This is a genomic window from Pedobacter sp. KBW01 (assembly GCF_003852395.1).
GTDB lineage: Bacteria > Bacteroidota > Bacteroidia > Sphingobacteriales > Sphingobacteriaceae > Pedobacter.
Genome location: NZ_QAJQ01000011.1, coordinates 1 through 57,671, shown reverse-complemented (window position 1 = coordinate 57,671; position 57,671 = coordinate 1). Strand labels below are relative to the sequence as shown.

41 protein-coding genes (1 of these 41 running past the window's edge) are annotated in these 57,671 nt (G+C 41.2%); 25 read left to right on the top strand and 16 right to left on the bottom strand.

Going from position 1 to position 57,671, the window contains the following annotated elements; all coding sequences use genetic code 11:
- The 14 genes from DBR40_RS12665 to DBR40_RS12600 all read left to right on the top strand — a co-directional run.
- A protein-coding gene (locus DBR40_RS12665) for a glycosyl hydrolase 115 family protein (RefSeq protein WP_124560122.1) crosses the window boundary here: on the top strand, positions 1–1,311 show its 3' portion. 1,188 nt of this gene lie to the left of the window's left edge; the window shows 1,311 of its 2,499 coding nt (coding positions 1,189–2,499); the start codon falls outside the window, past its left edge; the stop codon is at positions 1,309–1,311.
- Between the two features lie 4 nt (positions 1,312–1,315).
- Positions 1,316–3,766 (top strand): glycoside hydrolase family 31 protein, encoded by a 2,451-nt coding sequence (locus tag DBR40_RS12660; RefSeq protein ID WP_124560121.1) that lies wholly within the window; start codon positions 1,316–1,318, stop codon positions 3,764–3,766.
- A gap of 275 nt (positions 3,767–4,041) precedes the next feature.
- Positions 4,042–4,350 (top strand): L-rhamnose mutarotase, encoded by a 309-nt coding sequence (gene rhaM / locus DBR40_RS12655; RefSeq protein ID WP_124560120.1) that lies wholly within the window; start codon positions 4,042–4,044, stop codon positions 4,348–4,350.
- Positions 4,351–4,353: 3 nt separating this feature from the next.
- The gene (locus DBR40_RS12650; RefSeq protein WP_124560119.1) at positions 4,354–7,125 is read left to right on the top strand and encodes a glycosyl hydrolase; all 2,772 of its coding nucleotides are present in this window, start codon (positions 4,354–4,356) and stop codon (positions 7,123–7,125) included.
- A 664-nt stretch (positions 7,126–7,789) separates the two neighbouring features.
- Positions 7,790–9,976, top strand: a complete 2,187-nt coding sequence (locus DBR40_RS12645; RefSeq protein WP_158674044.1) for a fasciclin domain-containing protein — start codon at positions 7,790–7,792, stop codon at positions 9,974–9,976.
- 5 nt (positions 9,977–9,981) lie between these two features.
- Positions 9,982–13,257 carry a SusC/RagA family TonB-linked outer membrane protein gene (locus tag DBR40_RS12640; RefSeq protein WP_124560117.1) on the top strand — a complete coding sequence of 1,092 codons (3,276 nt, stop codon included), beginning with the start codon at positions 9,982–9,984 and terminating at the stop codon, positions 13,255–13,257.
- A 12-nt stretch (positions 13,258–13,269) separates the two neighbouring features.
- Positions 13,270–14,745 carry a RagB/SusD family nutrient uptake outer membrane protein gene (locus DBR40_RS12635; RefSeq protein WP_124560116.1) on the top strand — a complete coding sequence of 492 codons (1,476 nt, stop codon included), beginning with the start codon at positions 13,270–13,272 and terminating at the stop codon, positions 14,743–14,745.
- Between the two features lie 4 nt (positions 14,746–14,749).
- On the top strand, positions 14,750–16,558 hold the full coding sequence (locus tag DBR40_RS12630) for a fasciclin domain-containing protein (protein ID WP_124560115.1): 1,809 nt from the start codon (positions 14,750–14,752) through the stop codon (positions 16,556–16,558).
- Between the two features lie 64 nt (positions 16,559–16,622).
- Complete coding sequence (locus DBR40_RS12625; protein WP_158674043.1) at positions 16,623–18,065, top strand: fasciclin domain-containing protein; 1,443 nt, start codon at positions 16,623–16,625, stop codon at positions 18,063–18,065.
- A gap of 28 nt (positions 18,066–18,093) precedes the next feature.
- Entirely contained in the window at positions 18,094–21,342 is a 3,249-nt protein-coding gene (locus DBR40_RS12620; RefSeq protein WP_124560113.1) for a SusC/RagA family TonB-linked outer membrane protein, read from the top strand.
- A 24-nt stretch (positions 21,343–21,366) separates the two neighbouring features.
- Positions 21,367–23,112 carry a RagB/SusD family nutrient uptake outer membrane protein gene (locus DBR40_RS12615; protein WP_158674042.1) on the top strand — a complete coding sequence of 582 codons (1,746 nt, stop codon included), beginning with the start codon at positions 21,367–21,369 and terminating at the stop codon, positions 23,110–23,112.
- Between the two features lie 89 nt (positions 23,113–23,201).
- A complete protein-coding gene (locus DBR40_RS12610; RefSeq protein ID WP_124560111.1) occupies positions 23,202–24,215 on the top strand; it encodes a tetratricopeptide repeat protein in 1,014 nt (337 codons plus the stop codon).
- A 221-nt stretch (positions 24,216–24,436) separates the two neighbouring features.
- A complete protein-coding gene (locus tag DBR40_RS12605; protein ID WP_124560110.1) occupies positions 24,437–24,856 on the top strand; it encodes a DUF805 domain-containing protein in 420 nt (139 codons plus the stop codon).
- A 175-nt stretch (positions 24,857–25,031) separates the two neighbouring features.
- Positions 25,032–26,333: a TlpA disulfide reductase family protein gene (locus DBR40_RS12600; protein ID WP_124560109.1), complete on the top strand. Its 1,302-nt coding sequence runs from the start codon at positions 25,032–25,034 to the stop codon at positions 26,331–26,333.
- Between the two features lie 150 nt (positions 26,334–26,483).
- On the opposite strand, the gene DBR40_RS12595 is transcribed toward DBR40_RS12600, so the two are convergent.
- Together DBR40_RS12595 and DBR40_RS12590 are read right to left on the bottom strand one after the other, a co-directional pair.
- Positions 26,484–28,145, bottom strand: a complete 1,662-nt coding sequence (locus DBR40_RS12595; RefSeq protein WP_124560108.1) for a GH39 family glycosyl hydrolase — start codon at positions 28,143–28,145, stop codon at positions 26,484–26,486.
- Between the two features lie 18 nt (positions 28,146–28,163).
- Complete coding sequence (locus DBR40_RS12590) at positions 28,164–31,133, bottom strand: glycoside hydrolase family 2 protein (RefSeq protein WP_124560107.1); 2,970 nt, start codon at positions 31,131–31,133, stop codon at positions 28,164–28,166.
- A 380-nt stretch (positions 31,134–31,513) separates the two neighbouring features.
- Here DBR40_RS12590 and DBR40_RS12585 point away from each other — a divergent pair, with 380 nt between their 5' ends.
- The gene (locus DBR40_RS12585; RefSeq protein WP_124560106.1) at positions 31,514–33,067 is read left to right on the top strand and encodes a glycosyl hydrolase family 28 protein; all 1,554 of its coding nucleotides are present in this window, start codon (positions 31,514–31,516) and stop codon (positions 33,065–33,067) included.
- A gap of 255 nt (positions 33,068–33,322) precedes the next feature.
- Here the strand turns inward: DBR40_RS12585 and DBR40_RS12580 are convergent, their stop codons facing one another.
- From DBR40_RS12580 to DBR40_RS12560, 5 genes are all read right to left on the bottom strand, one after another.
- The gene (locus tag DBR40_RS12580; protein WP_124560105.1) at positions 33,323–35,320 is read right to left on the bottom strand and encodes a RagB/SusD family nutrient uptake outer membrane protein; all 1,998 of its coding nucleotides are present in this window, start codon (positions 35,318–35,320) and stop codon (positions 33,323–33,325) included.
- 19 nt (positions 35,321–35,339) lie between these two features.
- Entirely contained in the window at positions 35,340–38,537 is a 3,198-nt protein-coding gene (locus DBR40_RS12575) for a SusC/RagA family TonB-linked outer membrane protein (protein WP_199748332.1), read from the bottom strand.
- 554 nt (positions 38,538–39,091) lie between these two features.
- On the bottom strand, positions 39,092–40,735 hold the full coding sequence (locus DBR40_RS12570; protein WP_124560104.1) for a protein-disulfide reductase DsbD family protein: 1,644 nt from the start codon (positions 40,733–40,735) through the stop codon (positions 39,092–39,094).
- Positions 40,736–40,745: 10 nt separating this feature from the next.
- Positions 40,746–41,195 (bottom strand): protein-disulfide reductase DsbD domain-containing protein, encoded by a 450-nt coding sequence (locus tag DBR40_RS12565; protein ID WP_124560103.1) that lies wholly within the window; start codon positions 41,193–41,195, stop codon positions 40,746–40,748.
- A 67-nt stretch (positions 41,196–41,262) separates the two neighbouring features.
- Positions 41,263–42,321, bottom strand: a complete 1,059-nt coding sequence (locus DBR40_RS12560) for a PLP-dependent cysteine synthase family protein (protein ID WP_124560102.1) — start codon at positions 42,319–42,321, stop codon at positions 41,263–41,265.
- 192 nt (positions 42,322–42,513) lie between these two features.
- On the opposite strand from DBR40_RS12560, the gene DBR40_RS12555 reads away from it, so the two are divergent.
- The 5 genes from DBR40_RS12555 to DBR40_RS12535 all read left to right on the top strand — a co-directional run bounded on the left by DBR40_RS12555 (position 42,514) and on the right by DBR40_RS12535 (position 45,954).
- Positions 42,514–42,981 carry an Lrp/AsnC family transcriptional regulator gene (locus DBR40_RS12555; protein WP_124560101.1) on the top strand — a complete coding sequence of 156 codons (468 nt, stop codon included), beginning with the start codon at positions 42,514–42,516 and terminating at the stop codon, positions 42,979–42,981.
- Positions 42,982–43,122: 141 nt separating this feature from the next.
- Positions 43,123–43,941, top strand: coding sequence for an endonuclease/exonuclease/phosphatase family protein (locus DBR40_RS12550; protein ID WP_166206612.1), 819 nt, complete (start codon positions 43,123–43,125; stop codon positions 43,939–43,941).
- A gap of 114 nt (positions 43,942–44,055) precedes the next feature.
- Complete coding sequence (locus DBR40_RS12545; protein WP_158674041.1) at positions 44,056–45,285, top strand: helix-turn-helix domain-containing protein; 1,230 nt, start codon at positions 44,056–44,058, stop codon at positions 45,283–45,285.
- 110 nt (positions 45,286–45,395) lie between these two features.
- A complete protein-coding gene (locus DBR40_RS12540) occupies positions 45,396–45,581 on the top strand; it encodes a hypothetical protein (RefSeq protein ID WP_124560099.1) in 186 nt (61 codons plus the stop codon).
- Between the two features lie 88 nt (positions 45,582–45,669).
- Complete coding sequence (locus DBR40_RS12535) at positions 45,670–45,954, top strand: hypothetical protein (protein ID WP_124560098.1); 285 nt, start codon at positions 45,670–45,672, stop codon at positions 45,952–45,954.
- Positions 45,955–45,973: 19 nt separating this feature from the next.
- Here DBR40_RS12535 and DBR40_RS12530 read toward each other — a convergent pair whose 3' ends face one another.
- From DBR40_RS12530 to DBR40_RS12505, 6 genes are all read right to left on the bottom strand, one after another.
- A complete protein-coding gene (locus tag DBR40_RS12530; protein WP_124560097.1) occupies positions 45,974–46,789 on the bottom strand; it encodes an alpha/beta hydrolase family esterase in 816 nt (271 codons plus the stop codon).
- A 71-nt stretch (positions 46,790–46,860) separates the two neighbouring features.
- Complete coding sequence (locus DBR40_RS12525) at positions 46,861–47,451, bottom strand: DUF4833 domain-containing protein (protein ID WP_124560096.1); 591 nt, start codon at positions 47,449–47,451, stop codon at positions 46,861–46,863.
- A 274-nt stretch (positions 47,452–47,725) separates the two neighbouring features.
- On the bottom strand, positions 47,726–47,992 hold the full coding sequence (locus tag DBR40_RS12520) for a hypothetical protein (protein WP_124560095.1): 267 nt from the start codon (positions 47,990–47,992) through the stop codon (positions 47,726–47,728).
- A gap of 56 nt (positions 47,993–48,048) precedes the next feature.
- Positions 48,049–48,585: a GNAT family N-acetyltransferase gene (locus DBR40_RS12515; protein ID WP_124560094.1), complete on the bottom strand. Its 537-nt coding sequence runs from the start codon at positions 48,583–48,585 to the stop codon at positions 48,049–48,051.
- Position 48,586: 1 nt separating this feature from the next.
- Entirely contained in the window at positions 48,587–49,213 is a 627-nt protein-coding gene (locus DBR40_RS12510; RefSeq protein WP_124560093.1) for an FMN-binding negative transcriptional regulator, read from the bottom strand.
- Between the two features lie 27 nt (positions 49,214–49,240).
- The gene (locus DBR40_RS12505) at positions 49,241–50,131 is read right to left on the bottom strand and encodes a DMT family transporter (protein ID WP_124560092.1); all 891 of its coding nucleotides are present in this window, start codon (positions 50,129–50,131) and stop codon (positions 49,241–49,243) included.
- Positions 50,132–50,222: 91 nt separating this feature from the next.
- On the opposite strand from DBR40_RS12505, the gene DBR40_RS12500 reads away from it, so the two are divergent.
- Both DBR40_RS12500 and DBR40_RS12495 read left to right on the top strand, forming a co-directional pair.
- Entirely contained in the window at positions 50,223–51,638 is a 1,416-nt protein-coding gene (locus DBR40_RS12500) for a PLP-dependent aminotransferase family protein (RefSeq protein ID WP_124560091.1), read from the top strand.
- Between the two features lie 108 nt (positions 51,639–51,746).
- Positions 51,747–53,330 (top strand): Na+/H+ antiporter, encoded by a 1,584-nt coding sequence (locus tag DBR40_RS12495; RefSeq protein ID WP_124560090.1) that lies wholly within the window; start codon positions 51,747–51,749, stop codon positions 53,328–53,330.
- A 288-nt stretch (positions 53,331–53,618) separates the two neighbouring features.
- On the opposite strand, the gene DBR40_RS12490 is transcribed toward DBR40_RS12495, so the two are convergent.
- Together DBR40_RS12490 and DBR40_RS12485 are read right to left on the bottom strand one after the other, a co-directional pair.
- Positions 53,619–54,416 (bottom strand): alpha/beta hydrolase, encoded by a 798-nt coding sequence (locus tag DBR40_RS12490; protein WP_124560089.1) that lies wholly within the window; start codon positions 54,414–54,416, stop codon positions 53,619–53,621.
- 46 nt (positions 54,417–54,462) lie between these two features.
- Positions 54,463–54,882: an OsmC family protein gene (locus tag DBR40_RS12485; RefSeq protein WP_124560088.1), complete on the bottom strand. Its 420-nt coding sequence runs from the start codon at positions 54,880–54,882 to the stop codon at positions 54,463–54,465.
- 123 nt (positions 54,883–55,005) lie between these two features.
- On the opposite strand from DBR40_RS12485, the gene DBR40_RS12480 reads away from it, so the two are divergent.
- The 3 genes from DBR40_RS12480 to DBR40_RS12470 all read left to right on the top strand — a co-directional run bounded on the left by DBR40_RS12480 (position 55,006) and on the right by DBR40_RS12470 (position 57,164).
- Positions 55,006–55,974, top strand: a complete 969-nt coding sequence (locus tag DBR40_RS12480; protein ID WP_124560087.1) for a hydrogen peroxide-inducible genes activator — start codon at positions 55,006–55,008, stop codon at positions 55,972–55,974.
- Between the two features lie 367 nt (positions 55,975–56,341).
- Positions 56,342–56,731 carry a GreA/GreB family elongation factor gene (locus tag DBR40_RS12475; RefSeq protein WP_124560086.1) on the top strand — a complete coding sequence of 130 codons (390 nt, stop codon included), beginning with the start codon at positions 56,342–56,344 and terminating at the stop codon, positions 56,729–56,731.
- A gap of 145 nt (positions 56,732–56,876) precedes the next feature.
- Entirely contained in the window at positions 56,877–57,164 is a 288-nt protein-coding gene (locus DBR40_RS12470) for a hypothetical protein (RefSeq protein ID WP_124560085.1), read from the top strand.
- A gap of 35 nt (positions 57,165–57,199) precedes the next feature.
- On the opposite strand, the gene DBR40_RS12465 is transcribed toward DBR40_RS12470, so the two are convergent.
- Entirely contained in the window at positions 57,200–57,442 is a 243-nt protein-coding gene (locus tag DBR40_RS12465) for a hypothetical protein (protein ID WP_039480153.1), read from the bottom strand.
- Positions 57,443–57,671 lie beyond the last annotated feature (229 nt).

Sequence of the window (57,671 nt, the reverse complement as noted above, 5' to 3'; positions counted from 1 at the left end):
AAATTGCCTGATGATGTAACGATTGTTTGGGCGGATGATAATCACGGTTATATCCGTCAGCTTTCTAGTCCCGAAGAACAAAAACGATCGGGTGGGAGCGGTGTGTATTACCATATCTCGTACTGGGGGGCTCCGCAAGATTACTTATGGCTTTCGTCCATTTCTCCATCGCTGATGGCTTACGAGTTAACCAAAGCCTATCAGTATAAAGCCGATCGCCTTTGGGTAATTAATGTGGGCGATATTAAACCTGCAGAAATGGAAATCCAGTTTGCAATGGATCTGGCCTGGAATGTAAACCGATGGAAGCCCGAAAACGCCGATCGATATGCCGAAAGCTGGGCTGCCGAAACTTTTGGTGCCGAATTTGCAAAACCGATTGCGGAAATAAAGGCTGTTTATTATCGCCTGGCACAGGCTGCTAAACCAGAGCATATGGCCAGTGTTAATTTTACCGACGAAGAGGCAGACGAAAGACTAGCCGATTACGAAAAGATTTATCATCAGGCCAAAAGTTTAGCTGATCAAATCCCCGCCAGGTTAAAAGATGCTTATTTTGAGCTGATCCTTTACCCGGTTGAAGGGGCGATGCTGATGAACAAGAAGATTTTATACGCAAAAAAAAGTCTAATCTTGGCAGCAAACGGAGATCAATCGGCTTTAAGCTATTCAAAGAAATCGAAAGCAGCTTTTGATCAGATTCAGGTAATTACCAAAAAATACAATGAAGAAATTGCCGGCGGTAAATGGAACGGAATGATGAGCTGGAAACCACGTGATTTAGCGGTTTTTAAAATGCCCAAAGTGGCAGATACGGTAGCAACGCAATCGTCGGCCCCTAAAGCGAACGAAGATAAAATAACAGTTCGTGCAGCCGAATATGTAGCAAAATCATCGCCGAAAGGACTTTCATTACAAACTATTAAAGGACTCGGCTTGGGTGGCAATGGCATTTCTGTGCTTCCTTTTACATTTAAACCTTTTAGCGAAAAAGACTTGCAAAACGCACCTTACGCCAGTTACACCATTGATTTTAAAACGCAGGGCGGGCACCAGATTGAGGTGAAATGTTTACCTACCCAGGGCGTTAATAACGGCATAAAAGTGCGTTATGCCATTTCGGTTAATGATGATCAGCCTCAGGTAATTAATATTTCTCCGGCTTCAGAAAATAACATCTGGAAACAGAATGTATTGCAAGGTTACGCTTCGGGTATAACCAAGCATCAGGTAAATAAAACAGGAAAATCAACAGTTAAAATCTATATGCTCGATCCGGGATTAGTGCTTAACCAGTTGGAAATAAAATAGTACAATGAAGAAACTTTTAGTCTTTGCCCTTTCCTTAACTTTTGCCCTGTCTTTTGCCCAAGCGCAAAGTATAGGCGATTATAAATCCGGTTTTAAAAAAGCGGGGAATATCATTTCATTTTCTACCACCAAAGGGGAGGTGAAGTTTGAATTCTGCACGCCAGAAATATTCCGTATCAGAACCAGCTGGAACGGTAAATTCGAAACCAACGAAAACCTGATGGTAATTCAATACAACTGGGCCAATGTTGCCGTTAAAGTTTCGGATAAGCAAGATCATTTTTTGCTTACTACCACTAAGCTAATGGTTAAACTCTACAAAGCACCGTTTAGGCTCGATGTTTATGATGCCAAAGGTAAATTGTTAAGCAGCGATGCAAATGGCGCAATTGTTAAAGAAGATCCCCAGGTAGGTGTAACCAAAAAACTGCAGGCTGATGAGCATTTCTTTGGCTTTGGCGAGCGTATGGATTTTATGGATCGCCGTTTTAAAAAGGTAACTTTAAACGTTGGTCGTGGTAAAGGCTTGCCACACGCTATCGGCGCTTACAACATATTGGAAGCCAATTATTGTCCGGTTCCGTTTTTTATGAGTACAAAAGGATATGGCATTTTTCTGCATAATTCTTTCGCTACCGAATGGGATATGGGGGCTTCGAAAAAAGACCAGTACAGTTTTAAGGCAGCTGATGGAGAATTGGATTATTATTTCATGTATGGACCAACTTTCCCTGCTATTTTAGATCACTATACCAGTATTACAGGTAAATCGCCTATGTTACCGCAGTTTGCTTTAGGTTTACACGCGGGCACTTACAGTGGCGGTACCTGGGGTTACGAAGCACAAACGTCCGATCATTATGTGGTTGAGCTGGCAAAAAAATACAGATCGCTGGGGATTCCGGTTGATCTGCTTTGGCTCGATTCGACCTGGCGCCTATTTGGCGAAAACGGAGGGAAAGGCGCCACTTCTTTTGAGTGGAGGGAAACTTTTAAAAATCCGAAATCGATGTTCGACAGCATTTATGCCATGAACTATAAAATGGTAGGCTTGCACCTTCGTCCGAGGTTTGATAATGCCAAAAAACTAAACCTGTTAGATCAGGCCAGGGAAAAAGGCTATACCTATCCTGAAAATGGTAAACCGGGCGAATTTGTAAACTTTTTTGATGAGAAGGCCACACAATGGTGGTGGGATAATGGTGTAATGCGCGTTGCAAAATTAGGCGCTAAATTCCTGAAAACAGATGAGGGAAGCGCTTTTGGTGCACTCGCCAACGAAAGTGAAAAAGTAGGGCCAACAGGAAAAGATGCTGAGCGCTTGCACAACCTTTTTCCGGTGGCCTATGCCAAAGCACCATTTTTAGAATTTGAAAAATTTAATGGCTTTAGAGGATTGAACCAAACCCGCGAAGGCTACTCGGGCATACAGCGTTACCCTTACATTTTTGCTGGCGACTGGCCAAGCGAGTGGCAATATTTTGCACCGGTAATTAAGGCAGGTTTAAATGTGGGTTTATCAGGCGTAGGCTCATGGGCGCATTGTATGGGCGGTTTTGAACATCAGGCCGATCCCGAATTATATATCCGTTGGGTTCAGTTTGGTATGTTTAGCCCTATTGCATTGGTTTTTGGGATGGATCATCCCGGTTATAAAGAACCCTGGAAATATGGCGAAGATGCCCTGCGTAATTTCAAAAAGTACGATTTGTTGCGTTACCGTTTGTTCCCTTACCTGTACATCAGTATGCACCAGCAGTACCAAACAGGTTTACCGATGATGAGAGCCTTAGTACTAAACTACCAGGATGACGAAAATGTTTACGAAATCGGCGATCAATATTTATTTGGCGATAATTTAATGGTTGCGCCTGTTACAACCAAAGGAGCCATTACCCGCTCGGTTTACCTGCCCGAAGGTACCTGGTTTAACTATTGGACGGGGGAGAAATACAATGGTAAAAGTTATCATCATGTTGTAGCACCTTTAGATACCATTCCATTGTTTGTAAAAGCTGGCAGTATTATTCCCATGCAGCCAGAAATGGCATATAGTGGCGAAAAACCGGTTGATGTAATCACACTTGATGTTTTTCCTTATGGTGAATCTAAATATGATCTTTATGAAGATGATAATTTAAGCGCCGCCTATAAAAAAGGAGATTTTGCTTTAACCACCATTAACGCTTCGTTAAAATCAACAGGTTTTACACTCAAAGTGAATAAACCTGCCGGAAGTTTTAAACCAGGCAAACACAAATACCTGGCTAAGCTGCACTGGCAGGGGCAGACCGCACCAAAAACGGTTACAGAGAATGGTACGGTAGCAAAGCAGTTGCAAAATGCTGGCCAATTAGATCAATCAGCAGGCTGGTATTACGATATAAATGCGAAATTGCTTTGGATTAAATCAGCAGGAGACAATGGGGCAGATTTGAAGTTTGAAGTTAATTAGGTTTTTGTGGTTCGTGGTGACACGAACCAGGGCGGTTTGTCATGCTGAACGCAGTGAAGAAGCTCTCACTGTGTAAGGATTAGTGATAGGTCTTCGACAGGCTCAGACTGACAACGTAGGTTGTTTACTTAAGTAAGAAGAAAACAGTTCTGTGCTTTGCGTGCCTCCGCGGCAAAAAATAGGAGGTAGCGTTAAGATTCCCGCCTGCGCGAGAATGATGACCGCTTAAAATAAACGGGTTTTAACAAAACCATTAAAAAAATAAAATCGAAAACATGAAAATTGCATTTAAGATGAAACTTAAACCCGGTTTTGAAACAGAATACAAAAAGCGCCACGATGAAATCTGGCCTGAACTGGCAACTTTGTTAAAAGAAAATGGTATTAGCGATTATTCTATCTTTTTAGATGAAGAAACCAATACCCTTTTTGCCGTGCAGCAGCAAAACGGAAGCTCATCGCAAGATTTGGGCAGCACGCAGATTGTGCAGAAATGGTGGGCTTACATGTCCGATATTATGGAAACCAATGCAGATCATTCTCCAAAAACATTCCCTTTAGAAATGGTATTCCACTTAGATTAAATTATGCAATTATATAGATTCTTTCCTGTCCTGCTGTTTGGTACATTAACTTTTGGCATCGCTACAGCACAAAAGCCAGTAAAAAATACAGGAGGCTGGCCTGTTATCGAAAAGCAAATGAAACCCTGGACCCGTTGGTGGTGGATGGGTAATGCTGTTGATGAACAGAATCTGAGTGCCGTATTGCAGAAATACAAGGATGCAGGTTTGGGTGGGGTAGAAATTACACCTATTTATGGTGCCAAAGGTTATGAAAAGCAATACCTTGATTTTTTATCGCCTGCCTGGATGAATAGTTTACATTTTACCGTTAACAAAGCCAATGCCCTGGGTTTAGGTGTAGATATGAATACAGGCACAGGCTGGCCATTTGGTGGGCCGCAGATTAAGCCCGAAAATGCAGCAACCAAACTAATTGTTCAGCAATATGCCCTTAAAGCCGGTGAAAAATTAACCGAAGCCATTAAAGTTAAAGAAGCCAAACAAGATTTTGCACAGTTACAGGCCGTAACCGCTTACAGCGAAAATGGCGAAGTAGTTAACCTGCTTTCAAAAGTTGATGGAGAGGGGAAGTTAAACTGGTCGCCCGGTAGTGGAAACTGGGATATTTATGCTGCTTTTGCAGGTAAAACCAGGCAAATGGTTAAACGTGCAGCACCAGGCGGCGAGGGTTTTACTTTAGATCACTTGGATAAAAATGCCGTAAATGTTTACTTAAAAAGGTTTTCGGATGCTTTTGCTGGAAAACCACAAGGCATCAGGTCGTTTTTTAACGATAGTTACGAAGTGTATGGTGCAACGTGGACATCAACTTTTTTTCAGGAATTTAAGAAAAACAGGGGATACGATTTAGCCGGCTATCTTAAAGATTTAAGCAGCAAAGACTCTACCGCTGAAAACATAGCCCGTTTAAAATCCGATTACAGGGAGACTATGGACGAACTTTTGCTCCATAACTTTACCCAAAACTGGACCGATTGGGCACATGGCCTTCAATCGAAAACCAAAAACCAGTCGCATGGTTCGCCGGGTAACCTGCTCGATTTATATGGAGCAGTTGATATTCCCGAAACAGAAATTTTTGGCTCCAGCTATTTTCCAATTGCCGGACTTAGACGCGATGCCGGCGATATCAGAAATGTAGATCCCAACCCAATCATGTCTAAATTTGCCTCGTCAGCAGGGCATACGGGCGGCAAAAAACTCATTTCGTCAGAAACTTTTACCTGGCTTACCGAACATTTTAAAACTTCTTTTTCGCAGTGCAAACCAGAGGTAGAGCAGTTGTTTTTATCAGGTGTTAATCATGTTTTTTACCACGGTACCACCAATTCACCAGCCAATGTGCCCTGGCCGGGCTGGTTGTTTTATGCCTCGGTAGAAATGAACCCAAACAACAGTTTGTGGCCACAGGCACAGGGATTAAATAATTATATTGCCCGCTGTCAGTCTATTCTCCAGTCGGGGCAAGCCGATAACGAAATTTTAATTTACTGGCCGGTTTACGATGTATGGAACAAGGCCAAAGGCCTGGATATGGCCCTGAAAGTACATGATATAGACGAATGGTTGTATCCGACACCATTTTATAAACTTGCAAAACAGCTTTCAAAATCGGGTTATGCTTACGATTTCGCATCCGACAGGTTGCTGAAGAAATCGACGATAAATGGCGAACAGATCAGCACCAGCAATGCAGCAGCTCCATATAAAGTATTGCTTATTCCACAATGTGAAATGATGAGTGTTGAAACTTTAAACACCATTATACAGCTGGCCAATAACGGGGCTAAAGTAATTTTTGAGGCTTTACCACAGGATGTTCCCGGTTTAAACAACTTGAACACAAGACGTGGGCAGTTAAAATCTATTTTGGCCAAACTCACTTTTACTGAAGGGGACGATGGTGTTAAAACATTTAAAACCGGTAAAGGTGAAATTATACTAAGCAGTGATGTTCAAAAAGGGCTACAATTGGTTGCAGTTAACCACGAGGCCTTAACCGATTCGGGATTGCAGTTTATCAGGAGAAAAACCACCACAGGCAAATATTACTATTTGGTTAACCATACCGCTAAAGATATCGATACCTTTCTGACATTGAATGAAGCTGGTTCGGTGTTGATTATGGACGCTCAAAGTACTGCGATAGGTTTGGCTGAGGTAAATAACGGAAAAGTGCGCGTACAGATCAAATCGGGTGAAACGCTTTTTCTGCAAGTGGGAGCGAATGTTGCCGGAAATAAACCCTGGCTTTACCTCAATAAAGCTGCTGACGCGGTTACCATAACTAAGCCCTGGGATTTACATTTTACAGCCGGCGGTCCCGAAATCCCAGCTGACCAGAAGTTAAATAAACTGGTATCGTGGACGGAATTAAACGATCCTAAACTGCAGGCCTTTTCGGGGACGGGCGTGTATAGCTCGAGCTTTGATTTAAAAGAGAAATCGGCCAAAGAATATCTGCTGAACCTGAACCAGGTTGATGAAAGCGCAAGGGTATGGATTAACGGACAAGAAGTCGGTATTTTGTGGAGTATCCCTTTCGAAACCCGTATTGGCAAATACCTGAAAGCTGGCAACAATACCATTAAAGTAGAAGTAGTTAATTTAATGGCCAACCGGATCAGGGATATGGACATTAAAAAAATACCCTGGCGCAATTACCATGAAATCAATTTTGTAAATATTAACTATAAAGATTTTGATGCCTCAAACTGGACGGTAATGCCATCGGGACTAATCGGACCGGTAACCATTACACCTTATTATTAGGAAACCTGAACTTAAACTTTCATCGTCATTGCTGTAAAGGTTTAGTAATTCGGTAACAGAATCGCTAAACCTTTACAATTGCGAACCTTTCTTCAAGATCGTCATTTCGAGCGGAGTGCAACGGAGTCGAGAAATCTAATTAAGATCTCTCCGTTTCGCATCGCTCCAGTCGAGATGACGAGGATTAAATAGGAGAACCACCCAGTGCTCAGCTAAATCTAATTAAACATGTCTCCGTCTGGAGCGCGTCCTTCCTTATTTACATTTTTTGTTAAAAACATGTATGAATAATCAGTCGAAAAATATTTAACAAATTAATTTTTGGATTCATTAATCGATTTAGTTGGCTATAATGGAGTATTTTACATTCATGCTAATATTTTACAATAAAAAGGCAGGATAGTACAGGATGGGATTTTTATTGCACATTTTTATATTTAAGAAATAATTTTTCTAACCAGATAACCTTTTAACCAAAAATTAATTAACGAACGTTAATACCATTCTATGTAATAAAACTCTACGCATCCTTTCCGATCAATTTTTCCCACACCAACTTCTAATTGATTTAGATACTTAGCTTTTTATTGCCCAGTATTTTTAATGGCCGTTATCCAATAAAATTGCTATGAGTATAACTTTACCCAGATTTTTAATCGTCTTTTTGACAGTTATCTTTTTTCTGAGCAGTTGCCGAAAAAAGGAATTTGATGAATTTTATGGCCGCCCCGAAAATTTAGGCGATCCGATTTATCAACAGCTTCAGGCCAAAGGTAATTTCACTAAGTTTTTAGATTGTGTAGATAAGGCAGGTTACAAAGAAACCTTAAGCGCAGCTGGCTCGTGGACCGTTTTTGCGCCAACTGACGAAGCTTTTGCTACCTATTTAAAAGATAATAACCTAACAGAGGTTTCGGTTGATCTCGCTTCGAAAATTGTACGCTACTCAATGATTTACGATGGTGAAAAAGTAGAGCGCTTAAGCGATTTTTTCTCTGTTAAGGGTTTTGTTAAAAATACAGCTTTTAGAAGGAGAACCGTTTACTACGATTTTGTTTATGATGGGAAAGATAATAACGGAAATGCAATTAAGGTGATTGCCAACAATCGCAATGGCGCATATGCTTCTGGGGATTTTAACAATAAAAGCATCACTTATTTCTTATCGCCCTTTATGGTGTTTTCTGGCTTATCGGCAAGTGATTACAACTTCTTTTATCCTAACGTAAACTATAATGGCGCTAATGTTGGTCCGGCACACATACTTAGTAATCAGCAGAATATTATTGCCGAAAACGGGGTTATTCACGTTGTAGATAGGGTATTAACCCCACCACAGAATATTGATCAGTATGTGAATGAGAAAGCTGAGTATAGTACATTTAAAGATTTACTGGACAAATTTGTAACCTATAACCTGAATGCAGACATTTCGCACCGTTACGAAGTATTAAACGGAAAAGCGGCCAATGTATATGTTAAAAGCTACAGTGCTTTATTGGGTTTTTCGCCAAACAACGAAAATTATTCGAAGGTTGATGCTAACGATGCTCAACAAAGTTCTTACAGCATTTTGGCACCCACAAACAGTGCGGTTGATACCTATGCTAAAAATGTTTTATTAAAATACTGGAGAAAAAAGGGCGTAAAAACACTTAACGAACTTTATGTTGTAGCGCCGGATCTAATCAGGGATTACATTAATTCGCACCTTTACAATACTACTTTATGGCCTACTAAGTTTGGAACCACACAAAATGTATTGGGCGATTTTACCAAACTAGCCACCACAGATGTTGTAGACAGGCAGGTTTTAAGCAATGGTTTTTTATATGGTGTAAATAAAAGCCAGGATGCCAGTGTATTTTCTACTGTATACGGAAACGTAAACCTTGATCCTGACTACAATATCATGAAGCAGGCACTTAACTATTTCGCGCTTACCATTCCGCTAAAAACACCTTCATTAAAATACGTTATTGTTCCTATTCCCGATGTAACCTTGAAAAAAATGGGATTTACTTATGAACCATTTTACGTAACCCAGCCCATCCGTGGCGATTTACAGGCTTTAAGGCGAATTCTTCAAACACATATTATTCCGCTTGGCGACCGTGCCATTCCAAACTTTACAAGTGGCTCGGGTATTTTAGAAACTTCAAACGGCGAGTATATCAAATATGATAAAGGCACCCTGTATTCTGCCGGAACCCAGGACAGTACTTTGGTGGCAAAACAAACTATTCCTATCGATTCGATTAGCACCAGTCCGGTAAACGGAGCCGCCGTTTACGGTAAAGAGGCACTTACCTATACCGCTTTAAATGTGGGCAAACATATCGAAAAATATGGTTTGGTTGCTACTGCACCTTACTATAACTTTTATCAATACCTGTTTAACAGTGTATTGTACAACAAAACCACAGGAGCAATTTCGGGCCTTACCGATGGGGTAAGCTACACGGTTTTTATCCCTACAAATGCAGCCATTGTACTTGCCGTAAAAGCAGGACTATTACCAGGTAATGTAACTACAGGCGTACCCAATTTTACTTCGGCCGATGGTGTAGATATTACCAAAGTGAGCAAATTTATCCAATACCACATTATCAATAAAAGTACAGTTGTAAGTGATGGACAAAAAATAGGTGAGTTCGAAACCTTACTTAAAAACGATGCTGGTGATGCCGCAAAAATAAATGTTATAATCAATACCACCAATTCGCTCATGTTGCGCGATGTAACGGGTACAACGGTAAATGCGTTATTGGGTGCTACTGATAGGAGTAATGTGCTATCCAACCGCACAGTTATCCACCAGATCAATTCTTATCTTAAATATCAATTCTAACCAATATGACTAAAATATATACCTACAGTATTTTTATTTTATTATGCTGTTTGCTGATGCCGGCTATAACCAATGCCCAGCAAATCAATTATGTGAAGGGGAAAGTAATCGATAAAAAGGATAAGCAGCCAATTATTGGGGCATCGGTAGTGCTTGTTGATAAAGATAAGCGGGTAGTAAAAGGAGTGTCTACAGATATTGACGGAAATTACTCACTCCCTGTTGCAGATAAAAGCTACCGCATTTCGGTTTCTTATATTGGATATAAATCAACTGCTCCACTTTCAATCGATAAGGCGGTAATCAACTTCCAGTTAGAGGCTGCCGATAATCAAATGGATGAAGTACAGATTGTTTCGAGGGCAAAAACAGATAACGGTAGTGGTATGAGTATCGATAAACGCGATCAGACTTCGGCAGTTGGTACCATCAATGCAAAAGAGTTAGAAGATATGCAGGCCGCTTCTATCGATCAGGCTTTACAGGGCAGGCTTGCAGGTTTGGATATTGCAGCGAGCAGTGGCGATCCGGGTGCGCCGATGCAGATCAGGATCCGCGGTACATCATCTATTAATGGCGCGGTAGATCCGCTTATTGTGGTAGATGGAATGCCATACGATATCAGTATCCCTTCTGATTTTAATTTCGCCACTTCTGATGAAAACAATTATGGTCAGCTTTTAAATATTGCACCTTCTGATATTAAAGAAATTAGTGTGCTCAAAGATGCCGCCGCAACCGCTGTTTGGGGATCGCGGGCAGCAAATGGTGTTTTGGTAATTACAACAAAAAGAGGGGTAATGGGGCCGCCTGTTATTTCTTATAACTTTAAAGGCTCTTATTCCAAGCAGCCAAGTGCTATTCCAATGTTAAATGGTAATCAGTATTCATCACTGATACTGGAAGAGTTTTACAATGCAGGCAGGCAGTTTTCAACTTCTGATTTTGCTAAGCAGTTTCAATACGATCGTAACGATCCGTATAATTACTACAACTACAGCAACAATACCGATTGGTTAGAATCGATTACCAGGATCGGGTATTTACAAGATCACAACCTTTCGGTATCGGGTGGTGGCGAGAAAGCCAAGTATCGTGCTTCTTTAAATTACTTTAATCAGAACGGTACCACTGTTGGCACAAGTTTGGGCCGTTTAAGTGCCCGGGTAAATTTAGATTATATTGTATCGAACAAGATTCGTTTTAGTGCTGATATTGCGTACACCCATATCGATAACCAAAATTCTTATACCAACGGGATAAGGGATGTTGCCTACACCAAAATGCCCAATCAGGCGGTGTATGAGTATGATGAATACGGCAATTTAACCTCAAATTATTTTAGTCCGGCAAACACCGCACAAGGTAGCTTTCTGTACGATTTTTCAAAATCTAAGATATCGGGAACTTATAACCCGCTGGCTATGGCCATGGCAGGTAGCAACCAGCAGTTTGGCGAAAGGGTAATCCCGAAATTTGGTTTATTTTATCAGATTACTGATAAACTGCGCCTGAATGCAAATTTCCAGGCCGATATCAATAATACAAAAGTGAAGAGCTTTTTGCCGCAAATTGCAACAGGAAGGCCATTTTCTGAGCCTGTTGTAAATTATGCAGGCGATTCGGACGGCGATGCTTTTACCATGGCCACCAACATTTCGGTAGAGTATAAGCCCGATTTGGGAAAAAACAATGATTTGGGGTTATTTGCGAGGTTTGATAGTAACGATAGCCGCAGAACAGGGCAGGGGATGTTTGCCACCAATACTGCATCGTCATATCTGGCCGATCCTTCAATTGATAGCCGTACAAATCAAACCGGCTCTGCTTACTCTTCTTTTGCACAAAGCCGTTCAGTTGGTTTGCTGTTAAATGCACAGTATAAACTGCTCGATCGCTATATCATAAATGTAGGGGTAAGAGGTGATGGCAATTCTAAATTCGGACCAAACAACCGTTATGGTATATTTCCTTCCACATCAGTACGCTGGAGGGTTTCGGGCGAGCCTTTTATGAAGGGAACCCAAAAATATATAGATGACCTGAGTTTCAGAGCAAGTTATGGTGTAGTTGGTAACGCACCCCGTAACGATTATTCTTACTTTAATACCTATCAGAATTATGGTTTCAGCTATTTGGGTACATCAGGGGTTTATCCTTCCAATATCGAGCTGTCAGACTTGCGCTGGGAAAAGGTTACACAATCTAACGTGGGTTTAACTTTGGTTTTATTGAAAAATAAGCTGAATATGGATATTGATGTGTACCGTAAACGTACATCTGATTTATTCTATAATGGTTTGGCTATTCCAACCTACAACGGCTACTCTGGCGTAGATATGAACGTGGGTACCATGGATAACCAGGGCTGGGAGTTTAGCTTGTTCTACACGGCAGTACGGTCAAAAAAAATCAGACTGGATTTTAATTTCAATATCTCACATAACGAAAATATGATCCGTGAAGTTTCGCCACTATATCCAAGGGAGAATAATGCGAAAATAACAACTAACAATGCTTTTAAAGTTTACCTGCAGGAAAACAATCCATTTGGTTCGTTTTATGGATTTAAGTTTAAAGGGGTATACAAAGATAAAAACTCAACTATAGCAATCGATGAAAACGGAAACCAGATTATAGGGCCAAACGGGCAGCAAATTTATATGCGTTTTGCCTACCCAACTATTGATTATGTTTTCCAGCCAGGAGATGCCATGTACGAAGACATTAACCATGACGGAAATATCGATTACAAAGATATTGTTTACCTCGGTAACGGTAACCCTAATTTAACAGGCGGTTTCGGAACAGCCCTTACCATTAACGGCAACATCAGGTTTGGTGCTAACTTTACTTACCGTACAGGTTATCAGATTATTAACGGAACCAAAATTAATACCACCAGTATGTACGGTTTTAACAACCAAAGTACTGCCGTATTACGCCGCTGGAGGGCAGAGGGCGATATTACCGATATGCCGCGCGCAACTTATGCTACAGGTTATAATTTCCTTGGATCGGATCGCTATGTTGAAGATGGTTCTTACCTGCGCTTACGGAGTATAACACTGAAATATGATTTTAATAAAAATCTGCTCAAGCGTTTGGGTATGAAAGGGCTTAGCGCCAACATCATGATGGAGAATGTGTTAACCTTTACCAAATACACCGGGCAGGATCCGGAGGTTCCGATTAAATTATCAACATTTTCTACCGTGATTGATAATTCAACCACGCCGCCAATCAAAACAATCACCCTTGGTTTAACTGCAAATTTTTAATCAGCAATAGAAATGAAAAGAAGTATTTATAGTGTAGTGGTTGTCATGATGCTGATCATGTCCAGTTCATGCAAAAAATGGTTGGATACCCAACCCCGCGATGGAATTACCAGACAGGGGTTTTGGAAAACCAAAGAAGATATTCAGGCGGCAGTTGCGGGTTGTTATGCCTCGCTGTTGTTGGCGCCTCCGGGTAATAACGACCGGGCTTTAACTGAGTATATTTTTATGTTTGGCGAAATCAGGGCCGATATGATCGACCAGGGGCCAGGTTCGTTAAACGATGAAAAAGATATTTTTGATGTAAACATTACCCCAAGTAATTCGCTAGTAAAATGGTCGGCATTTTACCGCACCATTAATTTCTGTAACACCGTTTTAGATAATGCGCCAGCAGTAAGAAATGCCGACCCCACTTTAACCGCTGAGCAGCTGAATGCTTATTTAAGTGAGGTACTGGCTTTGCGGAGCATGATGTATTTCTATCTGGTTAAGAGTTTCAGGGATGTGCCCTTAAAACTAACGGCTACCACAAAAGATACCGATTTACAAGATTTACCCAAAACTGCAGCAGCTACAATTCTTACCCAGATTGTTGGCGACCTTAAAAAAGCAGAGGCCGGTGCAGTAACTACATATGGAAATTCAGTAACAGATAAAGGCCGGGTAACCAAATTTACCATTAATGCGCTTTTGGCCGATGTTTACCTGTGGATGGATAATTATGAAGGTTGTATTACCGAGTGCAATAAAATCATCAATTCTCAGCGGTTTGCCATGCAAAATGCAGGTGCATTGTGGTATTTCAATGTTTTTTATAATGGAAGTTCGACCGAAACCGTTTTCGAGTTTAATAATACCACATCTGTCAACAATATTTTTTATAACCTGCTGGTTGCCCCTAAAAAACGTTTTCTGGCGGCTCCTTATTTATCAAGCGATGTTTTTACCCCGGATGATGTAGACCCAACAGTTTTTTATGATGTTAGGGAAGAAGCTTTTTACAGGGCATCCGATTTCAGTATCGTAAAGTGGGGAACTGAAAATCCATCATTTGTTAACTGGCAGGCTTACCGCATTACCGATATTATGTTGATGAAAGCAGAAGCACTTGCCCAAACAGGCTTAGGGGCCGATGCGATCGCAATTGTAGAGGAGATCAGGCTAAAACGCAAGGCTGTTGCCATTACGGCACAAACACCTGACCCAGCTGATAAGGATGGGATTTGCGATTATATTTTATCAGAGCGCTCGCGCGAGTTTGCTTTTGAAGGCAAACGCTGGTATGATATTCTGCGTATGGCTAAACGCGATAACTATAAACGTTTAGATATTATGCTAAATATGGTTGCACAAACGGTTAGCCCGGCAGTGCAGCAATCGGCGATAAACAAATTCAGGGATATAAACAGCCATTATTTCCCTATTCCTGAGACGGAGATTTTTGCCGACCCTCAACTTGTTCAAAATCCATTTTATACCAAATAACAGCATGATGAAAAATAACTTAAATGTCCGCAGCATAACCATAATCATGGTTGTATTAGCTTTTACATTTGTATTTATAAATGCTTGTAAAAGAGAAATCTTAGCCACATCAACGACTGATGATGTAAATATTACAGGGTACCTGGATCGCTATCCTGATCAATTTTCAATGATGAGGCAAATTATGGATCGTTCTGCCACAACAGGCTTTCTGGGAGCCTATGGTAAATATACTTTGTTTACTCCCGATAATGCTGCCATTACAGCCTGGCTTAAGTTAAAAGGGAAGGCAGCTGTTGCCGATCTTACAGTAGAAGAAGCCAAAGATATGGTTAAGTTTCATTTACTGCCCGATACCATTGCTACAAACAGGTTTACCGATGGTAAGCTACCACAAATTACCTTGTACGGGCAATACCTGCAAACCGGCGCTGTAAACCAAAATGGGGTTAGTAGTTATGTTGTAAACAAGCAGGCAAAGGTTACCAAGTCAAACATCCGGGTTGGTAATGGTATTATTCATGTTTTAGACCACGTGTTGGTGCCGGCAACCCTAAGCCTGGCCAAGAGCGTAGAGGGAAACAGCCGCTACAGTTATTTTACCCAGGCCTTAAAAGAGACCGGTTTCTACGATTCGCTTAATGTTGAGCAATCGGCAGTAAAAGATACCACACGCAGGTTTCAAACCTTAATTTTGGAATCAGATTCGGCCCTTAAAGCCGCTGGATATGCTACTTATGCCAGTTTTAAAAGCAGGTACTCCAAAACCGGAAACCCTAAAGGTCATGCCGATAGTTTATGGCTTTATATGGCTTACCATATCTCTACAGGACCAACTTATACGCCCGATATTATTTCTTCGCCAGCTATTTATACCCTGGCGCCCAAGGAGGTAATTACCACCAAGTTTTCGGGACAAAAGATTTTATTGAATGAAGATGAGTTTAATGGGGTAGTGGAACCAGGTGTAGAAATTAACAGGACTTATAGCGATGTTACCGCTGCAAATGGTGTGGCTCACGAAGTTAAAAAACCTTTTGCAATTAAGGTAAGGGTGCAAACGGCGGTGTATTTTGATGTTTCGGACCATGCCGATTTAAGGACGAATCCAAAATGGAGGGGAGCTGCGGCTGGAACAATTCCGTTGTATGCAAACGGATTGAGCACTGTAAATGGGCTTTTATTTAGCGATTTGGCCAAGGTAACTCAAGGTAGTAACTATGAGCGTGTTATTGTTCCTAATGCTACCCGTAAATATGCTTACAACGATTTTTTCAACCTTTCGATGGGAGTAAGTACTGCCAGGATACAGTATATCGATATCAGGACGCCAATGTTGGTTAAGGGAAAATATAAAATCTGGATTTGTTACGCACAAAACGGTAACTCCAATTTATTTCAGGTTGGAGTTGATGTTGGAAGACCTGGGGAGCAAATACTGCCCAACCTGGTCGATTTCAGACAATATTTAGGCTCATCGGGTATCACTTCAACTACGGCAGCGCTGCCATCGGCCGATGCCTTAATGCTTACCAATGGTTTTAAACGTTACATGGCAACCACAACCGATATGTCTGGTACCACAAAAGGCGAAATTTCTGTTAACGGAACGGGATGGGACCAGCTTATTGGCCGCCTTGCCGGAACTGCCGATATTCAGACTACAGACCGTCACTGGATCAGATTAACCGTAGTAAGCAACGCCGGATTGAGCAATGCAACCTACCTGGATATGATTCACTTTATCCCTGTAGATGCAGATCAGAATTATCCACGTTTTTCAACATCAGGAACCATATTTAACCGGCCATAACAAACATGCCGGAGACGCACAATCTCCGGCATATTAAAGAATGCTAACCATAAGAATACCATCAATGAAAAAATATATACTCAATACCGTGTTGCTGCTAAGCGTTCTAATTTCGCTCAATGCCTGCAAGAACGTAATGGACGAGCATACTGAAATTGTAAATGTCGACAATACTGTTGATGTTTTTCAAAAGCTTGCTGCACAGGCCAACCTCAGTAAGTTTACCGATTTTGTACGTACTACCGGTTACGATAAATTGCTTGCATCTTCTCAAAATTATACTGTTTGGGCGCCAACAAACGATGCCCTGGCTACGCTTGATGCAGCAATTACTGCCGACCCGGCTAAATTGAAAGATTTTGTGGCGAATCATATTGCGCTAACCACTATTGCTGCACTTAAAACAGCAACAGATACTTTACGGGTTAGCTTAATCAATAAAAAAAATGCTACGCTTATTGGAAATAGTTTTGAGGAAGCTGCCATTACCGGTAAAGGGCAGTTTGTTAAAAATGGAGTAGTGTATAGCATTGATAAGGCAGTGCCAACCAAACAAAATGTGTGGGAATACATGCTAAGCAGTACCGATGCCCCATTACAAACAAATTATATCAGTACAATCTCCACTATGGTAATCGATACGGCAAATGCAACGATAATTGGTTACACTAATGCCGGTAATCCCATTTTTGCCGCCAACCCGCCAATGGTTTCGAGAAATGCCTATTGGACCAACGTAGCCGATTTAAGGGCCGAAAATCAGCAATATACTTTTTTTATGTTGCAGGATGCTGCCTTTAATAGCGAAACAGCCAAACTTACACCCTATTTTTCGGTTGTTGATAAGTTTGCACTTGTTAGAGATTTTACCGTAAAAGGCCTTTACACTGCAGATAAGCTACCTGATACATTAATTTCTACCCGTGGGGTGAAAATACCGGTTTCGAAAGCTGCAATTATCAAATCGTACAGGGCCAGTAATGGGGTGGTACACGTTATGAGTGCATTGCCATTCAGGTTAAAAGATAAAGTGCCCACATTTAAAATTGAAGGCGAACTTCCATCTGGTTTCCGTACCGATAAAACCGGAAATACCTTTTACAGAACAAAACTGGATAACAATGGCATTCAGTATAAAGATATCGAAGTATATAACCATGCCTTCGCCGAATTTTACATCAGGTATGTAAGAAGTGGTGTGCCCTTTGTAAAGTATAAAGTATATACAAGGGTAATTTCGGGCGCAGCCGGCGATGCACAGGTGGCCAGTTTTACCCAAAGATACTTTATTAACAATCCTTTAACCTCTACTCCTGAAACACCAGTGTACGATCTGTTTGCAACCCAAACCGTTACGCCGTTAAACTACGCAGAAGTATATCTGGGCGATTATACACCTAAACAGTATGGTACATTGGATTTAAGGCTTACCGCTGCAAACAGCACCGCTGTAAATGTAAATACACTCATATTGGATTATTTGAGATTTGAACCTATTCTTCCCTAATCGAGTATATCTGAATTTAAAACCGACTATGCATAATTTTACCATTATAAAAAAAGGAATCTCGCTGGCATTGTTTGGCCTGATGTGTTCAGCTGCTGCATTTGCGCAGCAAACAGATACCAGTAAATACAGTACTGATACCACCACCGTTAGGGTGAAGCAAAAAAAACTGATAGGGCAAAAAATAACAGGTGTTGTTGTTGATGGTTTTACCAATAAACCAATTAACGGGGTAAGGTTAACTGTTGCCGATTTTTCGGGCGCAATAACCGATGATAAAGGGAGATTCTCGATCATTGTACCCGATTTTAATGCCACTATACTGGTAAGCAATACTGGCTACCACACCAAGCTAGTGGCTGTTCATAAAGGTAAACTGACTACTGTTAAAATTTACCCAACAAGCTATACATCACTGTTTACCGAGGTAGAAATGCCATCAGGTACGCAGAACCTCGCCCGGTCATCATCGGCAGTTGGTTCTGTAAATCCACAAGGTGGCTGGAGCATGAATTCGGAAACACCCGATAGTTATCTGCAGGGACGAATAGCAGGGGTAAATGTGATCAGGCGTTCAGGAACACCAGGAATCGGTGCCGATCTTTTTGTAAGGGGATTTACCTCGCTATATGCCAGCAATCAGCCCTTATATGTAGTAGATGGTATGATTTTCGATGCCAATGCTTACGGTTTGTCATTAACATCAGCGCATCGCAATAACCCCTTGCAGTTTATCGATGTAAGGGATATAGAAAACATTACCTTAATTAAAGATGCTGCCGCAGCAGCTGTTTATGGTACAAAAGCAGCAAACGGAGTGATGGTAATTACCACAAACCATGCGCAGGACCTGGCCACGCAGATTGATTTTTCGGCCTATAGCAGTATCAATTTCGTACCACGGCAGCTTCCGGTAATGGGGAGTGCCGATTTCAGAACTTACCTGTCTGATATATTAAAAAGCAGGGGTTTAAGCAATACTGCAATTGCCGCTTTGCCGTATATGAACGATGATCAGAATCAAAGCACAAACCCTACCTATGCCATGTACCATCAAAATACCGACTGGCAAAAGCAGGTTTTTAAACGCAGTTTCGATCAAAATTATTTCTTAAAGGTTAGCGGTGGCGATAACATTGCCAAGTATGCGCTTTCGGCAGGTTATAGCAAAGATAAAGGGGTGATTGATTCGACTAACAACACCAGTTACCACATGCGTTTTAACAGCGATTTAAACCTGACAAAGAAACTTCAGGCCAATACCAATCTTTCATTCAGCTATACCGAGCAAACCTTAAAAGATCAGGGTATTGCACCACGTACCAACCCCATATTTCTTTCGTTGGTTAAGGCACCATTTTTGGCCAAAAACGAAATTAGTGCAACAGGTGCTGTATCGCCTAATTTAGCCGATGCCGATACCCTGGGCGTTAGTAATCCACGGGCGCTGATAGAGAAAGGATTAAATCAGAAAAAGGCTTACCGCTTTTTCGGTAATATTAACTTTAACTACGAGTTTAGCAAAAGCTTTAAGTTGTCAAACCTAACTGGGGTAACTTACGATAAAACCCAGGAAACCCTGTTTATTCCACGTAAAGGTGTTACTAACGAGGTTTTGGATAATGCCATTGCCGATAGTAAACTGGGCTCGCAGGTAATCAGGTATTTTAATGTTTTTAACGATTTACGTTTTGCCTTTAATAAAACTTTTGCCAAAGACCATAACCTAAGTATGGCCCTGGGTACGCGTTATTCGCAAAACTCGAGCGAGCAGGATTACGCCATTGGTTATAATTCGGCAACCGACGTACTCATCAGTATTGGCAATAGTAATGCCTCACTTCGTTTCTTTGGTGGCGATATCGGGAAATGGAGTTCGTTAAATACCTATTTTACTACCGATTACAGCTATAAAAACAAATACTATTTAAGTTTGGCAATGGGGGTAGATGCCTCATCGCGTTTCGGCCGGAAAAACATTAATACCTCAGTGCGTTATATAGGTGGTTATGGCTTAGATATACTGGGCGGCAAAACAGCAGTTTTACCAGCAGTCAGTGGCGCATGGTTAATCTCTTCCGAAGAGTTTATGCAGGGAGCTAAAGCTGTAGACCTTTTAAAACTGCGTATGAGTTATGGTTTGGTAGGTAACGATGATATTGGTAACTACAATAACAGGCAGTATTATGTTTCTCAGAATTTATTGGGCCTTCAAGGTTTGGTTAGGGGGAATATTGCCAATCCAAATATCCAATGGGAAAGCATAGCCAAGTTTAATACAGGTATTGATGCTTCCTTTTTTAATGAGCGTTTGAGCATGAGTTTAGATTACTATGTGCATACCACAAGCAAAATGCTAACCTACATTCCGGTAACTTCGGTCGGTGGTATCGATTCATATATCGATAACCAGGGGGGCATGCAAACCTCAGGGTTAGATTTTGGTTTAAATACCCGTATCCTTAACAAAACCTTTAAATGGGATTTGGGCTTAAACCTTGGGCTGTACCGTAACAAAATACAAAGCCTGCCAGGTGGTAATGATATTGTAACCAGTTATGCTAACGGTAGCTATATTACCCGTGTTGGGCAGGCCGCAAACCTGTTTTACGGTCAACGTACCAATGGTGTTTATGCAACAGATGCAGAAGCTGCAGCCGCAGGCCTGTCTATTGTTAATAGTGCCGGCGCTACTGTTCCTTTTAAAGGAGGCGATATGAGGTTTATCGATACCAATGGCGATAAAATAATCAATAATGCAGACCGGGTAGTAATTGGTAACCCCAATCCTGATCTTTTTGGAAGTTTTAACAACACGCTTGGGTATAAGAACTGGACTTTAGATGTGCTGGTTTCGTTTGTACTCGGAAACGATATTTACAACTATACCCGTGCCATGCTCGAATCGGGCAGTACATACTACAACCAGTCTGATATTATGAGAAACCGCTGGAGGGGTGAAGGCCAGGTTACCAACGTGCCAAAAGCCTCGTACGGCGACCCCATGGGCAATACCCGGTTTTCTGACCGCTGGATTGAAGATGGATCTTACCTGCGCCTGCGTTCGGTAAACCTGACCTACAATGTACCTTTAAAAACAAAGGCCATTAAATACGCCAAAATTTACGCAACAGGAAATAATTTATTTACCCTCACCAATTATCTGGGCTACGATCCGGAGTTTAGTGCAACCGGAAGTATTTTTACGCAAGGGGTTGATACTACGCTCGAACCACAGTTCAGATCGGTACAGTTAGGGGTTAGAATTGGTTTGTAATTGATAATTGATAAAACGATGAAGATGGATTTTACTAAAAAAGTTATTGCCTTTTTAGCAGTAGCCCTGCTTGCAGCAGGTTCGTGGTCTTGCAAAAAAATAACAGATGAAGCACCCGAGGCAACACTCGATATAACCAATGCCTACCGGAATTCGACAGATGCCGATGCAGCCGTAATTGGGATATATGGCCAGTTTTTGGGGCTCGAAAAAACATACATACTCCAAAATGAACTAAGGGGCGATTTGGTTGATGTTACCACCAATGCCGATCCTTATTTAAAGCAATTGGCTAATCACACAAACACGAAAGATAATCCGTACACCGACCCGAGGCCTTACTATAAAGTAATTCTGAACTGTAACGATGCGCTTAAAAACTTCAAGCTAATGGTTGATGACCATAGAATGAGTGTTGATGATTACAACAAACATTATTCGGATATTGGAGCTTTAAGGAGCTGGATTTACCTGCAACTGGGGATTCAATACGGCGATGTGCCTTACATTACAGAGCCAGTAGAAAATGTTGAGGATATAAAAAATCTGTCTACTTATCCCAGAATCCCATTCGATCAGCTCTTAACCAAACTGATTGATTTTACCGAAAAATTACCCTATAAAGAGGTTTATGCCTATCCGAGCGGAAATCCGTTGGTAATTACCATTGACGGAAACAATACCCAAAAGATATTTATCTGTAAACCCTTTGTTTTGGGCGATCTATATCTTTGGAATAACAATTATGTTAAAGCGGCCGAGAATTATATCAAAATAATGGAAATTGAGAATAACAATTCCAATATCAATTTCTCATTCAATGCCTATAAAATTGGCTATTACCTTTCATCCGATTATACCGATCAGTCAGTACGTTATTTAAGAGCGCAAGATGAAAACACGCTTTTAACGGAACAGGGATGGAAAACCATTTTTTCTGCACCCAATACTGCCAATGTTTGGAACATGGAGTTTTTGTGGGGAATTCCTTACAGCGCAAACTTTAAACCGGGCAACCCTATGATTGAATTTTGTTCGCCTGTTTATGGTAAATATTTAATCAAGCCATCAAAAGCAGCTATTGATAACTGGAGCGCTCAAAGGCAGTATAGCGGTATCCCTTACGATGCCCGTGGCCGTTTATCGTACGAAACCACAGCATCGGGACCAGCTATTACCAAATTAACCGATAATATTATTCCGATAACAAATTTAAATAAAGCTGGTAAATGGGGTATTTACCGTGCAGCATTATTGCATTTGCGTTATTCGGAAGCAGCCAATCGCGATGGAAAAGGAAAGTTGGGCTGGGCTTTATTGAATATTGGAGTTGCCAATACCTTTTATACAGGTACCCGTACCGCAGCTGGCAGCCCTTCGCCGGTTTCTTTTGAAGAGATTAATTCGATGCAAACACCCTATGCCGCACCGTATTATTTAGATGCCAGAAATAACAACGATTATAAAAGTCCGTGGTACCGCAATACTGGCATCCGCAACAGGGCAGGTGTAACCGCATTAGATGTAAGTTTCCAAAATGATGTAGTTGGCTTAGAAGGTAAACTGATTGATGAGGCCGCTTTAGAGCTGGCTTTTGAAGGCAACCGCTGGCCCGATTTGGTGCGTGTTGCCCGCAGACAGAACAATCCGGCTTTTCTTGCAGAACGTGTTTATCAGAAATTATTAAAAGCAGGCGATCCGAATGCAAGTGCAACTCGGGCTAAATTGATGACACCAGCAAACTGGTATTTACCGTTTGATTGGAAATAACACCCATCCATATTATCTGATGTAAAGCTTTCGTCTGTTAAAACAGATGAAAGCTTTTTTTATATTAGCGAAACCAAAACTATTTTATAATGCGCTTTTTTATTGCCCTTTTAATTTGTTTAACAGCTACTTTATGTAAAGCACAAATTAAATCAACAGATCTTTCAGGTTCATGGATTGCCGGAAAGGTAAATTATCTTAGTGGTGATGATTTGCCCGATGAAAATATATTGAAGTACAGCTATGTAAAGTACACCTTTGTTATGCCCGATAAAATGTACTATGCTTCAGTATATCATATTTTAGGTGCCGAATTTCTTTTTGAAGTACGTGGGAATAAATTGCTTATAAAATCGAATGTGGGCTTTGTGGTGAATACCCTGAAGATAATGGAACTGACCAAAAATAAGTTGGTTATGGTTATGGCTGATATGAATGGCTCCCTGGAAAGCCCTACAGCTATTCAATATACTTTTTATCCTGAAAAATTGATTCAGCAGAGCCTTGCACTCAGTCCTGATGATATTTACAAGATCAGCGGCACCGATACGGTATTTAATTCAAGTCAAAAAATTTACGCATTGTTTAATGGGGCAGATTTTAGTGACCACATTTCTTATGAGTTAAGTAAAGTTGGCATAAGCGTAAGAAGTGGAACACTGAATGCAACATTTATTGTAAATCCTTCCGGGAAAGCAGATAGTTTAAAAATTATCCAGGGAATTAATGCCGGGTACGATAAGGCCTATACCAGGATATTTTATGCCGCTCAAAATAAGTGGAAGGCAGCAATTCATAACGGAAAACCTGTTAAAGTATTGATGCACCAGGAAAAAAAATATTTTACTTCTGATGAGGTAGTGCCAAGCTTTTTTAATACCCAAAAAGCTAATGCTGCCTACGCAGAAAAAAACTACGAAGTAGCACTTTATTATTATGATTTGGCATTAAATGACAGGCCGGATGATAAAGATAATCTTTATCGTAGAGGCATTTGCAGGCAGCAGCTTGGAAATCTGGCAGGAGCCTGTAGCGATTGGAAAAAAGTGCAGGCAATGAACAGCAATTTGGCCGATGCCCTGTTAGCTAAATATTGCAAGTAATGCTGATGTTAGCTTCGCGGTTTGATTGGAAATAGGCGCTAAAAAAAAATGAATGTAGTCGTTTTGTTTGTAGTCAAAAATATTACTACAAATAAAACGACTACATTTTTGTGCCTAAAGATTTTGTGACAATTTTTTTGGGCACAGAAAATTTGTCACAAAATCTTTAGAAGGCTAAAAATTATTCTATTTTAGTGGCTGTCAAACAATCCAACGCACTCATGTTTAAATCTGTTTTTTCTTTTGAAGGCCGCATCCGTCGTACGGAATATGGCTTAACCCGCATTTTCGCATTTTTGGTTATATTGCTTATTGCTGCATTGGCCGAAAGTGATGGAGCAGAAGCCTTTGGCCTCTTAATGCTATTGCCTATTTATATCATGATTACACAAGGAGCCAAACGTTGCCATGATCTTGGTAATTCGGGTTGGTGGATGCTTATTCCTTTTTACGGATTGATTATGCTTTTTGGTTCAGGTGATTATGGTCCAAATGAATATGGCGATAACCCTAAGGGAGAAGGTAACGATGATCCGTATTATGGAACTGATTTTCAACAAAAGGCTAGTGTATTACCTGTTGCTACCAATCAGTATCCGGCAGGAGAGGATAACGGGAATACAGTTGGTCGTGATTTGTAATCGCGGGCTGCATAAGGTTTAATTAGCTGTCAGTTTTATTTTTAATGGCGCGCTCCAGGTGGGTGAGGTGCTGAAACACCCGTCCGACTGGCCAGGCGGAAGTTCAGCATGACGGACCTGTGGTTGGTCGTGATTTACTCAGGCACAACTTTGTTAAAAATAAAACATAATTTTAGTGAGAAAGGAGAACAACATGTTTAAAAAGGTAGTTTTGGTTTTGTTGTTAGGCTGCGTGCTTTCCAGTTTGGTGACAATGGAGTGTGCAGGGCAAAAAACGGTGACTGATAAGTCATTTCAAATGTCTGGAGAGTTGATCGGCGATTCAACAAAATTTGTTGTACTTCGTTTCGTTGATAATCAAGGTAAAAACATAACCGATACCTGTTACATCAAAGATGGTAGATTAAACTTTCAGGGTAATATCGAACAACCGACCCTGGCAATGCTAACAGGAAGGGTAAAAACCAAAAATTATGATGATCCCAATACGATAAGATTTTTTCTTGAACCAAAAAAAATGTCGATCTCTGTTGCCGAGAATAATTTCCCTGGCGCCAAAATCACAGGGTCTGATACCCAAAGGGACATGGACTTGTTAAGTCAGCAAAATAGCGCGCTTCTATTGGAGGTGAAGAATCTGTTAATGAAAAGGACTATATATAATAACAGGATAAAAATATCTGCTAATAAAGACACCATTGCAGCACTTAAAGGCCAGCGAGATCAGTTACAGTCCAAATTGACTGCAGTGAATAAAAATATTAAATCCAATCAAATTGATTTTATTAAAAACCATCCAAAATCTTATGCCAGTGCATATCTATTCACCGAATTTATTTCTGACAGGTCTATACCAATCTTTTTGATCAAATCAATTTATCACGACTTTGCAGGAGATGTAAAGGAAAGTAAATTGGGAAAAGATAATTTGCTAAGAATCAATAACCGACTAGCAGCTGATCAACTGGCCCTTTTAAAAAACAATTATAGTCTTGAGTCAGTAGCATTGCAAAATGAGCAGAACAAAACAGTCAAATTCAATAATTTTATCGGAAAGAGTTTGGTTATAGTAGACTTTTGGGCAAGTTGGTGCATTCCGTGTGTCAAATCAAGCCCCAATCTTAAAAAAATATATAATACATATTCAAAGGATGGCCTGCAAGTCATCACAGTATCAATTGATAAGAGAAATGACGATTGGATATCAGCTGTTAAAAAAAATGGATATGATATTTTTGTCAATTTCAGGGATATCCCTGATCATCTGCTCACTATAGATGACTTAAAAAATCCTGAAGGAATACCCTTAAGCAGAAAATGGAACATTGATTATATTCCCAGTATAATCTTATTTGATAAAAATGGATCAGTGGTATCTAAATTCGATAAAATCGATGATGAATATAGGATTATCGGTTTGGAGGAAAAAATCAGGGAGTATTACGGAAATGGTAAACCTAATAATGGAAACAACTGATAAAAAACGATTTTTCATATGATCTACTTATCTGCACAGCCTGACGGTTTTATTTTTAGCGGTGCTCTCCAGGTAAGTGAGGTGCTGAAACTTATCTTATAGATTTCTCCGTTCGCTGCACTCAGTCGAAATGACGGTTACGGTTATGAATTACCAATCCAGCTTCAAAAACGAAACTCCTTGTCTGGGTAATAAAATCTCTACTTCCTTTAAATTGCTTCTCTTTACCGGCTTACCAACCATTTTAAGCTGACCAGCTTTTTCCAGTAGTGCAATCTGTTTTGAATCGGGATTTTGTGGCGAACCCATTTTTTTCCAAACTTCGTAAGCATTGCTGTTATCGCCATCTATGCGGTATTCGGTTAGGGTAACGGTTTTGGCGGCTAAGTTATTGAGCATAACCTTAACCGAATCTTGTGTGCCTGTTTTATCTTCATCGTGGTAATTCCATACCAATACGGAAGCCGATTTTTCTGCTTTAGCGGCCAGTGCACCAATATCGGTTTGGGACTTTCTGATACTCGAATCGAGTACCGACCTTAGCTCATACATGCGGTTACTTGTGGTGGCAACGCGGCTGCCTTTCATCATCCCAAACATCCTGAAAACATTTAGCACAGGTTTATCAACTCCGTTGGTGGCTAAATCTCTAAAACCTGCAAACCAGGGTTGATTTTCGAACTCGAACGACCAGGTCACGGCGCCCAGCAGGTTAATTTTATACAGATCGGTAAGTGCATACAAACGCGCAAAAGAAGCTGCGGTATAACTCGAATACATGGTGCCATTGCGGTAAGCATTTTCGGGATTGGTAGCCATACCGCAGGCTGCACAGCCTTCAGGGTCTGATTCGCCAATAATAACCGGGATATTTTTAAGTTGTGGGTATTTGGCAATTACGCGGTAGTTCGATTCCATATTGCGTAGCTGAGCGCGGATATCCATCACCACTGTGCCGTTTACCACTCGGGGCGATCCCTTGGCATGAAAAAGAACGGCATCTAAGGGCGAACCGATTTTTCCGGTTACATAATTGGTGTCGCTTAAGCAGTGCTTAATAAAGGCATCGAGGTATTTGGAAGCTCCGCCGGTAACATTTGCACCACCAATTCTGGCATTGGGGAGGGCGCGTTTCAAACCATCTGCGGCATAATCATAAAGTTTAAAAAACTCGGCCTGCGTGCCTTTCCAGTAGGCACCATCGGGTTCGTTCCAAACTTCCCAGTACCAGCTTTCTACTTCGGCTTTGCCATAACGGGCTACACTGTGTTTTACCCATTCGTAAACCAGGTTGCTCCATTTTTGGTAATCTTTGGGTGGATATGCCCATCCGGTTTCGATTACACTGTATTTTGCTCCGGGTTTCCATTGGTGCTGGTAGGGAATAGGATGGGTAGACAGGGCCTCGGGCATAAAACCAATTTGCGCCAGTGGTTTCATTCCTCTTTTTACGTAAGTGTCGAAAATCTGGTCAACAATTTTCCAGTTATACACGGGGTTGCCCTTAGCATCTTCGGTGTAGGCATTGGTTGAGCCCCATTTAAGTGCTGGCGTGCCATCGCCCGAGGTTAGTAAATTATGTGCCCTTACGTAAACCGGCACCGGACTGAGTTTCGAAATCTCGGTTAGCAGTTTCTGGCCATCTTTCATATAGGTGTAATTGGGCTCATCGTAACCAAACCAGGCCCAAACGGGTTTCATTGGCGCAATTTGCTGGTCGAAATTTACCTCAATATTGGTTTTGTTTTGTGCATAGGTTACTGAAACCATTAGGGTTTGAAGCAACAGAAAATATAGTTTTAATGCTTTCATGGTAGCGTTTGCTGTTTTTTAAGGGGTTTCAAAAATATCGGCTTCTATAATACTTAAGCCGCCTTTTAGTTTGGTTTCTGCCCGGCTCACGCCATCATCCAGTTTTTTTCCGTTTACTTCTACACCAATAGCTGCATTTTCACTTTCCTTGCCCGAACCAAGCAACTGTATGGTTACAGTTTTCCCTTTTGTGGGTTTGCAGGTAGCGGTAAAATAACCTAAACTGGTTTTACTTTCGCCGTTAAATACCTCTTTGCCATCAACCGTAATGCGTAGCGGATAGGTTTTAGAACGGAAACCGTTTAATTTTAAAGCCACCTGGCTAATGGTACTTTCTTTCTCCAGGGTGTATTTAATCCAGGCGGTATTTATTTTTCCATCGTTAACCCAATCGCTCAGTTCGTTGTCATCGTAACTCAATTGCGCTTTATCGTTGTTTGCGCCTGCTTCGGCTGATACAATTTTAATTGTTTTACGCTGTATGGTAAATGAACTGCCTTTTGGCGTTTCGCCCTTGCTTAAATTCGGTTTTAAACCATCAGTGGGAAAACTCGTTGCCAAACCGTTTTCTACTGGCACTGGGGTGGTTGCTAAGCCAATTGTAGCCGGTTTTAAACCATCAGCGCTGGCGTTAAGGGTAATTTTGCCGGCTTGCGTTAACGAACGGATTAAAACCCGGTTTACACCACCTTCTACAGGAAGTACTTTCGATAAAATGAAATTATCAGGGCCTTGTGCCAGTCCGCCGCGCCACTCGGCAGCTCCGCTTAGCTCAAAGTTAATGGTATTTAAAGCTGTTGGGCACCTGTTTCCGTTTATATCTACCACTTCAACCTGAACCAGTGCTACATCGGCTCCATCGGCCTTAAAGCCAGCAGGGTTTTTAATGGCTGTAAGCTTTAGCGCCACGGGCTTCGCGGCAGTTTTTAATTGTGTTTCGGCCAGTTTTTTACCGTCTGCCGTGTACGATATCGCTTTCAGTGTACCTGCCTGATAGGCTACTTCATTAAAGGTGAACAAAAAGCCATCGCTCTTTTTTCCAAAGCCTAACGATTTGTTGTTAAGGATCAGTTCTACTTTATCGCCTGCGGCCACTACGTAGATGTTCTTTTTAATGCCAGCCTTATAATTCCAATGCCCAATGATGTAAATGCCTTCCTTTTTGGCATCTACCCAGCCATCCCACATCACTTTATGTGCAAAAAAGCCATCTTTTGGTATGCGCATGGCATCTACCTCGCCGCTGCGCCTGTAATTTTCTTCGCCACGGTGGTGGGTATTCGAATCAGAAAAAATGATGTTTACCCCACCCGAACTTACGCGGGTACCTGTGCCCGGCCGTTCCTGGTAGTATTCGTTCCAGCGGATGACGTCTTCAATGGCATGGCTGTCCATATTGCGGTTATAATCGCTGGCATCGGCTCCTTTGTATTGCGGTCCGGCCCCATTTTTATGGTATGGAGGCGAAAATTCGTCCCAGTATTTGCGAAGGGCCTCATCGCGCGAGTACTCCATCGACCATAGTGGTTTGGTTGCGCTTTTGTTGATGTAGAGCATTTCGCCACCATACTCGGCTTCGGGTATATCGAGCATCTCCCTCGATCCGATGGCCCGGTTGCCGTAAGGATCGTAAGTATCGCGAATGGCTTTCATTTCTTTCATGTGTTCGGCACTGATCGATTCGTTACCGCACTCGTAAAACAGGATGCTGGGGTTATTGCGGTTGTAAATAATGGCATCGTGCATTACAGCTTTTCTTTGGTCCCAGCGGGTACCGGTTACATCTTTTTCCGAGTCGCCGGCGGGCATGGCTTGTATTAAACCTACGCGGTCGCACGATTCGATATCCTGTTTCCAGGGGGTAATGTGCATCCAGCGAACCAGATTGGCATTGCTTTCTACCATAAGCTGGTTGCTGTAATCGCTTAGCCATGCCGGTACCGATAAACCAATGGCTGGCCATTCGTTGCTGCTCCGTTGTGCGTAACCTTTCATCATCAATACACGGTCGTTTAAGTACACCATGCCATTTTTAAATTCTGCCTTTCTGAAACCGGTTTGGGTGTTCAGCTCGTCGATAATGGCTCCGTTTACTTTAAGCCGGGAGGTAACCGTATATAAATAACCATAACCCCAGCTCCAGAAATGGAGGCCGTTAACCAGCGATTCGGCCTTAAGTATTTTGGTTTCGCCGGGGGCAAGGCTTTGCGGTGCTGCAGCAAAGGTTTTAATTATTTTCCCTTCGGTATCTTTTAATGCTATTTCGTAGGTGATGGTGCTGGCCTGGCTACTTTCGTTTTTTACTTCTGATTGTGATACTATAGTAGCCGATTTTTGATCGATGTTGAAATCTTTGGCATAAATGTAATTTCCGGTAGTTTGCAAGGTGGTATAGAGCGGAAGCGTTTGATATATTTTGCCGCTAACGTGCAGTTTTACATTTTTCGAAATGCCGCCATAATTGGCATTAAAGTTTTTATCGTTCCACTGATAGCCCGAATTGGTGGCTTTCTCCTTGTAGTTCCAGGCATTATCTATTTTTATGGCAATTACATTTTCCTTATCTGTATTAACTAAATCGCTGATATCGAAACCAAAAGCCATTATGCCGTTTTCGTGGCGACCGATAAATTTGCCATTCAGGTAAAACTCGCCTGCTTGCCTGATGCCTTCAAACTCTAGAAAAATTTTATGGTTCTGGCTGCTTTGGGGTAGCTTAAAATGTTTGCGGTACCAGGCTATGCCGGTTGAGTGCTCTTCAATCGATTTTTTAAAGGCTTCATCTTCGTTCCAGGCGTGGGGCAGGGTGATGGCTTTCCAGCTTTGGTCGTTAAAATCAACCGATTCTGCTGCTGGTATATCGCCAACGTATAGTTTCCACCCTGGGTTAAAATTATAGCTTGTTCTAACTGATGGGCTTTGTTGCGAAAAAGCTTGCAGGCAGAAGGTTATGCAAACAATAAGGGCGAGTAATTTTTTTTGGCTCATGCTGTTTAATTGGGTTATGGCTAAGGGCAATGCCGGAATTATAATCCTTTGTACATGTTGGTTGCGACAAGCAAAACGGATGGATAATGCCGGAAATATTTGGTTAAAATATAATACGATATTAACATATAAAATCTGGCGATCCATCCTGTGCTATCCTGCAAAACCGGTATTAAAAACGTTACTGGCCTTGCTGTGTAAAGTGGCTTATTAATTATTTAATGGCAGTTTACCGTTTTTTTTAATGCAGGACACTACAGGATGATTTATCAACCGGAATGAGATACTTTCGTTTAAACCAGAGCTGCCTTAACTTGATGATGTTATCTTGCTTTTGCCCTGGCCTAACCAAATAGTTTAAATGCATAAACTGTAAATTTATGCCATTAACCCTTGTAGATTTTATGAGAAGCTCGTTAATTGTTTGTGCGTTTTTAATTGTTTTTTCTTTACAGTGTTTTGCTGTTGGAGGAGTGCCACTTAACCCGGTAGTAGCACCAGGTACGGTTTCGGCTAATTCGGCTACGCTGGTATGGAATAAGCCGGTGGAGTACCTCGATGTAATCCGCTATCACCTTATTTTAAACGGAAAAGAGATTGGCATTTCGGCTAAAACTAACTATACGCTTAAAAACCTAAGTCCTTTAAAAACCTATACCTGTACCATTAAGGCCGAAAATAAAGCTGGGGAACTATCGGCCAGTAGTGCCGTATTGAAATTTACCACCAAAACCACCGGAAAAATTTTATCGGTAACTGCATTTGGTGCAAAGGGCGATGGTGTAACCCTAAATACAGCAAGTATTCAGCAAGCGATAGATGCCTGCCCGAAAGGAGGTACTGTACGCATACCCAAAGGTATATTTTTAAGCGGTGCACTGTTTTTGAAAAGCAACATGACGCTGGAGATTGCCAAAGATGGCGTGTTAAAAGGCAGCGGCAATACCGACGATTATCTGCCATTTTACAACAACCGCTTTGAAGGCTGGGAGATGAAAACCTATGCCAGTTTATTAAACGCAGGTGTAATGAACAATAAAGGTGGTTTTGCTGTAGAGCAGTTGGCCATAAAAGGAGGGGGCACCATTAGCGGAGGAGGCGGTGCACTGGGCAAAGCGATGATTGATAAAAACGGAATCAGAAGCCGTGGACGTTTAATCTGTTTGATGAATTGCAAGGATGTTGAAATACAGGGTTTAACGATAAAAGATTCACCCTGCTGGACCATTCATTACATTTACAGTAAAGGCATAAGCTGCCACGATTTAAACATCAGCAGTACTGCCCGTAATGGCGATGGTTTAGATCCCGATTCATCTGACGATAGCTATATTTTTAACTGTACCTTTTCAACAGGCGACGATTGTATCGCCATTAAATCGGGCAAAAACCCCGAAGGATATACCATTGGAAAACCTACCCGGAATGTAAACATCAGCAATTGTGTGTTTACCAGGGGGCATGGTATTTCTATCGGCAGCGAAATGTCGGGAGGGGTAAGCGATGTTTTGGTGCAGGATTGTACAGCTGGTGCTTTGTTGCACGGCATGCAGATTAAGGGCACCAAAGACCGCGGTGGCTATGTTAAAAATGTAACGGTAGCCGATTGTCAGTTGCTTAAAATAACCATTTTCTCGGCCGTTAACTACAATAACGACGGAGCAGCGGCACCAGAGCCACCTGTTTTTGAAAATTTTGTTTTCCGTAACATCGATCTTTCTAATGCACAAACCAAAGAACCTGTAATCAATATTAATGGTTTTAAGGCTACGGGCCATCAGCTTAAAAATGTACTGTTTAACAATATTAAAATGCCCGGTAGTGCCGAAGTATGGGTGAACGATGCACAAGATGTAAAATTTAATGGCATGTTGACTGTTACTGGTGCAAAACCAAAGTATGTGGTTAAGGATAGTGAAAATGTAACTTATTGATGGGTAGGTGTATGGTTGGATTGGGGGGGAAGCGTTTTGTATTGGGATTCCCGCCTGCGCGGGAATGACGGACACGGTGGTGGTTATTGCGAGTTACGAAGCCTGGCTGCTGCAGGCGAATAACGCCAGATTTTAAGATCTTTTAGGAATGGCATTAAGCTTTCAGGGCGGATGTGATTTTTCTCTATAAAAAAAGCGGTGTTAAAACCAGGTAGAATACCTGGATTAAACACCGCTAATTGTATTTGCTTAAGCTTACCAGCCTGGGTTTTGCATGGCTTGTTTCTGTGCAGGTGTTAAAGGCTCTCCGTTTATCTTCAGTACATCTAAGAAACTTTGAGGAATTGGGCGCAAGTAATGTTTGCCCTCAACAGGTTTAGCCTCGAGGTTAAATGCAGCTGTACGCGCTACCAGTGTTTTAGTCCTGGCCAGGTCTTCCCAACGCATCAATTCGCCCATTAATTCTCTTGAACGTTCGTCCAAAATAAAGGCATTGAATTTATCGGCATTAGAACTTGCCCCAACTTTATCGTAAAAATCTTTGGTCGAGTTAAAAATATCGGCCTCACTATTCAGGTGCATTAAACTTAAGGTGTTTACGGTGGTAACCGGAATATTGTTCGATTCGAAATAAGTGTTTTTATCGGAGTAGGAAACAATGGACGAAGTTACTGCCGGATTTGTCTTGTAAGCAATTCCACCATCTACATAAGCAGAACGGTCTTCGCCTTCTTTATAGGCAGCACGATCGCGCACACTGTTTAGGTAAGGAATGGCTTGTGCATACTGACCTAAGCGGCCGTAAGCTTCTGCAGCAATTAAATACGTTTCGGCAAGGCGGGCTAAAATGCCATCGCGCTGGCCAAATTGCGAAGCCACCAGATTTCTTGAACCATCCATAAATTTAGATAAGGCCACGTATTGGCTAACGCCGTAATTGCCATGGCTGTTTAAATAACTTTGTGGCTGACCAGCGAAATACCGCACAAACATAGAAGGTTTGCGGCGGGCAATATCGGTTGGTAAAGCTGGATCGGCATTTGGAACAATAGGGGTATAGCGGGTATCGCCGGCATTATTAACAATGTATAAAGCAGCTTCTTCGCCAACTGTAAATTTTGGCTGACCTTCTTGTGCTGTAGTTGGGGCACTGCCCTTAACCCACTTCGGTATGCTGGCCGCATTGTTGGAAACGTAACGTGTTTTAAAACTTTTCCAGAACCTAGAATCGTTAACGCGGTCAAAAACATCCAAAGCATAATCTGTAGATCTCAAACGCTGAAATTCCCTTCCTCCGGCAATGTCGCGGATCATTCCTGGTAAGGTTTGGTAAACGGATGGATAGTAAAGATGAATCTGGTTACCGTACCTTCCCTGTGTTGCGGTGTTGTTCGAAAATTGTGCAGCTAAAATAACTTCCTTGTTGGTTTCGTTTGCCCCATCAACCGTCGTGAAGTTCCACAGATCGCTGTAGTTTGTTGCCAGAGTGTGCTGACCGCTGCCAATTACCAAATCTGCATATTTAATGGCATTTTGTAAGTCGGCTGTTTTGGTCTCGCTATTCCAGTCGTTGTTTATTTCGCTGGCACGGAAGAGATAGGCTTTGGCCAGAAAATGTGCAGCGGCCCATTTGGTAATCCTGCCTCTTTCTGATGCTGTTGTTGGTAGCAGGTTATAGGCTTGCGTAAAATCCTGGATCACCTGTTCGTAAACTTCCTTGGCTGTGTTTCTGGTAAACTCATCTTTAATTACATCTAAGGCTTCGAGCTGTAAAGGCACACCTCCATATTGTTTAACCAGTTTAAAATAGTCGAAAGCACGCATAAAGTAACCTTCTCCTAAACGGGTATTTTTATTGGCACCTGTATAATAAAGGGGCACGTTTTTAATTACAATATTGGCTGAATTGATATTGGTGTACATGTTGTCGAAAACAGCCTGCACATCTACATTAAACGAATTTAAAGTCCCGTCATAAGAGTTCCACATCTGTTCGGTTCTGTCGCCGCCTACTGTAAATTCATCAACCCCGTAATTGGTGCTGGTGTAGGCCCAGGTATAGTTAAAGTGAAATTTTAAACTTTGGTACATCCCGATAACCAGACCATCTAATCCCTCGGTTTTTTGAAAGTCGGATGTATTGCGCGAGTTAATCACTTCTTCATCCAGAAAACTTTTTTTACAGGATGTTGGCAGGATCATTAGCCCACCTAGCAATGCCACTCCTGATATAATATTTACAATCTTTTTCATAATCAATCTTTTTAATTCCTTAGAAACTGGCGTTAATGCCAAATACAACACCTCTGTTAAATGTAGAACCGCCTAAATCGGGGTCAATCCATTTAACTTTCGAATAGATCAGGCCTGGATTAATCATCTGTGCATAAACCCTGAGTCTGGAAAGTGTTAGTTTTTTAGTGATATTTTCTGCGAAATTGTAGCCTAATGATATATTTCTAACTTTAATAAATGAACCATCCTGATAGTTCATTGCGCTTTTAAACTGATCGCCTGCCGCACTGCCGTAGTTAGGTGCCGGATAATCGTTGGTTGGGTTGGTTGGCGTCCAGTAATCCAATACACGTTGTGCAAAACGACCCTGTAAGGCTTCTGCACCCGTAGCAATTAAGAAGTTGTAACGCGCAATGATAAAAACAGAAAGATCAAAACCCTTGTAGTTAAAGGTATTGGTAATACCACCTGTCCAGCTTGGGGTGTAACGGCCTAACACCTGACGGTCGTTATTGGCATCTATTTTAAAATCGCCATTCAAATCCCTTATTTTAATGCTTCCGGGTAAAAAGGTTTGTCCGTTTGCGCTAAACTTATCGCGTAGTATTTTGTCTTCCGGAGTATCTTGCCAGATGCCATCTTTTACATAATCGTAAGCCACACTAATGCCGTTTCCAATAAAGAAAAGGTCGGCAACCATGTCGCCACCGTTTAGTTTAACAATCTCATCCCTGCTGGTAGAGAAATTCAGCGTAGATTCCCAGCTGAAATCTTTCGACCTCACGTTAACCGTATTGATGGTTAAATCGAGTCCTTTGTTTTTTGTCGAGCCGATGTTATCAAAAGAGGTAGGGTAACCATTAATGATGTTGATCTTTTTGAGTAGAATCAAGTCGGTTGTTTTAGATTTATAGAGGTCTAATGAACCGCTGATTCTTCCTTTCAGTAAGTCGAAATCCAAACCCAGGTTATATTGCTGTGTTTTTTCCCAGCCCAGTAATTTATTCGGGAAAGAAATTGGATTTGCCAAAGAAGCGTCAGACGCCACATAGCCTATTTGTGCTGCACTGCCGAAGGTATAGGTTAGTGGTTGTAAAAGCCCCAGCGTACTGCCAATATCTACTGAAGAGTTACCTGTACTACCCACACCAAGGCGCAATTTCAACTGACTTACCCATTTGATGTTTTTCATGAAATCTTCCTGATCTATACGCCAAGCTAAAGCTGCTGAAGGAAAAAAGTCCCATTTGTTGCCTTCGGCCAATTGCGATGCCCCATCTGAACGGAGCGACGCGGTTAACAGGTACTTGTTATCAAAGCTATAGTTTACCCGGGCCATGTACGATTCGAGTGTAGATTTTCTAAAATCGGTGTCAAATCCATCCAAAGCGGTAATACTTCCGGCCCTTAATCCGTACCAAAGTGGTGCAATTAAATTGATTTTACTGCCTGTTAATGACGAAGATTCATCCTGAAACAGCGAAGAACTTTGCAATAAGGTTACTCCAAAGCTGTGTTTATTAATGGTTTTATCGTAATATAATAAATGGTCGAGTGTGTAGGCAAACTTGTTGCTTTGGTTTAGTTGTGCATAGTTGTTAACCGAACCAGGTATGCCTGCATCGCGGTTTACCGATTTTGCATCCTGGTATTTTCCGTTATAGAAATTTGAAAAATCGGGGCCAAAGTTGATGCGGTATTTTAATCCTTTTAAAATGTTTACTTCAGCAAAGGCTGAACCCAGGGTTCTTAATGTTTTACGTAAATTGATGTTATAATCGGCTTCGAGAATGGGGTTTTGGATATTGATATCGCCACCGGGCAAATTAATTCGGTTGCCGCTCGGATCGTAAGGGATAGCCATCGGCAACATGCCCCTTGCGGCCGCATATATATTGCCCGCACCCGAAGCACTTGCTGCAACAAAACCATAGTTTTGCAAACCATAGGTTGCGGTTACATTGAGCCCCATTTTAAACCACTTAACGGGGTTAATTTCTACACTTAATTTACCACTGTACCTTTCGAAATCCTGGCCCAGTTGTGTGCCGGTTTGATTCAGGTAACCAAAAGATCCGTAAGCCTTTATTTTATCGGTACCACCACTTACACTTAATACGTGATCCTGGGTAATTCCGGTCCGGGTTACCAGATCTCCCCAATCGGTAGTTGGAACCAAACTGCCATCATACACACCATTTACCCATCCTTTTTCTATGTTTTCAAGCACGTAAGGGTCTCCGGCAAAAATTTCTCTGTCTTTAGCTAAAGTGGCTACAGCCGGGTATTTCCTAACATCTGTTGTCGGTAATGCCCTGAATGCATCGCGACGAAACTCGATATATTGTGCAGAGTTCATCATGTCCATCCTGTCGTTTAAGGTTTCTATGGTTGCAGTACCTACGTAATCCATGGTTAGTCTGCCGGTTTTACCTTTTTTAGTGGTTACCAATACTACACCGTTTGCACCACGCGAACCATAAATGGCTGTTGCCGAGGCATCTTTTAAAACATCGATGTTTTCGATGTCGTTAGGGTTGATGGCATCAATACCACCAGCCTGCAACGGAATTCCATCCACTACAAATAATGGCGAATTGCTGGCTTTTAATGAACGTAGACCACGGATTTTAATATCGCCAACCTGGCCTGGCCGCTCATTTGAAGTAATATCTACCCCAGCCGCTTTACCTTGCATGGCTTGCAGGGCATTGGTTACCGGCCTCGATCTGATTTCTTTTGCGCCCACGCTTACTACTGCACCGGTTAAATCGCTCTTTTTAACGGTATTGTAACCTACTACCACCACTTCTTCCAGGTCGTTGGTTGAGCTTTTTAGCTGAATGCTGATTGTTGTTTTTCCACCAACGGGTACCTCTTGTGTGGTATAACCAATGTACGAAACCTCCAAAACCGGGTTGCTCACCGATGAAGGTATCGTAATTGAAAAAGCTCCATTGGCATCGGTACTGGTTACCAGGCTTGTGCCCTTTACCTTAATGCTCACGCCCACTAAAGTTTCTCCCTTTTCATCCACAATTTTTCCTTTGATGGTGGTATCCCATTTCTTGTTCAAAGTATTAATGTGAGTTGCTGCGTTAAAAGCATTGGCCTTTGCATTTAGCGGTTCGGCAATACAGAATAGGGTTAATGCCGACATGCCGGTTACCAGGAGTTTCCTGCAGGAAGCGCCTCGCTGCCGCTGTGGGTTTTCTGGATAAAGATTAAGATCCATAATTGATTTGGTTTTATAAATATTTGGTTATTTGTCCAGGTAGCTTGTTTTAGTGCAACAGGCTACCTGTTTTCGAGTGCTTTGATTTAGCCCGACCATGCAACAGCCTTGCCTGGCCGCTACTGGTGATTTTTTTAATGAAGAATTTTGTTAGTTTATTGATTTGGTATTGAAGTTTTTACAAAAAAATACGCAGGGCTATACTTTAAAAAGCGTTAAGCTGACGTGTATTTGTGTAATCGGTTGCATTGGAAGATTGTTGTTTTGTTTGCTCATAGTGTTCATATTTAATGGTGATGTACTTTTACTGTAACCAGGAGGAAAATTCCTGCAGAAGAATATACTTGGTTATACGAGGGTAGCGCTTTTATTTTGCTAATCTGTCCTGTCCCGTCCTGCAAGCGGCAACAGCTTGGTGGCTAAAGTGGAGAGGGCAAGGGAACTGAGTGGATAAGGATTGAAAAAAATAAGGGCATACTATCCAGTACTGCCCTTACTATCATTAACTAAAATTAAAATCACGCTGGTAGCTCCTAACTTCTACCACCGGTTTGCTATTTAAAAGCGTTTAAGCCGCTTTCGAGAAATTTTTTATAATTGGCTATTTCGTAATCTGCTCCCTGTGGATGTGCCAGTAGGGCCTCAGTTTTAGGATCGAGCAGTACATAAAATGGCTGCGAATTAGACTGGAATTTTCTGGCCTGCAAATCGCTCCATTTTTTGCCGATGGTATTTAGTTTTTTTCCTTCAGGGGTTGTCACTACATCAGCAGGGGCCAACTCCGATTTATCGTCTACATATAACTGGATCAGGATGTAATCTTCACTGATCATTTTTAAAATATCGCGGTCAGGCCAAACATTGGCTTCCATTTTTCTGCAGTTTACGCAGGCATGTCCGGTAAAATCGATTAATACAGGCTTGTTTTGTTTTTTAGCTTGTGCCAAACCTTCCTCATAATCGAAGTAGGCATTCAGTTTTAACGGGGCATGAAATTTATCGGCATATTTATGCGGGCCATCGTTTGTGGTTGACTTTCCGGTAAGTAAACCTGAGGTGTATAAATCGAAATCCTGGGTTTCCTGTGGCGGCAAAAAGGCCGAAACACTACGCAATGGCGCACCCCACATACCCGGGATTAAATAAACAGTAAAGGCCAGTACAATGGTAGCCAGGAAAAGCCGTGGTACCGAGATGGAATTTAAAGGGCTATCGTGCGAAAATTTAAGTTTGCCCAAAAGGTAAATGCCCATCATACCGAAAATAACGATCCACAAGGCCAGGAATATTTCGCGGTCAAACCATTCCCAATGGTAGGCTAAATCTACATTACTTAAAAACTTTAGGGCAAAGGCCAGTTCAAGGAAGCCCAAAACTACTTTTACACTGTTTAACCAGCCGCCTGATTTGGGTAGCTTTTGCATAGCAGATGGAAATAAGGCAAATAATGCAAAAGGAATAGCCAGCGCAAGTGAAAAGCCAAACATGCCAATTGCAGGACCTAATAATGCACCCGTTGTTGCAGCCTGTACCAATAAAGTACCAATAATTGGACCGGTACACGAGAAAGATACCAGAGCCAGGGTGCCAGCCATAAAAAACAGTCCGGCTATGCCACCTTTATCCGAATTGGCATCCATTTTATTTACCCAGCTCGATGGTAATGTAATTTCGAAAGCACCTAAAAACGAAGCTGCGAAAACAACCAGGAGCAAAAAGAAAAAGAAATTAAAGATGCCGTTTGTAGAAAGGTTATTTAATGCATCAGCACCAAAAATTACGGTAACCAAAAGGCCCAGTACTACGTAAATCAGAATAATGAAGAAGCCATAGAGTGCTGCCCGTCCAAAAGCTTTTCCCTTTTCCGATCCCTTGGTAAAAAAGCTTACTGTTAATGGAAGCATAGGGAAGATGCAAGGCATAAGCAAAGCCGCTAAACCGCCAACAAAACCTGCAATAAAAATACCCCAAAGGGTTTTCTGTGCCTCGGGCTGTGGGGCAAGCTTTTTTGAATCTGTTGTAGTGCTATCGGCTACTTTGTTAATCGTTTCAGCTGCTTTAACAGTTGTATCGGTTGTTCCCGGTTTAATTTCGGTAAAAGTCAGGTCGTCGGTACTGGTGCTGTCCTGTGCATATCCGGTTAAGGATACAGCACAGAAAAACAGCAATCCGAGACAGATTTTTTTAAAGGATATCATCTGCTATTATTTATTTTACAGGGATACTGAAATCTACTTGCTCTGGTGGCAGGCATTGTTTATCGTCGCATACCATAAACTCTACGCTACCTTTTACTACAGCATTTTTGCCTTTCAGCTTAACTTTTTGTTGAAAAACTACCGAGTTTTCAAAATAGCTTACGTCCATTTTAAAAGTTGCTTCATACTTGGTAACAGCCTTTGGTTCGATGGTTTTGCCTACTAAAGTGAAATCTTTTGCAATAGGGAAGGTAAAAGTGGTTTTAACCGGACCACCATCTTTAACAAATTGCGAGTACAGGTGCCAGCCACTTTCGACTGTTGCTTTGATAAATACGGTAGCTGTAGTTGGGCTTGTTTTTTTAGCTGCGTAGCTCCAGGTTACCGGTTTTAAAATCTGGCTGTAACTGCTTAAGCTGATTAAGCAAACGAAACAGCATAATAGGGTGATTTTTTTCATTTGGTTGTTTATTGGTTTAATATTGATTTAGGGTTGTTGATTTGAATGCGGAATGATTAGCCAGGGCTTACTGACCGTTTAATCTGCTAAAAGCCTGATAATCGAGAAATTCTACGTCTGGGGTGATGTAACCTGCTTTAACCGGTTCTTCGCGCATTAAATCGGTGCTTAAATATTTTTTATTGCTATCCGAAAAAATGGTTACCACACAGCTATCTGCTCCCATTTCCTGCTGTTTTTTAATGGCTCCGATTACATTTGCACCCGATGAGATACCTACGGCAAGACCAAGTTTTTGGGCAAGTTTTTGGGCCATCAATATGGCATCGCCATCGTTTACCTGTACGATTTCATCTAGCTGGTTGAGCTTAACAATTTCTGGTATAAATTCATCAGAAATCCCCTGAATCCTATGACTGCCCACTTTATATCCTGTAGTTAAGGTTGGCGATTCTGCAGGCTCAAGCGGGTGGATTTTTACAGTGTTTTTTTGCTTTTTTAGGAAATTTCCAACGCCCATAATGGTGCCACCTGTACCTACGCCGGCTACAAAGGCATCGGGACATAGGCTTTTCAGCTGCAGTTGTTCCCAGATTTCTTTACCTGTGGTATATTCGTGTGCTTCCGGGTTGGCTATATTTTCGAATTGTTTAGGCAAAAATACATTGGGGTTGTTTGCCGCCATGAATTCGGCCAGTTTAATGCTGCCAATAAAGCCGCCTTCTTCTTTGCTAACCAAAACAATCTCTGCACCCAGGCTTTTGATAATGTCCATGCGCTCTTTGCTTAGCCAGTTGGGCATAATAATCGTAACCGGATGGCCTAAGGCTTTACCAATTGCGGCAAATGCGATTCCGGTATTGCCACTGGTTGCTTCAACAATTTTATCGCCGGGTTTAATTTTACCTTCAGCATAGGCTTTCTTTAATGTATAAAGCGCCATCCTGTCTTTAATGCTACCCGTTAGGTTGTAATGTTCGCACTTTACATAAATTTTACCTGTTTTGCCATTAAGGCTATAGGTTAGCTCTAACATAGGCGTATTGCCAACCAAAAGCGATAAATGTTCAAATTTCGCATTCAAAGCTGAAGTCATTTCGTTTGTTATTAGCGTTGTCGTAGGCATATTTTAAACCTTTTATAATTGTTTAAGCAATCGATTATAATTTCGGTAAAATTCAGTATTGTGTTCTTTTTTGTCAATACATGTTGTTTTTTACGTAAATTTTCTGCTTTTTTGGTGTGTTTTTAATTTTTATTTCGGTTTTGAATGTTTTTTCAAAGCTGCATTGTGTTTTTTTTCGATTCAGAATAGTTTATGATACACGGAGATTTAGATCAGGTTGATGTAGAAATATTGAAATTACTGCAGCGCGACGCCTCTTTAACGAATAAAGAGGTATCGCTTATGCTGCATAAATCTATTGCAACCATTCACGAAAGGATAAGAAGGTTAAAGGAGCAAGGCTACATTAAAAGGGTAGTGGCCATTCTCGACCGGAAGAAAATTAACAGGAACCTGATTGCCTTTTCGCATGTTTTGCTCAAAGAGCATACCGCCAAAACCCTGGTCGAATTTGAAACGGAAGTATCGAAATTTGGCGAAGTAATGGAATGTTTACAAATGACTGGTGCGCATGATTTTATCCTCCGCATCGCCACAAAAGATATGGATGCCTATCATGAGTTTTTAAGGCACAAACTGGCAACCCTACCCAATATTACCACTGTGCAGAGCTATTTCGTATTGTCAGAGCCTAAAAGCGAAACTGCATATCCGTTATAGTTCATTGGTAAATAGTTGATGGTTTATATCAATAGTAAATAGCACAACTGAGAACTGAAAACTGCCAACTGAGAACTGATTTGTTAATTGGTTATTGTTTTTTGATTATTTACTAATGCAGAAACTTTGTATTTTGGGGCTATGAAAAACTTATATCTGCCATTTCTAATTGTTGCTTTGCTTTTTAGCGGCTGTTCTCCTAAAATTGGTGCAGGTTCTGCAGCAAAAAGTACAAACCGTTTAAGGGTAATGAGTTATAATATTCATCACTGTAACCCACCTACAAAAGAAAAAGAGGGAACCATTGATGTAAATGCCATTGCCAAAGCCATTTCACTTCAGCATCCTGATTTGGTTGCCTTGCAGGAAGTAGATGTAAATACCAAACGCTCGGGTAATATTAACCAGGCTGTTTTGCTTGCCCAAAAACTGAAAATGAATTTCTATTTTGCGAAGGCCATCGACCATGATGGGGGAGATTACGGGGTTGCTATCCTTTCCAGGTTTCCACTTTCAGCACAGAAAACTTATAAACTGCCTAAAAACAATAGTGCCCGGGCTGAGCAGCGTGTGTTTGCCATTGCTACGGTAGAAATAGCAAATGGGAAATTTATCCGCTTTGCTTCTACCCATTTAGATGCCGAACGCGCTGAAGAAAATAGGATAATGCAGGTGAAAGAAATTGTGAAGCTAACTGCGGCCGAAACCCTGCCATTGCTCATTGCCGGCGATTTGAATGCGGAACCCGGTTCGGAAACCATTAAATTATTCGATGCGGCATTTACCCGTAGCTGCGGCAATTGTGGTTTTACCATTCCGGTAATTAACCCTAAAACAACTATCGATCACATTGCCTTTAAAAAAGGAAATCCATTTAATGTAATTTACCATGAAGTGGTAAAAGAAAGATACGCATCCGATCACTTACCCATTCTGTCGGTAATTGATTTAAAGGATTAAATTAGGCAGGTACCGATAACTTTTCGTCATCAGATTAAGTTACCGGTACCTCTTTAACAGGCTTTTTTGCCAAATCCCTGCGAGAATACCTTTTCTGCAAAAAGCATGTTAATTATGCTTAATTTTGACTCGCTTACTAAAATTAAACCTTTGCATCCCATTTTCCTCACCGTTATCGGTGCAATTTTTATTCTTTCGGTAGTTATCGTAAAATTACTGCTGTATGGGCGTGATAAGTTTTACCTCAATTTTTTGCTCTCACTGGCCATTGCAGGCATAGCCTGGTACGGGCTTATTTATCTCTTAACCAATTCAGGGCTGATTAAAGACTATCCTTACCTGTTTAATAAAGGATTGCCTTTTTATTATACTATTGCGCCTTGTTTGTTCCTTTATTTCAGGGGTTCATTGAATAAGGAGTATGCGGTTTTTAGACCATCGCACCTGCTCCATTTTCTCATTGCCATTCCAGCAGTAATTTCGATTATTCCGTATAATATGTTGAGTTATGCTGCACAGCACGAAGTGGTGAGCAGGGTTGTGGCCGATGTGGAGTTTGCATTTTCGGATAGCGAATATATTGTAGAGCCCTGGCACTGGTATGTTTTTCCTATTTCGGCCCTTATTTATACCATTTTACAGATACGGCTGGCTTATCGCGCTTCAAAGCAGCAGAAACAAAACAAGCAAACAATTAAGTGGATCTATTTTTTTAGTGCGGTGTGCTTCGTAATTTTTGCCGGTATGCTGGTTATAAATGTCTCCATTTTACAAAACAGGAGTAATATCTGGTCTATTTTGCACGAAGGTTCTGTTGTTATATTCTTATGTTTTTGTCTGCTGGTATTGAGTTTTATGTTTTTTTTAAATCCCGAACTGATTTACGGTTTTACTAAAAAAGCAGTTGCAGACAGCCAAAATATTCAAACAGATGCCTTGCCTTTGGCAGAGGAGAAAGCAAAACCAAAAATGGTAGATACCAACCTCGCTGAGCAAGTAGCACATGCCATTAAGGAAAAAGAACTTTTCAGGCGACCCGGACTTAACCTGAGCGAACTGGCTTCGGCTTTGGAAATTCAGAACCATAAACTCTCCGAACTTTTCAATAACCATTACAAACTTAATTTCAGTACCTACATCAATAATCTGCGCATTGAATATATTAAAACCAGGTTGGATCAGGGCGATTGGAAACAACTCACCCTCGAAGCCATTGCCCTGGATGCAGGTTTCTCTTCGCGCAATACTTTTTTTAATGCCTTTAAAAAAGTGATGCACACTACGCCATCAGTCTACCTTTCTGCTTTAAAGGACGACAAAAAACCACAAAATGTAACGGTTTAAGAAATCGATACATCTTCATGAGGGCCAATTACCATTAAAAAATAAGGTTTTGGCCAAATTTGCCTTGCATACCTAAAACAAAAATAAGGCTGCGCAAAATTGAAGATGCTATGAAAAAAAGAGAAAGTAGATCAGTAATGATTTTTACCCTTGCGGCAAGGAAATTTAACGAACTGGTGAATTTTATTGATCACGATGCCAAATCACTAACGGTACTAACGGCTGTAGAAACAATTTCGAGTGGTGCCATTTTTCAGCAGGAAGCTGGTGCCGAAATCTATCACGAAGGACAATAATTTCAGTTTGCAGTTAGCAGTTTTCAGTTGGGCTATGAACCATCAACCATAGACTAATGAACCAGTGTACCAAATAATCTAAATCACTATGCCCTTACTTTTAACTCCTAATCTTGATATTCTGGATGCGATAAAACAGCTGGACAAGTTGTTGAGAACGCTGAACATCGTGCCGGTGCTGGAATATCAAAAAATCCGTTACAAGCTCGATCAAGACAACGAGCTGTTTATGACGATTTCGCTTACAGCAAACCACATTAGTTACGAGAAATTGTACCTGCCAGAAAATAATGAAAAATTTAATGCGGTCTTCAATCGTATCGAAGCATTTATTTTTTTGTTAAGGCGGAAGGAAATTTTACAGGCAAGTTAGTTTTGAGTAGCTGGCCTGTTTAAGGTTTTTTTATGCTTTTGAAGAATTTGATAACAACTTTATTGGCTTCTACAGGATAAACGTGACCTCCCGGATGGATATACAAAACCACAGGTGTTTGTGTGTCTGAAGGATATAAAGTTGCATACTGATCGTAAGGCTGACCTTTATCACTACAGCTATTTACCTGCAATATTTTATTGTACATGGCCCTTTGCCAGGTGGGTTTTACCAGGTAATCCTGTTCGCCCATAATATGCATGGCGGGCTTGGGTTTTAGCAGATTTGCAACCTTTGCGGCTACTGCGGACGAAGGGGCGAAAGCTGCAAATATATCTCCACGTGTAGCCCAGAGAAGGTAAGTAAATCCACCACCGTTAGAATGCCCGGTAGCATAAATACGTTTGTTGTCGACCCGGTAATCTTCTCTGAGTGTTTTTAACATCGCATCAAAAAAGTGCAAATCCCGGTCGCCCATATCGCCAGGAGCTTTTTGCCATCCCGGTAAACGGCCATTGGGATCGGTTAACTGGCCGGGTGTGTTAAGTCCCTGCGGGCAAACAACAATGGCCTCTGGCCAAAGCTTTTCAAAGCTGCGGCTCCTGAACATATTGCCCATTGTGCCGCCATGACCATGAAAAACAAAAATTACCGGGCTATCTTTGGTTTTTGCATTTACGGGCAGGTAAACCATGGCTTCCCTAACGGTATCGCCAACCGTCCATTTCATAATTTTAACAAGTGGCTCTTGCGCTTTTGAAAAGACTGCCCAGAACATTAATAAACCAGGTAGAAAGCATTTACCCAGAAACCAGATTGCGGATTTGTTTCTCATTATTTTTTGACCGCCGCGGGGGATTTTGGTTTAATGTAAAAAGTATTAATCCGTATTTATTTCCAAATGATTTATTTTACAGGGATTCTTTCGGTAATGGCTTTGCCTGTGGTTAGTTCAGTTCCCTCAATCGAAGCATATTTTACGTTTGGTAGCCAAAAAGACCCTCCTTCAATTCTGATGAAAAGACGGTTAATTTTAATTTTTTTATCATTTAAAGTTACCGATACATAATATTTTTGGTCGGTGGCCGATCGCAACAAATAAAAAGGCAATTTTTTGTGCGATACAAAACGAAGTTCGAAGCGATCTTTGCTTAACTCTTTAGCCAATATACCGTAGGCAAATTTACGTTGTATGTAGCCAAGATCTCTCTTTTCTCCTTTCTCGGCATAACGTAGCCAATACACAGAAACAGGTTGCGAGCGGTTAATCTCTCCATCTTTTTCGAGGTTTAGGCTATAAATCAGGGTATTGGTATTCGGATCGCGCTGCAAATAAAACAACATGTTATCGATGTTTTTTGGCGTAGGGAAGTTAAGCGGAGAAGGGTTGGCATTTTGCGACCAAATAGAATTGGTGTAAATTATGATGAGTGCAAAGGTTATGCTTAAAATTTTTAATGCGGTTTGGTTTGTATGTCGGTTGGTTACTTTCTGCATCTGCTGGTTTTATTAAAGTAGTGGTTTCTGTTTTGGCCTGCTTAGGTGCTATCTGTTAGCTTAGCCAGTAGATAGATAAAGTTAATTATGATTTACAGCAGCAACACATGGTTTTAAAATATTAGTATATAAAATAGGTAGTTTTAGTAGTTATTTTACAAACGTAACATTTTTTTTATACGATGAATCATTATCGTCTATTTTTTTAGCATTCTGGAGAGGCTGGTTTTACCCATTTGAGGTAGCTGATCGATCTAAACGTCAGCTAATTTGACTATAACTGGTTATGCAAACCCTTGTTAAGTGCTACTTTCAGGTTAAAATCTTCTATAGTAATTTTACCCTTTCTTAGCTGACTGATGTATTTTAAAACAGTTAAACGGTCTATTTCAGCGCGGTAGCTTTCACGTTCTTCGGGTGTTTGAGGGCTGTTCTGTAGTTTCATGCGGATCGAATAACGCAGGATTTCTTCCTCCAGTTTATCCAGCGGACAATTGGTGAATTCATCAAAGCTTAATTTAGAAAAACTGATGCGAACCATGGGGTAATAATAAGCGGCTAGTATTACCCCAGGTTAAGTTGCATGTTAAATGATTGTTATACCTGCTTATCTAGAAATTCAGGTTCATCTATACTCAATTCGAACAAGGTTACGGCTGCATTGTGGTAATGTGCGGGTAACTGATCGGTATTTTTTAAATTAAAAAGCCCCAGATAATTAAAACCCGATTTTTGGTAGTGTTTAATTAATCCCTGGTTTTCGCCTACCGTATCCAGTCGTACAAATCTTTTTCCGTTTTCTTTTGCATATGCTTTTGCCCAGGTTACAATTGTGGTAACAAGATTTTGTCCCCTGAAATCAGGATTGGTGGCAATGCGATGAATATAAACGGCAGGATCGTCGTTTTTACCTTCCCATATTTGAGGATCGGCAAAAGTGGTAGCCCAAACACAGGCCACCTGGCCATCTATAATCAGTTTCCATTGCCTTAGTTCGACAATTTCTTTTTCAATCAGGGCTCGTTCAAATTGAGGCCATTGCACAATAAACTTCGATTTTTGAAAATCGGTGGCCACTTTATAAAGCCCGAAAATCTGGTCAATATCGTTTGCTGTACTGTTTAATATCTGCATTTTATTTCGCTTTATCGTTTAAGGTTTTTTGTATATATCCGGCCAAATCGTGTTCTACTGTATTGTTGCTTTTTTCGAGATGTGCAATAATACTTTCGCGCTCAGCCTGCGATTTGTTCTGGCTTAATTTTTTCTGCCCCTGCAGGTCGGTTACCTCCAGTTCAAAAGCCACAATTCCTTTTATCATTCTGCTTTTAAAGGTATCGGTAAGACTATTCCATTGTGCTAAATAACCTTTCTCGTAAAAATTGATCATCTGCTCCAATGCCTTTAGTTTTAAGGCCTCATCTGTAATCAGGCTTGCCTTTCCATAAGCATGTACAGCGATATAATCCCAGGTGGGCACACTTTCGTGCTTAGTGTAGTGCGTAGGGGAGATATAAGCGTGTGGCTCGGTAAATATAATTAAGGAGGTGTGCTGCTCAATGTATTTGGCCTGCTCGTTGGCAATGCTAAAATGTGCACTTAATATCAGTTTACCCGAATGCTGATCAATTACAAAGGGCAATTGAGTAGCTAAGGGAATTTGCTGATCATTGTTGGTAATGATGGTAGCAAAGCTATAACGCTGCATAAACGCAATTTTTTCTGCTTCGCTTTCAAATTGATAACCATTGGGTACAAACATGTTTTTTCTTTTATTGAAGGATGAATGTTATTTAGCAAACTTTTTGGAGCCGGCCACGCAGAGAATTACACCCACTGTAACCGCCAGCATCCCTAAACTTACATTTTCGTGCAGCAGGGTAGCTGCAAGACCTAAGCCGAAAAAGGGCTGAAGCAACTGCAACTGACCAACCGAGGCAATACCTCCCTGCGCCAAACCACGGTACCAGAATATAAAGCCAATAAACATACTGAATAAGGCAATATAAGCCAAACTAAGCCAGGCACCTGTACTTACGGTTGAAAATGAACTTGGTTGGTAAATGAGCATCAGTGGTAGCATGATGGGAAGCGAAATAACCAGAGCCCACGATATTACTTGCCAGCCGCCCAGGGTTTTCGAAAGTCGGGCACCTTCGGCATAGCCAAGCCCACAAAGTACAATGCCTGCCAGCATCAGCATATCGCCAAGGGGAGAGGCAGTAAGGCCCTGATAAATGGCATAGCCAATAACGAGCAAACTCCCCATAACAGAAAACAACCAAAATACCGGACGAGGGCGTTCACCACCACGTAACACTGCGAATGAAGCCGTTACAATGGGTAGCAAGCCTAAAAATACCAGCGAATGTGCCGATGTAATGTGCTGCAAAGCGAGGGCACTTAACAATGGAAAACCAATAACTGCACCTAAGGCAACAATGGCAATGGGGAAATACAAAGCCTTTGCCGGGCGTTTTTCTTTAAAGAGAATAAGTACCGTAAGCGCGAGTAACCCCGCAATTGAGGCACGTGCAACGGTTACAAATACCGGATTGAGATCTATTACTGCCATTCGGGTTGCTGGCATAGAACCACTAAAAATAAGCACACCAATAAAGCCGTTAATCCAACCCTTCGAAACGTTTTCTTTAGATAGTGTTATACTGTTGTCTTTCATTTCCTAAAAATTGATACACAAAAGTGCAAAGCCGGTATTAATAAATACAGTATCAGTTTTGTATATTTGCATGGGTACAATTGTTTTTATTATGGAAAAGCTTTTTAGGTACAATGAAATTGCGAATGGTATTGCTACACAGATCAGAAGTGGGATTTTAAAGGCCGGCGATCGGCTGCCATCCGTGCGGATGTTATGCCAGGAGTACAGTATAGGCATGAATACAGCCAAAAGGGTATTTTTAGAGCTCGAAGCACAATCGTTAATTGAGGTGAAGCCGCAATCGGGCTTTTTTGTTAATAAGCTCGATTACCTGAGGTTACCACTCCCAGAGGTAAGTAGTCCATCGCTAAAAGCCAACCTCAACGAACCGAACGAATTGATTACCAAAGTCTATTCAAATATTGGCCGTGCTGACCTTACCCTCTTTTCTATCGGGGTGCCTTCGGGTAACCTGTTGCCTCTGGCTAAACTAAAAAAGGAAGTTTTGTACGCTACGCGCGCCTTAAAAGAAGGTGGCACCGAATACGAACCATTGCAGGGTAATGTTAAACTCAGGAGGATGATTGCGGTACGCTCTTTGGCCTGGGGCGGTAATTTGAACGAAGATGATATCATTACCACTAACGGAGGCATGAATGCCTTATCTTTTTGCCTTATGGCCTTAGGCAAAGCCGGCGATACGGTTGCCGTAGAAAGCCCTTGTTATCCGGGCATATTTCAACTGGTAATTAGTTTGGGGTTTAAAGTACTCGAACTGCCAACGCATCCGGTTACCGGTATTGAGGTAGAGGCATTAAAGAAAGTATTGCCTAAAATTAACATCTGCCTGCTGGTACCCAATTTTAATACGCCAATGGGGAGTTGCATGCCCGACGAGCATAAAAGGGAAGTGGTTAAACTGTTGGCTGAAAGAAATATTCCGCTAATTGAAGACGATATATATGGCGATATTTATTTCGGCACACAGCGGCCAAAATGCTGCAAGGCATTTGATACCGAAGGCAATGTGCTGATGTGTAGTGCTTTTTCTAAAACCCTGGCGCCAGGCTATCGAGTAGGCTGGATGGCTCCCGGTAAATACAAGGATAAATTGCTCAGGTTAAAATTGGTGCATTCGCTGTCGTCGCCATCAATTATTCAGGAAGCTGTGGGTAATTTCCTTAAAACAGGTCGTTACGATGTGCATTTGCATCAACTCCGGCGTACCTTACAGCAGAATTATCAAAATTATGTTCAGGCCATTGCCGATTATTTTCCCGAAGGAACAAAAACCAGCAGGCCACAAGGCGGACTGGCGCTTTGGGTTGAATTTGATAAAAAGGTAGATACCGTGAAACTCTACGATCTGGCTATTAAAAAGCAGATTAGTATTGCCCCCGGCCGCATGTTTACCTTGCAGGATCAATTTGAAAACTGTATCAGGCTTTGCATAGGTTTACCCTGGTCTGATGAGCTGAAGTTTAAACTGAAACAATTGGGTAATCTGGCCAAAATGATTTCGTGATCTTTAACCATATTCTAGGAAAGAATTATGTTGGTTTCCCATTGATAACGCAAATTTCGCTGATTGATATATTTGTTTTTTACTATTTTTAAAAGAAAACAGTAATATATGCACGAACAATTACCCTTTATGCTGGCCCTGGTTGCCGCAATAGTACTTATCGAAATGCTGGCTACCAAATTGCGTATCGCCTACCCGGTATTGTTAGTGGTTGCAGGTTTACTCATTAGTTTTGTGCCTGGGCTGCCTAAAGTTCAGGTAGATCCAAACATGATTTTCTTTATTTTTTTACCACCACTTTTATTCGAAGCCTCGTGGAGTATTTCATTTAAAGAGATGAAAAAATGGTGGCGCATTATTGGCAGTTTTGCATTTTTAGTGGTATTGTTTTCTGCGCTTGCAGTTGCCGTGCTTACCAATTACCTGATCCCAGGCTTTACCTTAGCGCTGGGCTTTTTACTTGGCGGAATCGTATCTCCGCCTGATGCGGTAAGTACAGGGGCCATCATGAAATTTGTAAAAATACCTAAATCAACTGCTGCAGTGCTAGAAGGCGAAAGTTTGCTTAACGATGCCTCTTCTTTAATTATTTTCAGATTTGCATTGGTTGCAGTTGGTACCGGCCAGTTTATCCTTCAGGATGCCCTACTTAGTTTTTCCTGGATGATTGTAGGTGGAATTGGCATCGGGCTTTTGTTTGGCTGGCTGTTTATACAGGCGCATAAACGTTTACCTACCGATACCTCATCCGACATTGTTTTTACCTTTATTGAACCCTATTTTTTGTATTGGATAGCTGAACAGGTGCACAGCTCTGGCGTACTGGCAGTGGTAACGGGTGGTTTATTCTTATCAGTAAGGAGACTTACTTTTTTAACCAGTGCCAGTAGGGTAAGGGGCTACAGCGTTTGGGAAGCTATGATTTTTGTGCTGAACGGAATAGTATTTATGCTCATTGGCCTCGAGCTCCCGGAAGTAATAGCTGGGCTTCGTGCCGATGGTATTCCTTTAACACAGGCCATTATTTATGGGGTTGCGGTAACCGGTATACTGATTGTAGCCCGGATTATTAGTTCTTATTGTGCCATGGCAGCAACCATTATATTCAGACCGAGTGTAGCACCTTTAAGAAACAACAGGCGCAGGATGTGGCGTTTACCGCTATTGTTAGGTTGGACAGGTATGCGTGGTGTGGTATCGCTGGCAGCGGCACTGGCTATTCCACTGACACTTAAAAGCGGCGAAGCCTTCCCTCACCGCAACCTCATATTATTCATCACCTTTACGGTTATCCTCCTTACATTATTGATTCAGGGACTTACCCTGCCCTACATTATTGAGCGGTCTCATATTTTTGATCAGGCAGCCGAAATGGAGGATGAGGAAGCAAAACACCGGGTTAAAAAACAATTGATTTCCGAAACGGTTAGGCTGCTAAAAGCCAGACAAGAGGGAATGGCTGAGGAAGATGTACATTTGCAACGGATGATAGCGCAATGGGAACATAAAATAAACAATCCTGAGCAGGTTAAAATGAGTGAAAGCACTAAGCTGGCTTATTTGGAGTTGCTGGAAGGACAACGGTTATTTTTATCAGACCTAAACCGTAACGATGCTGAGGTGCATGATGAGATTATCAGGTTGCATATTTACCAGATCGATTTAGAAGAAGAGCGGGTAAGGCTTTTGTAAATCAATTTAGAACGTTTTATAAATAGCAAAGAGGCGGTATCATAATTTAGGTTGTTTATTAGTTTGTCACGTTGAGCTTGTCGAAACGCCTCAGATGTGTTTTGATAGTCCTTCGACAGGCTCAGGATGACAATTCTATAATTATGATACCACCTCTTTTGAAAAAATACTTTACTTAGAAACTGTTTTAATTTCTATAAAATATCAATTGGGCGGTGGATACATCGCACAATAGCAACGCTAGAGGTGGGGGTCTCCACCCACCTGATAGACCTGTGAATTTTTTACTTAATTTTTAACCGCAATTTCTTTCGATGCCGCAATAATCACATCAGCAACTGCTTTAGGTTGCGACATAAAAACTACGTGACTACCTTTGACTTCGGTAGCTTTGCTATTGGAGCGTTTATACATAACGCGTTGGATATCAGGGTTGATACTTTTATCTTCAGTTGCAATTACTGCATAAGCAGGTTTATCTCTCCAGGCAGCTTTGGTAATGGGTGTTACAAAACCTTTGGCATAAAAAGCACCTTGCGAAGCATACATAAATTCGGCCTCTTCCTTACTGATATCGGCACAGAAACCAGCGTGGAATTTTGCTTTGTCGTAGTAAACTATACCTTTATCGTCAGGGTTTAATACACCATTTTCGGATGCTGGGGGCGCTGTTTGTAACCATTGTAGTGCCGATTCGCCTTGGTCGGGCTGGAAAGCGGCCACATAAACCAAACCAACTACTTTGGAATGGTTGCCGGCCTGGGTAATTACCGTGCCACCCCACGAATGCCCCACAAGGATGGTCGGACCATCCTGTTTATCAAGCACTACATTGGTAGCAGCTACATCATCTTCAAGCGAAGTTAATGGGTTTTGTACAATGGTTACATTGTAGCCTTTTTTGGTTAGTACTTCGTATAAGGATCTCCATCCCGAACCATCGGCAAAGGCACCATGTACCAACACAACATTTTTAATTGGGGCTTTGGTTTGTGCAGCTACATCAGCAGTTGACAATAAAGCAGCTAAAAATAGGATGGCGAACATGAAAAATGCACTCAATTGTCCTTTTATTCTTGTTTTCATTTTGTTTAAAATTATAGGGTTTTACTAATTGTGTTTTTTAATTAATTTAGGCTACCAGTGAAACTGATAAGGTGATTTCAGTATTCAATAATTTTGATACCGGACAAACTTCTTTTGCTTTAAGGGCAAAAACTTTAAATTCTTCTTCATCAATTCCCGCAACACTACCGGCTAATTCGAGGTGGATTAAGGTAATGGTGCCGTTTTCAAAAGTTACATTGGCTTTGGTATCCAGATTTTCGGGTACCAGGCCTGCTTCGCTTAACAGGAAGCTCAGTTGCATGGTAAAACAACCGGAGTGTGCTGCGGCAATCAGTTCTTCAGGATTGGTGCCAACGCCTTCCGCAAAGCGGGTTTTGAATGATAATTGTGCCTGGTCTAATGTAGTGCTTTGTGTACTGATGGTTCCTTTTCCGTCCATTCCTGTACCTTTCCAATTGGCATTTGCTGTTCTTGTAAATTTCATGGTCTTAATTTTTTAAATTGTTATTTATAATGATTTGATCTTTTTTGTTGGAACAAATTTATTGCGGCTACGATCATAAATCAAATTGATAATTTTGTATCTTTATAAATAAAATTTATAATCATGACTATTCAGCAGTTGAAATACGTAGTGGCTTTGGATGAGGAACGTCATTTTGCAAGGGCAGCAGATGTTTGCATGGTAACACAACCTGGCCTCACGATACAACTCAAAAACCTGGAGGAGGAAATTGGCATTAAAATTTTCGATCGCAATAAGGTACCATTAACGCCTACGGTACTGGGCAAAGAGATTATTAACCGGGCAAGAAAAATTTTGCGCGAAACAGATGAAATCCGTGATTTTGTAATTAACCAGAAAAACCTGCTTGAAGGAGAATTGAAGCTGGGGATTATTTCGACCTTATCACCTTACCTCATTCCCTTATTTATCAGTGCGATGAAAACCATTGCGCCCAAAGTACATTTTGTAATTAAAGAAGCTAATACGGGGCAGCTGATGCAGGATGTTGAAACAGGTGCAATTGATGTAGCGATCATGGCTACGCCAACAGGTCACCCAAATTTGGTTGAACATGCTATTTTTAAAGAACCTTTTGTGGCTTACCTAAATGAAAACCATCCCATGGCCAACGACGATTTTTACGAATTGCAGCCAGATGATAAACCAGAACTGTTGCTGTTACAGAACGAATATTGCTACAATGCCCAGCTATTGGATATCTGTGGGATCAAAGAACCCGGTAAAATAAAAGAACAGTTCAGTTACGATATCTCTTCGATCGAAACCTTAAAAAACCTGGTGCGTGCTAAGCTCGGTTTTGCCATTATTCCGGCACTATCGATTATCAACGAAAAAGAAACGACGCTTTTCAAAGCCTTTAAAGATCCCAAACCGGTAAGGGAAATTAGTTTTGTAGTATCTGATACCTTTTCGAAGAAATTACTGCTCGAAAAAATGAGTCAGGCCGTATGGGATTGCCTTCCTGAAATGCTAAAGAGAGACTTTAGTTACAAAAAAATAAAATGGAATGATTCGCCTTATTTCATTAGTTCGGTAAGTAAGCTTTAAAAGTGATTTTGGCAAAGCAAATCCCTCAAAACTTGTAACCTTACCAGATATAGGTTATATTTGGATAAATTGAAACACTGTATTAACCATATCGCCCTAAATGATAATGCTATTGCCTTAGTCTGCAGTAGGATAGGTTTGTGTACATTACGAAAATCAAAACATGACAATTTTCAAAGGAGGCTTTTCTACATCCCTAGCTTTAAAGATTTTGATCATTTTGCCCCAGGCCTGTAATACACCTTCCTTGGTTTGGGGTTAAACACAACACAACAGCATTTTTTTGAAAAACATTAGATCGCCATTGGGTGATATGTTGCTGCGCTTGTATTTTTTTCAATTTTAATCCATTTAAAACAATAAATATATGAATCCAAACGAGAGCAATCCGGTGATTATCACCCAGGAGGACTATAACCTCCTTAAGCCTTATTTTAGCAAACAAGATGCCGGAAGCGATGAAATGTCGCTATCAGCAGAGCTGAGCAGGGCAATAATTATAAAAAAGGAAGCATTTCCTGTACATGCCATCAGGCTAAATGCCAGGGTATGGATTACCGACGAGGCAACCGGCGAAACCACAGCGCTTACCATTGTTTTGCCGCAACATGCCAATATTAAAGAAAAGAAAATTTCGGTTACTACACCCATTGCAGCAGCGTTGATTGGGTTTAGAAAAGGCGATACTGTACAATGGAAAGTTCCTGCAGGATTGAAAGTCTTTAAAATTACAGATGTAGTACCACCAAACGAATAAAATATTTTAAGCCCGGCCAGAATTTAGTAAATAATGAACCGGCTTTGTCTTTAACCAGCAGTTGCATGCAATTACCGATTTTTTATATTTGTAAGCAAAGAGCAGGTGATATTGATAGGCGCAGATAAATTAATTTAATAAACAAATGGCTAAGATTACAGCAAATGAATTGGCTACAGTGGCGAAGAAAATAATGGGTTTAGTGGCTCAGTTTGATATTGAGGTAAAGGTAAGTGAACCTAATGTAATTGCGCTGTTAATTCCCGATGATATGTCGTTTAACGATCAGGCAGCCATAACAGAGTTTGCCCGGCAGGTATTGCTTACAGTGGGCGTGCACATTTATGCCGACCTGGAGTTTGTATTCTTCAGGGCCGATATGGTTTTAGGTAATGTGGTGATTCACGGATTACCCCGCGAACAGCTAAATTAGATACAAAAAGCCCTGCTTTTTGCAGGGCTTTTGTTTTATGCAGCTGGCGGAATCACGTTTACCTCAAATGCTCTGTAAGCAAGCATTCCGGCATGGTGTACAACCATTAAGTTTAGCTTCATGCTTTCGATCAGTGCCCTTGCCTGACTAATATTTTTGGGCAAATCGTTGATGCCTCTAATCTCAATTCCTTTTGTCATGAGTTTGAATTTAGCCGGTTCGAATTTATCGATGAATTTTTGCAGATCGGTACTGATAATATTTGCCGTTTTTTCCATACTGATTTTTGTATTTCTTAATGTTGCTGCAAAGTAAGTAAGGCCGTTTTAACTCATTGCTGTTGTTATGTTATGTTTTTGTATGGTTAATTACAGTTAATAATCATTTAATGTCTGCTTAATGCAGGGGCATTAGCTTTGCAGCATAAATATTTGGTTAGTATTTATAAAGTTTAGGTTAGTTGATGAAAAGCCACGGTGGATGTCGTGGCTTTTTTATTGTGTGCCA

What these genes read in the sequence shown, in the direction of transcription:
- DBR40_RS12660 (WP_124560121.1), top strand. Translation starts at nt 1,316, where the DNA reads ATGAAGAAACTTTTAGTCTTTGCCCTTTCCTTAACTTTTGCCCTGTCT.
- rhaM (WP_124560120.1), top strand. Translation starts at nt 4,042, where the DNA reads ATGAAAATTGCATTTAAGATGAAACTTAAACCCGGTTTTGAAACAGAA.
- DBR40_RS12650 (WP_124560119.1), top strand. Translation starts at nt 4,354, where the DNA reads ATGCAATTATATAGATTCTTTCCTGTCCTGCTGTTTGGTACATTAACT.
- DBR40_RS12640 (WP_124560117.1), top strand. Translation starts at nt 9,982, where the DNA reads ATGACTAAAATATATACCTACAGTATTTTTATTTTATTATGCTGTTTG.
- DBR40_RS12635 (WP_124560116.1), top strand. Translation starts at nt 13,270, where the DNA reads ATGAAAAGAAGTATTTATAGTGTAGTGGTTGTCATGATGCTGATCATG.
- DBR40_RS12630 (WP_124560115.1), top strand. Translation starts at nt 14,750, where the DNA reads ATGATGAAAAATAACTTAAATGTCCGCAGCATAACCATAATCATGGTT.
- DBR40_RS12625 (WP_158674043.1), top strand. Translation starts at nt 16,623, where the DNA reads ATGAAAAAATATATACTCAATACCGTGTTGCTGCTAAGCGTTCTAATT.
- DBR40_RS12620 (WP_124560113.1), top strand. Translation starts at nt 18,094, where the DNA reads ATGCATAATTTTACCATTATAAAAAAAGGAATCTCGCTGGCATTGTTT.
- DBR40_RS12615 (WP_158674042.1), top strand. Translation starts at nt 21,367, where the DNA reads ATGGATTTTACTAAAAAAGTTATTGCCTTTTTAGCAGTAGCCCTGCTT.
- DBR40_RS12610 (WP_124560111.1), top strand. Translation starts at nt 23,202, where the DNA reads ATGCGCTTTTTTATTGCCCTTTTAATTTGTTTAACAGCTACTTTATGT.
- DBR40_RS12605 (WP_124560110.1), top strand. Translation starts at nt 24,437, where the DNA reads ATGTTTAAATCTGTTTTTTCTTTTGAAGGCCGCATCCGTCGTACGGAA.
- DBR40_RS12595 (WP_124560108.1), bottom strand. Translation starts at nt 28,145, where the DNA reads ATGAAAGCATTAAAACTATATTTTCTGTTGCTTCAAACCCTAATGGTT.
- DBR40_RS12590 (WP_124560107.1), bottom strand. Translation starts at nt 31,133, where the DNA reads ATGAGCCAAAAAAAATTACTCGCCCTTATTGTTTGCATAACCTTCTGC.
- DBR40_RS12585 (WP_124560106.1), top strand. Translation starts at nt 31,514, where the DNA reads ATGCCATTAACCCTTGTAGATTTTATGAGAAGCTCGTTAATTGTTTGT.
- DBR40_RS12580 (WP_124560105.1), bottom strand. Translation starts at nt 35,320, where the DNA reads ATGAAAAAGATTGTAAATATTATATCAGGAGTGGCATTGCTAGGTGGG.
- DBR40_RS12575 (WP_199748332.1), bottom strand. Translation starts at nt 38,537, where the DNA reads ATGGATCTTAATCTTTATCCAGAAAACCCACAGCGGCAGCGAGGCGCT.
- DBR40_RS12570 (WP_124560104.1), bottom strand. Translation starts at nt 40,735, where the DNA reads ATGATATCCTTTAAAAAAATCTGTCTCGGATTGCTGTTTTTCTGTGCT.
- DBR40_RS12565 (WP_124560103.1), bottom strand. Translation starts at nt 41,195, where the DNA reads ATGAAAAAAATCACCCTATTATGCTGTTTCGTTTGCTTAATCAGCTTA.
- DBR40_RS12560 (WP_124560102.1), bottom strand. Translation starts at nt 42,321, where the DNA reads ATGCCTACGACAACGCTAATAACAAACGAAATGACTTCAGCTTTGAAT.
- DBR40_RS12555 (WP_124560101.1), top strand. Translation starts at nt 42,514, where the DNA reads ATGATACACGGAGATTTAGATCAGGTTGATGTAGAAATATTGAAATTA.
- DBR40_RS12550 (WP_166206612.1), top strand. Translation starts at nt 43,123, where the DNA reads ATGAAAAACTTATATCTGCCATTTCTAATTGTTGCTTTGCTTTTTAGC.
- DBR40_RS12545 (WP_158674041.1), top strand. Translation starts at nt 44,056, where the DNA reads ATGCTTAATTTTGACTCGCTTACTAAAATTAAACCTTTGCATCCCATT.
- DBR40_RS12540 (WP_124560099.1), top strand. Translation starts at nt 45,396, where the DNA reads ATGAAAAAAAGAGAAAGTAGATCAGTAATGATTTTTACCCTTGCGGCA.
- DBR40_RS12535 (WP_124560098.1), top strand. Translation starts at nt 45,670, where the DNA reads ATGCCCTTACTTTTAACTCCTAATCTTGATATTCTGGATGCGATAAAA.
- DBR40_RS12530 (WP_124560097.1), bottom strand. Translation starts at nt 46,789, where the DNA reads ATGAGAAACAAATCCGCAATCTGGTTTCTGGGTAAATGCTTTCTACCT.
- DBR40_RS12525 (WP_124560096.1), bottom strand. Translation starts at nt 47,451, where the DNA reads ATGCAGAAAGTAACCAACCGACATACAAACCAAACCGCATTAAAAATT.
- DBR40_RS12520 (WP_124560095.1), bottom strand. Translation starts at nt 47,992, where the DNA reads ATGGTTCGCATCAGTTTTTCTAAATTAAGCTTTGATGAATTCACCAAT.
- DBR40_RS12515 (WP_124560094.1), bottom strand. Translation starts at nt 48,585, where the DNA reads ATGCAGATATTAAACAGTACAGCAAACGATATTGACCAGATTTTCGGG.
- DBR40_RS12510 (WP_124560093.1), bottom strand. Translation starts at nt 49,213, where the DNA reads ATGTTTGTACCCAATGGTTATCAATTTGAAAGCGAAGCAGAAAAAATT.
- DBR40_RS12505 (WP_124560092.1), bottom strand. Translation starts at nt 50,131, where the DNA reads ATGAAAGACAACAGTATAACACTATCTAAAGAAAACGTTTCGAAGGGT.
- DBR40_RS12500 (WP_124560091.1), top strand. Translation starts at nt 50,223, where the DNA reads ATGGAAAAGCTTTTTAGGTACAATGAAATTGCGAATGGTATTGCTACA.
- DBR40_RS12495 (WP_124560090.1), top strand. Translation starts at nt 51,747, where the DNA reads ATGCACGAACAATTACCCTTTATGCTGGCCCTGGTTGCCGCAATAGTA.
- DBR40_RS12490 (WP_124560089.1), bottom strand. Translation starts at nt 54,416, where the DNA reads ATGAAAACAAGAATAAAAGGACAATTGAGTGCATTTTTCATGTTCGCC.
- DBR40_RS12485 (WP_124560088.1), bottom strand. Translation starts at nt 54,882, where the DNA reads ATGAAATTTACAAGAACAGCAAATGCCAATTGGAAAGGTACAGGAATG.
- DBR40_RS12480 (WP_124560087.1), top strand. Translation starts at nt 55,006, where the DNA reads ATGACTATTCAGCAGTTGAAATACGTAGTGGCTTTGGATGAGGAACGT.
- DBR40_RS12475 (WP_124560086.1), top strand. Translation starts at nt 56,342, where the DNA reads ATGAATCCAAACGAGAGCAATCCGGTGATTATCACCCAGGAGGACTAT.
- DBR40_RS12470 (WP_124560085.1), top strand. Translation starts at nt 56,877, where the DNA reads ATGGCTAAGATTACAGCAAATGAATTGGCTACAGTGGCGAAGAAAATA.
- DBR40_RS12465 (WP_039480153.1), bottom strand. Translation starts at nt 57,442, where the DNA reads ATGGAAAAAACGGCAAATATTATCAGTACCGATCTGCAAAAATTCATC.